Below are 57671 nucleotides of genomic sequence, written 5' to 3'. Positions count from 1 at the left end.
AGATTACTATGGAGGAATTGATTAAACTAGCAGATGATATTGCCAGACGCAAATAAATATTCTGTTACTTTAAAAATCTGTTACCTTGATACTCGCTTTTCACAAAAATAATAATAAAACCATTTTGGAAAGAGATTCAACAAAATGGTTTTTTACTCTTAAATGAGCCTTGCACTTTATAATAACTCTCTTGGAATCCGTTAATAAAACGCCGAAATACAATGTTATTATCTCACCAAAGATAGACCTTACGTTTATAAGACCGTTCCTTCTCACCATCCTTAACCATTGACGCACTACTCGTTCAGTTTCTGTTATATCAACAGTTTATGTAAAAAAGGTGAATCTCCTATTTCACAGTAAAAGATTTTTGAACTGCGCGAAGCTCTTCTTTTGTTAATCGTTGCTTTTTTTCATTAGAAAAGTAAATCTGATAATGAATGTTCTTTACATTCCATTCTATATCATGGCATTCATTCTTTTTATGATTGAATACTTGGCGAGTCTTATCAAATGCATTAATCTCTTGAAAGGACTTTTGCGGATACACTTCTTTCCCTTTTGTTATTTCAACAATTAGTTTCTGATCCTCTTTACTTGAATATACGATGGAAACATGTTCTCCATTTTCATTTGTAACCGTCATCGAATCTACCTTAAATGGTAATTTAGTAGGATATGATACTGGAAAAGGGAGTTCTTTTGGTGCAGTGGCCATGACTTCTTGCGATATTGGATACATATTCACTTCTTTTGCATAACAGCCTGTAAGCATAGTAACAAAAATCAAAATAACGAACGAAAATTTTTTCATTCCATTCCCTCCCCTTTATAACATATGTAACTTTTTTGCATACATTCTCGAATAGAACAGGATAAAAATCTGAAAAATAAAAAATGCCCAAGATAATTCCTTAAGAAATTATCATGAGCATTCTACACGCACATAGTTGGATTGAAGGTCAATTAGTTCATTTTTAAACAGATTTATGCTTTTCACTTCCTACTTTTGACCATAGTAATTTTTTTAGATTCATAGTTCCTGAGATTAACAAGCCACCTATTACTAAAATCGCACCAAATAGATGATACATTGTAATGTTTTCTTTGAGTATTAACCAAGCTAGTAAATAACCAAAAATCGGAGTTAAGAACAAATAGTTGTTCGCTTTTATAGGATCTTTCTTTAATAAATAAAACCATAGTAACATAGACACAATTGAAGTCATCACGACTTGCCAAAATAGACCCATTGCAAAATTCATATCTAAATTGATGTACGGATTTGTATCTAACAAGAAACTTAAAGGAACCGCAAATAAACTACCAAATATGATTTGCCAAGTATTAATGACAAGACGATTGATTTTCATATCATACTTTGTGAAGCACACACTCCCAATCCCCATAGATAACATACCAATCGCAAGTATAATGACACCCGAGACAGTGGCTTGTGTATCTTTTAAATAGGGATATACAACTATGAGTAATCCAAATGCCGCAATACACATTCCAGCCCATTCTTGTTTTGTTACTTTTCTACTTAAAAAAATAGATGACAATAAAGCAACAACAAATGGATTTACAGTGATAAACAAGTTAAACAAACTAGATGATACCAACTTTAGTGATAAGAAACAACAACCTACATACAAAGTAGTATTTAATATTCCTAGTACAACTAATTGTCTCCACTCTACCCCTTTAGGCCATCTGTTAGATCTAATAAAATAAGTAAAGATAAACATAATAAGACCAGCACTAATAAGCCTCGTAGTTGCAAACATTAATGGGGATGAAGATAAAAGCCCAATTTTTGTAGCAATCGCGCCTGATGCCCATAAAATACTAAATAATATACCAATTAAAATCTCCATACATACCTTACTCCTTTTCTACTAAACAAATAGTAAAACAACCGATTTTATCAAAAAATAAAATCGGTTGTTTATGTAAAGAACTATACATTACCTATTTTAAAATCAGACAGTAACTTCTTCCTTCCAATTATCCATACTGAAACGCTCACCTAAATCACGATGTTCTATAATATACGCACGTAAATGTTTTGCTTTCTGAACAATTGCCTGATCACCACTTCTTTCTGCAATCTGATCTAGCCAATCGTAACATTTCGCAACAGGTATATCTTTTTCAAAATGAATCTTAGATAGGAAGAATACAATATCTTTAAAATTGATTCTTGAAATTACTTTAGATAGTGAAGTAATTAACTCCTCTTCAAATGTCTCATCTAGTTCATCGCGTTTGACAATAAATCTTTCTAAATCAGGATTATATGTCTTTTTATCTTTAAAGATATCAGATGGATTAAAATCTCCATCAAATACATAGTCTAGACAAAGGAAAACGCGGCTATCTTTAGAAAAATTAGCAGCTGCATGTCCAATTGCTGCATCAAGGAACCAGATTTCTCCTTTTCTAATACGGAATACCGCTTCTTCATCTGAATGGAAAGCCTTTTCATTATCTTCTAAAGCTAAGAAGACACGGAAACGTTGTTTAGTACTATGAGAAAATTCAACGAAGTCTTTATGTGGAATAACCATCGCATCCACTAAATTACGTGTTCTAACCATCTTTAAATTGTCAAAAGTGAAGTATTCTTCAAGAAGTGAGTTAATGTATGGTAACTGCTTGCCGTACTCCGTTTGTTGGGCTGCATGATCAAAGTCACGATACATCGTATCGTTTTTGTCATTCGAAGCATTCCATAACGAATTATTCATCCAATAACCCGAACTAAATTCATCATACTCCTCTGGTATAACTGGGAAATTTGCGATTGTATCTAAATCTTTCTTTAATAATTCCTCGTTTAAATTAAATTTACCAATGATATAAGATGCCATATTAATTGTTCTCCCCTTTAATTATAATGTGAACATTACTAAACCGCAATATAAGTGACATAATAATCTGATTATGTATTATTTTCAGAATCGAGATTAAAAGATTATTTGCATAGATTAATAACTTATATATTATTTCGAAAAAATAACATACCTTACCTAACATTACATAATAACTTAATGTGCATTTATCAATCGCATTGTTTTTGACATATTCCTGAAATCAAAAATATACAATTCATATTGAGACATATAGTCACAATACCTACATTTTATATTTTTGTCTGTTTCACAAATATGCGGTACATTCAAGTTTTGAACCACTTCCAATACATGCTCTTTGCAAACAAACAAAAAATCACCTTATTTCTATAAAATGAAAATCAATTATTGTAGTTCTTTTTTTACTTAGAAAAAGCCCTTTAAAACAATTTCCAGTCCCGCGCGGATTTACAGAAAATTGAAATCGAAACTACAAACTTAGTATAGGAAAAAAATAACAACAAGTCTACAACTTTTTATTTAAACATTCTGAATTAATAGTCTTAAAGCGGATTTCTATCTCTATAAAACACCGTAACCAAGTCTTCGTTTAGGAATTTGCTGAAAATTTTGTAAATATTTGAGAAATATTAATTATATTTATACAACCAATTATTTGGTGTAGTACCTTACTGTTTGTGACACCACTTTATATTGATACGATATAGTTAATGCACGAACCTATTTTAACCATCCTAAACCAGAATACTTCAACTAGCTTGAGACAAAACGCTAAATGTCTAATCTGCAGCAATACAATGGATATTTCCTAGTCATACGTAATTGAAATTTAGTTACTTCCATCCTTGCCAATATTCAATATTCATGCGTCGAGAAAACATTAACACGCATGAATAATCAGCTGATATATGAATAGGTGAATGGCATTGCCACGAAGGATAAAACAAAATATTTATTGAGTATAATCTTAAATAACTATCAATAAAAATACTTTTAGAATTAGCCCTAATACAAGGAATATAGATATTTATTTTACTTTCAAAGGCTGAAACCTTGCTGAATAGCTACTGAAAATAAACATAAGAAAGACGTTCTAGTCTATATGGATTAGAACGTCTTTTCACTTTACTTCATACAAATACTGATTTTTCACTTATTTATTTTGCATTGCACTTAAAAAATCGATAAATTCATCTTCATTTACAGGTTTACTGTAGTAATATCCCTGAATTAGATAACACGCATTACGTTGTAAGACTGTTAATTGTTCTTTCGTTTCTACCCCTTCTGCTATCACTTTCATGTTTAAAGTATGAGCTAGCGAAATAATGGTTTGTATAATTTCATCTCCATCAGTAGAAGTTCCGATCCTATTAACAAATTCTCTTGGAATTTTTAAAGTATCAATTGGATAAAGAGGCAGATACGCTAGTGAAGAATAACCTGTACCAAAATCGTCAATTGATAAATGTACACCATATGATTTTAATGCTTTTAGCTTCGATAAGGTTTCTTTTTCATCTACCATTGCTATTCGCTCTGTTAATTCCAAATCAATCGAATTAGCAGGTACTCCTATCTCTTCTATAGTAGATATCATTGTTTGAACAAAATCTTTCTGTTCAAACTCTATAGCTGATAAATTTATCCCCATCTTTAGATTTGAAAAACCCGCAGAATGCCATTCTTTCAGTTGTCGACACGCTTTCTGTAACGTCCACTTCCCAATTGAAATAATCTGCGCCGTTTCTTCTGCGATAGGTATAAACTCAAAAGGAGAAATCAGCCCAAGCTCTGGATGTTGCCAACGTATTAAAGCCTCTGCACCAATAACCTTACCTGCCTTACTATCAATTTGTGGTTGATACAATAAAAACAACTCATTATTTTCAATTGCATTTGGTAAATCCTGTTCTAATCGTAATCGACGAGTTACTTTTTGAGATAATGTCTCGTCATACATACAAACAGCATTGTTACCTTTTTTCTTTGCGCTATACATAGCGATATCAGCATGTTGTAAAAGTGTAGTAGTATTTATTCCTCCAAATGGATACATTGCTATTCCTATACTAAGAGATAAGTAAAAACTATGCTGATTTACTACAAATGGTTCTTCAGTTATACGAAATAGAGTTTTACACAAATCCAATAGCTGTTGCTCTGTTTGGTTATGGACAATGATTGCAAACTCATCTCCACCTATTCTTGCTAGAGGAATAGTCGGTGACAGACATGTCCTAAAACGTTTGGCAACTTCTTTTAAAACTCTGTCACCAATCGAATGACCCAGTGTATCATTAATGGTCTTAAAGCGATTTAAATCAATATACAGGAGCCCGAAGTTATCCTTTGTTTTTTGTGCACGCTTAATGGATCTATCTAATTCTTGTTGGAAGAATATACGATTTCCAATCTTCGTCACCGTATCATGGAATGCAAGATAGTTTATCTCTTCCTGTTGTTGTTTCATCCTCGTTATGTCTTTTACCATTACATAACTCCCAAAAGTTTGGCCTTCTATCATAATAGGAACTATAGTGACATACCAAAATAGCATGTCCTTCTCATTGTTATCTTTCACACGTAACTGTAACGAAGATGAACTACATCGTCTCCCTTTCTTTATAGCCGCTTCCAATTCAGATTTATCTTCATCTAAAAAAATAGAGAAGCACTCTTTCCCTACTAATGTAGCACTGTCTTTTCCTAATAACATACTTCCAGCCTGGTTTATATTTAATACGATACCAGTTGAATCAATCGTTAAAATAGGATCCGGATGATACTCATATAATGACTTAAATCTTTCTTGATTTTTTACCAAATCATTAGATTTGTTTATTAAATCCCTTGTTCTTTGAGATACTGTTTGTTCTAATTGGTTATTAAACACTTTTAATGTTTCAGTTAAATCTTTGTTTTGCATTCGTACGATGGTATGACGAATCAGTACAAATACAAAAGCAATACAATTTCCCGTAATCAATGTAGCTGAAGAAGTTTGCTCTTTCAAAGTAAAGCCAATTAAGACTGCAACTGCAAGATAAGGGAATATGCCAAGAAGTTTCTCTCCAAATGTCGGATTAATAATAAAATAATTTCTTTTAGAAGAAGTATCCTTTGGAATTGTAGCAGCAATAGCGATAAATAATAGTAAAACTCTATACAAACACCTTAAAAATATAACTGAACGCTCTGACAAATCATCCTGTAAGTAGAAATACAAGTAGTCCGTAAAAGCCAATCCAGTTAATACTAGGATAAAAATAAACAATTTACTTTTTGCATTGAAAATAGCAGGTCGAAAGATTAGTGTAACTCCAAGTAATAAAAGTAATAAATCTATAATCGGAAAAATAAATGAGAGAAAAACATCTCCAATTGATAAGAATAAGATATTTGCAGATGGTTTATTAAATAGGTACCACTCTAATGTAAAAATAGCAGTAACAACAATGCATAAATCACAAAGTAAATACGCTTTCTCCCACTTGTTACATTCCATCATAATTTTATAAAAGAACGCAAAGAGAAAGAAGAATAAGAAAAACAACAAAAATACATCAGAGGTATTAAAATTTTGGATGGGTAATTCTACATTAAGTACTTGAAAAGCAGATATGAAATTCCCTATCAAGAAACAACCTATCGCAATAGTAATACAAACCCAGAATACTCCTAACTTAATTTTTCTGGATAATATAGAATACAGTAATGAGATAAATACAGTAGTTTCAACAACTAAAGATGATAGCCGGATATTAAAATCTGATACAAAATAAAGATTCGGAAAAACAAATAAAAATATAACGCAAAAACTTATATAAGCTATTAAAGCCAATAGCAATACATAAAATTGCACATATGCATGTTTACGCAATGGACTCACCTTCTTGAGTTTTTTCTTTACTTTTATTAAAAAGGTCTTGATAGTGGCACAACTCCTACTAATTAAAATGTGTTCACCCTATTATGTATATTATGACCTTTTTAAAAGATTTCTTTCTACATACAACAGTCTTGTTAACTTTTTGTAGATGTTTACAATTTTCAATACTGAGGATTCCAAATAGGATACGTTGAAAAATGTATTTTTTTAAGGTATTTGAGCATCGTAAATTTGGATAGTACAACTTATCCACTCTTTAAATACGAGATAGAATCTAATTCTCTATTGGATTATAGTTAACTCCTAATCGTAACCATTATAGTTACAACTTAGATTCATGTCAATTTCATATTCTCTCTTTTTTAATGGACAAAAAGCATGACATATTTATAAAATAAAACAACTGTAAAGTGATAATAAAGTTATTTAATTCTGATCTAAAAATATAAGAGCCTGGCTACAAATCATATTGTAGTAAGGCTCTTTAAAGTTAGTTGTTTAATTTCTAACCATTTAAATGTGCTTGTAGACAAAAATTAATAATAAAGTTGTTTAAATCTTATTGAACTAAAGCACCCGTTAGTTCAATAAGAAAAAATTATCTATTATTATTAAAGTGGCCCACCTTCAAAACCAATAGGCCATCCATCGTCTTTAAATTTTACTTTATACTGAAACTCAAAGTGACCATCATAAATAAAAGCTAAACTAAACCCAGAAAATATATAATCGTCAAAATTAACCATCTTTCCAAAACATATTGTGGATAGATAGTAGTTCTTCATTTCTTGATTAGGGAAGAATTTCTGTAAATATTTTAATGCACAGCTTATATATAGATGAAGTTCATCGAATGTTTTTTCTGCCATTTCGATAATCTCCACATCGGGATTTTCATTATTCCCTTGAATAATAATATCCACATCTTCCCATTCTCCAATATTAATACTATAAAACCACCGTTTTTGAATGAGATACTTCTCATTTTCGTATATAGGGGGATTAACTAGGTTTAATTTTTTCTCCTCATCTTTAGTTAACGGTTTATCAAGAATAAGCTTTTTATGCAAAATTTCTTTGATATTAGAGACAATATATTTAGATTTGTTTAATTCTAAATAGTCCATTTTCCACCTCATAAATTATAAAATAAAGTAAATTCCCCCTTAAGTATATCATCATCCTTATTCAACTATCCTGCACCGTTAGTTCAATAAGAATTAAACAACTATATTATTTTTCAATGGACTTTATTGTAAATTAAACAACTTTATTATCTCTTAACAACAACTCTATTCACATAAATTTCTTTATAAGCAAGGCTATATTCTTTGTCTGCATATACATATGATTTACAAATCTCTTACATAATGTATGTGTTCCTATTTCATCTAGTTCAAACTCTGTCGCAGTGTTACTAAGTAACTTATATGCTGTACTTCTTTCTATTCTTTCCCTACCTACTCTTAATTAGATACTCATGGTCTTCCATATCTTCAATGTACCTATTTAAATCTCTTCTTAATGCCGCAGTAATCTAGATACATTACTGCTTACCGCTCTTTATTTCAAGCATTAAGATATAACTCCCTTTCAAACCTGCAACCTTTAGTTTTAAGAGGTTACTAATACATAAACCTATATTGTATAACTATTTTACTACATTGTTTGGGACAAATTTTAATTTAAACCATATATTATCTATATTTATTAAACCTTTTCTGTTTTTGGAAAAGAGATACCAAAAACTGTTTTATTCCATGGACTACTTTCAACCCATATCCTGCCCTGGTTTTTTTCTACTAAGGATTTAGCAATAGCAAGCCCTAATCCGCTACCTCCATTAATAGAATTTCTTGATTGGTCACCACGATACATTCGTTCAAATACATGATCTAAATCATGTTCCGCGATTCCCTGTCCTTTATCCCAAACAAGCAATTGGAATTCTTGATTTGATTCCATGAGTTCTATTCCAAGTACTTTTCCTTCTTTCCCATATAAAATAGCATTTTTTATTAGGTTATCTATAATTCTTATAATACTTAGATAATCAGCCGTGATAAAACATTTTGTTTTTGGTAAACTAAGCTTTAACTCTAAATTATTCTTCTTGATTTCAGGCAAATACTCAATTAATACTTCTCTGGTAATTTCAGTTAACTCTAGAGATTCAGGATTTATTAAAACTTCATCTGCATCTAGCTTTGCCATATTAAATATTTCATTGATTAATTGCTTTAAGTTGCTGGATTTTTTTGAAATAATTTCAAGATACTCTTTTTTCTCTTCTCGAGAAACAGCTATATCATCTTTTAAAGCATCAATATATCCTATAATAGATGTAAGAGGAGTTCTGATATCATGAGAAATACTTGATAAGAGCCTTTTTCTCGCATTTTGAGCTTTGATGGATTCAATTTGAACTCTCTCTAACTGTTCAATTAATTCATTCACAGAAAATATCATTTTATTAAATACATTATCTTCATTTACAATTAACCTTGTTGTTAAATTCCCTTTAATTACACGTTGTAACTCCTCAATCATTATTTTCAAACGATTAACGAAGTGGAACCTTATAAGTAAGAGAAAAGTCGTAAAGAAAAATAGTACTATGTACAAAACAAGTTTATTTATTCCTAATAGCTGATTATTTAAATCTGCAAAAAAAAGTCCTATAATACATAATAATTGAAGAACATTAAGTAAGATAATTTTATCGCTATACATTTTGGTCACCTACAAACTTATATCCTATTCCCCAAACTGTTTGTATTAATTGAGGATTAGAGGGATCCACTTCTATTTTTTTTCTAAGTTTTCGAATATGGACCATGACAGTATTATCATCTTCTAAATAGTTGTCCCCCCAAACATTACGGAACAACTGAGATTTTGTAAACACTTGCTCCGGATTTAAAGCAAAAAACCTTAGTAGTTCCATCTCTTTTGCAGTTAAAGGAATCTCTTCCCCCTCTTTGAAAACAGTATATTTTTTCATATCAATTGAGATTTCTTTAAACTCTATACGTGTTTGCTCTCTATCCCCTGCTTCACTTCCTAAAACTAAAAATCTCCTCATAAGAGCTTTAACTCTAGCTACTACCTCATTTATACTAAAAGGTTTTGTAATATAATCATCTGCGCCCATACTTAAACCTAATATCTTATCAGTTTCATGATTTTTAGCAGTGAGCATTAGAATAGGAACATTCGTTTTTTCTCTTAATTTTCTGCAGACCTCAATCCCATCAATTTTTGGCATCATAAGATCTAATATAAACAGATCATATTTGTTTTTATTAAATAACGAAAGAGCGTGCTCGCCATCTATAGCAACATCAACCTTATATAGTTCTCGCTCCATATATTTTTTTAATAAATCTCTAATTTCTTTCTCATCATCCGCTATAAGAATTCTAATTTCTCGCAAAATAACACCTGCTTTCATAACTTCTATTATACATGTCCAAAATTATTGCGCTTATTCTCTTTAATTTACAAGTCATCAAAATAAGAAAATTGGCATTTCTTTAAAGAAATGCCAATTCTCAAAAATTAAACTGTTTCAAACGCCAATATGTCGTTTATTATATTAGCATTCTTTTTAAGAATATCTAGCTTTGAATTTGATAACATTTCCATATGGGTTCCGTACCCTTGAATTATCCTGAAATTCTTCGTAGTAGCATTCTCCCACAGTAAATTATTTTCATCTTCTTTTTCTTTTACTGATTTTATATAACTTATATTTCCATCAATACTGCCATTTGTTGTTGTACTCTGTACATACATATAAGACTTCATAATTAATTCTATCAAATAATCACTAGCTAATTTTTCTAAATCTTTATATTTTTTCAGATTGAATTTTTCATGAAGTTCTCTTTTACACTCTTCCTCTGTATAAAGATTCTGTTCTACAATCGTACGGTATTTTGAATCAATAAGAATAAGATTTTCTACTTCTAAACCTTGTCTATTCAATTCTTTTGCCACATCGAAGGCAAGAATTCCACCAGCTGAATATCCCACTAATGTGTACGGTCCTTCTGATTGAATATCTTTTATTATTTTAACATATTGTGCAATTCTATTTTCAGATTTAATAAAATTAAAACTGTAAACCGAATATGACTCAATATGCTTTGCTAGCCCCATATATGCTATTCCTATTGAAGCAGCAGGTGGGAAACAAAATAGTTTTTTATTGGTGCTTGTTGAGCTACTAAGTTGAATACAATCCTCTGTATAATCCTTTAACATTTCTTTTGCGCCTTCTAAGAACGCTGAAAAACTTCGAACTGTAGGTTTATCAAATACATCTTTAAACGGTACTCTAAAGTTTAACTCTGCAACTATCCTTGAAACAAATGTCATAACGTTTAAAGAGTTCGCTCCGATATCAAATAAATTAGTATTCATACCTATTTTTTTGATATTTAAAATTTCTTCCCATATGCTAACAATTTTTTCTTCTAAATCATTTCTTGGTGGTTCGTATTCTAATTCATATTTGACATTTCCATCTGGTGCTGGTAATGAATTTATATCTATTTTACCATTTGTTGTCAACGGTAATTCCTTAAGCTGTGTAAAAAATGCCGGTATCATATAATTTGGAAGTTCTTTTGATAAATTTCTTCGCATCTCTGTAACAGTAATTGCTTTTTCTTTATTCTCTAAAACAACATATGCACAAAGATACTGACTATTCTCACCGTCTATTCTTGCAACAACTTTTGTTTCTTTTATATTATCTAATTTTAGAATTTGATTCTCTATTTCTCCTAATTCAATTCTATAACCACGAATTTTTACTTGATGGTCAGTTCTCCCTATAAATTCGATATTTCCACTAGGCAACCATCTTGCAAGATCCCCTGTTCGATACATCTTTGCTCCAGGTACATATGGATTTGATATAAATTTTTCTGCTGTCAATTCAGGTCTATTTAAATAACCTGTAGCAACACCATCTCCACTTATATAAAGTTCTCCTTCTATTCCTACTGGTAATATCTTTTGATTATCATCCAATATATAAATTTGAACATTATCAATTGGCTTCCCAATAGGTACCGATATGTGTTTATCTTCATTAAGGCTATATTTATAAATCATACAGCCAATTGTTGTTTCTGTTGGACCATACTCATTATAGATTTCAACATTATGATTGAAACTTTTTGAAATCTCTCTTGCTAACTCAGTCTTTAAATCTTCTCCACCCACTATTAATCGTTTTATACTTGAATTGCTGTTATCAATATCTCTTATCAACCTTAAATGGGATGGTGTCAATTTTACTATACCTACTCTATTATCCTTAAAGATTTTTCTTATAATTGGTTCATCCCCATCATTATTGTAAATAACTATTTTATTTCCAGAAATTAATGGTGTGAATAATGATGTAATTGTAAGGTCAAATGAGAAAGATGAATACAAGGCAAAATCTAAGGCCTCTCCTTTGACATATTCCTTATTTGCCCATGTTATATAATTGACTAGGCCTCGTTGCTTCAGCATAGTTCCCTTTGGCATACCTGTAGAACCCGAAGTATAAATCATATAAGCTAGATTGTTAGTATTACTTGTTACTTTTATATTTTCAGTAGAATAATGATTATACTCTTCATCTAAAAATACTATTTCTTTGCTTAACCTCACTGCATCTTTACCTTTTGTAAGTATTATATTTGTTCCACTATCCTCTACTATATACTTAATTCGCTCTTCAGGATATTCAGGATCTATTGGTAAATATGCTGCTCCAGATTTTAAAATCCCCATAATTCCTATAATCATCTCTAGAGAACGTTCAAGCATGATACCTACAACTGTGTCTGGTTGAACTCCTTTATTCTGGATTATCCTAGCTATTTGGTTAGATTTTTCATTAAGTTCTTTATAAGTAAGTTGCTGCTTATCAAATACCACAGCTACCTTATTTGGAGTCCGTTCTACCTGTTCTTCAAATAAGCGATGAATTGTTTTTTCTTTTGGATACTCTGCCTTTGTTTCATTAAACTCATTCAAGAAATAATGCTTTTCTTCTTTTGAAAGGATTTCTAATTGATTCACATTTTTATGTTCATCCTGCACAACTTGGTCCGTAACATTTTTCAGATGATTTGCTATATTCTGGATGAGTTTTTCTGAATAGAGATTTCCATCATATGATATTTTGAGAACAAGCTGTTCACCTGGAACGACAACTATTGTAAATCCATAGTTGGTTTGTTCAATCCCTTTAATATCCTTAAACACGAAACTACTCTTACTTTCTTCTTCCTGAAGTAAACGTTCATCAAGTGCATAATTCTCAAAAATCATTACATGATCAATTAAATCCCTTTTTAAATCACTAAGAGACTGTATATCTGAAAGATTCATATAGTTGTATGCTTGGCTTTCTATTGCTTGTTGCTGTACCTCTTTTAAAATATTTTTAAAGCTCTTCTGTTCTTTTATATTAATTCTCGTTGGAATTGCATTAATGAATAATCCAACCATTTTTTCAATTCCAGCTACTTTGGCATCTCTACCAGAAACGACAGAACCGAATACAACATCGTCTGTATGATTATACTTGGCTAAAATAATCCCCCATAAAGTTTGTAGCACAGTGTTTAACGTAACATTATTTTGATTAGCCAATTCAGTCATTTTTTTCGTAAGTTCCCTTGAAAATTCAATGAGCGTCTCTTGTCCATGGTACTCTCTTGTACTATCAATTTTGAACGATGGAACTTTCGCAGGTTTTTGATATCCTGCTAAATATTGTTTCCAATATTGAATTCCCTCTTCTTTTTCCTGTTCTCCTAACCATCTAATATAATCACTATATGGTCTTGGCTCTTCTAAATTAGGATACTGTCCTACTTGTTTGTTTCCATAGATATGGAACAATTCTCCCAAAATAATACCTCTGCCCCATCCATCGAATAAGATGTGATGATTACTCCATATAATTGTATAAGCCTTATCATCAGTTTGAATAAGTTCCAGTCTAATTAAGACATCTTTACTAAAATCAAAACCTTTTTCTCGATCTTGTTCAATGTAGGTTGTTATACTTTCTCTTTGCTGATCTATTCCTTGCTGTCTAATATCTCGGTATCTAAAGCCAATCTTTCGACCTTTTATAATTACATTTTTTGGTTGTTCTGTAATTTCAAATTCAATTGCTGTCCGAAGGATTTCATGTCTTTTCATAATATCGTTCAAGCTTTCCTCGAATAAGTTGACATCAATAAACCCTTTGACATCAATGACAAGTTGTTCAAAGTATGCACCTGATTGTGGATCTTCTAATGCATGGAATAGCATACCCTGCTGCATATTAGCTAATGGATAAATCTTTTCTACTTCTCCCCACCTATTTTTCGCCTTGATTTCCTCTAGTTGTTCGAAGCTTAATTCTTTGTCTCCATAGTCAAATGGTGTTTTTTCAGCCTGTTCCTTAGAAATGCAATGATGGATTACATCAAGAAGAGCAGCCTTGAAAGCTTCTGTAAACTCCACTACGACATCCTCTGCATATACTTTTGTATTATAAGTCGTATCAATAGTGAGCTTTCCATCTAAGACAATAGCATTCATTTCTATAGGTGTTTCTCTTGTATGTTTACCTCCAATCGACTCTCCTGCCGATATCCAAGAAGAAGAAAAGATTGTATTATTGAGATCTGCATCCATTTGACCTAAGTAATTAAACAAAATAGGTGGCTGTTCAATATTCCATAAATCTGGATCTCCACTCAATTGTTTTAAAACCCCATAGCCTATTCCCTTATTCGGAATTCTTCTAAGAGACTCTTTCACTGTTTTAATAGTCATTGAAAGGTCCTTTTCATCTTCTAAATTGATGTATACAGGATATTTGGTTGTAAACCATCCAACTGTTCGGCTAATATCTACATTTTTTATAATCCGTTCTCTACCATGGCCCTCTAGACTAATCCTAATTTTATTTTCACCAGTTACTCTCCTTGTAGCTATTAAAAGAGCACTAATCAGTAAATCATTGATTTCAGTATGATATGCTTGATTTGTTTCTCTTAACAATCGGCTTGTTTCCTCTATTCCGAGAGCGGTACTAAAAGTATCACTATCCTCATATCGGCATAGTCCAACTTCCTCTTTTTTCTCTAAAAAGTTAACATTATCCTTTAATGTGTTCACCCAATATTGCTTTTCTCTAAAGATTTTTGCACTCTTAGCATACTCGTTGAGCTGAGTGGCATACTCTTTATAAGAAGTCGTTTTTGGATAAAACGCTATTGGTTCTCCTTTCATTAGCTGGCTGTATCCAAGTGCAAAATCTTCAAATAGGATTCTCCAAGAGATTCCATCCACCACAAGGTGATGAATAATAAGTAACAGATGGTCTCCAACATTCGTCTTAAACTGTGCTACATTTACAAGAGGTCCTTCTTGTATATCAATTTTCTTCTGTAATATTGTCGCAAGTTCTTGAATTTTCACATCTGGATTATCTTCTCTCGAAACGTCATAAACATAAAAACCAAATTGATTCTTTTCCACTTCTCGATTGAATTGAAGTACTTCATTATTCTCCTCTTTATAAATCATTCGTAAAGCGTCATGATGTACAAAAATTGCTTCCATAACTTCTTGTATCATTTCCTCACGGAATCCATCTTTCCTATACAACATAACTGCATGATTATAATGATTTACATCTTCTTTTCCATTCATAAAATACGCTTTTTGAATTGGAGTGAGCAACACATCTCCTGTTTCAATTTCATAAGAACCTTCTTGTATTGTCTCAATATTGACATAGTTGCTTAAAAACTTGATTTCCGGATAGGTAAATAGATCTTTCATCTCTAGCGTGATACCTTCTCGTGATAAACGTGAGATAATTTGTAAAGCTTTAATAGAATCTCCACCCGAAGCAAAAAAGTTATGGCTAATCCCAATTGGCTTGACTCCTAATATATCTTCCCATACCTTCACAAGTTTTTCTTCTACCTGATTTCTTGGTTTTTCATAATCTACTCCCTTACTCACATCTGGCTCTGGTAAAGCTTTTTCGTCTACTTTTCCATTTGCCGTAAGTGGAATACGCTCCATCTGAACAAAATAAGATGGAATCATGTATTCAGGGATTTCTACTTTTAAGTACGCTCTTAATTCTTCAAATGATAGGTCCCTTTGGGACGTAATATATGCACATAGATATCTTCTTCCGTCCTGACCTTCTCGGTCAATCACGAATGCTTCTTTAATTTGTTCGTGTTTAACTAAATGACGCTTAATCTCTTCTGTTTCAATTCGATAACCTCTTATTTTCACTTGACCGTCAATCCTACCTGCAAGCTCAATTCTACCATCTGATAGTCTTCGAGCAAGATCCCCTGTCCGATACATTTTTTTATTTGGTTCAAACGGATTTTGAACAAATTTTTCTTCTGTCAAATCTGCTCTGTTTAAATATCCACTTGCTACGCCATCTCCTGATAAGCATAATTCACCATAAACACCTTCTGGGACAAGTTTCATTTGTTGATCCACTACGTAAGCCTTCATATTCTGAATTGGTCTTCCAATCACAGGGCATTCTTTGAAAGCTGCCATTGTATCATATTCAATAACTTGATATACCGAACCAATTGTCGCCTCTGTAGGTCCATAGTGATTCATTACCGCATGATTTGGGTAATGTGTATAGAATGTTTCAACATCTATTGGATTGATTTTCTCTCCACCTAACACGACTAATCTCAAAGTTTTACAGCTCTGATTATTTGAGAAACTCGGATCATTCACCAAGACGTTAAAGAGAGACGGTGTTAATTTCAAATAAGAAATCCCTTGTTCTTCTATATACTGTAATGCTTTCTGAGCATTAGTATATACTTCTTTTGTAACGAGATGCAGTTCACATCCATTTAAAAGTGATGAATATAGACTTGTATAGCCCAAGTCGAATGCATAGGAAGATACTAACATTGCCTTATCTGTTTCTTTTAGATTCGCTTCCTTTGTAAACCAAGTCATGTAGTTTACAACGTTGTTGTGCTGAACACATACACCTTTAGGTGTACCAGTCGAACCTGATGTATAGATGATATATGCATTATGATTCCATTTATAATTGACTAATAAATTTGATATATCCCTCTCTTTTATAGAATCATCTTCCATGGAGATTACTTCTCCATTAAATTGGAGAGTTTCTTTCCTTTCTCCTTTTACTATCAATAGGCTAGCATTACTGTCCTTTAAAATGACATTCGTTCTTTTATCCAGTTGTTCAGGATCTATTGGTAAGTAAGTAGCTCCTGCTTTTAATACGGCCATAATTCCAATAATCATTTCAAGAGATTCTTCCACTAACATACCTACTGTTATCCCTGGCTTTGCTCCTTTTTCTTGAAGCAACCTTGCTATTTGATTCGCTCTTTCATTCAGTTCCAGATACGTAAGTTTCTGATTTTTAAATACCACGGCTACATGGTGAGGTGTTCGTTTCACCTGTTCCTCAAATAATTGTGAAATTGTTTTATCTTTCAAATAATCAGCTTTTGTATCTTTATCATCCTGCAATAGCATCTGCACTTCTTCTTCTGAAAGCAACATAATATCCTGAATGCTTTGTTCTGGCTTCTCAATAATTTCTTTAAAAACCTGGATTAAATGTTTAGCTAATCTTTCTACAGTTTCCTTCTTAAATAATTTAGTTCTGTAATTTAATACACATTTGATACTACGCTCTTCTTCAACAGCGGTAAGTGTTAAATCAAATTTAGAAACATGCGCCTTCATTTGATATGGTGAGAAAGTTAAACCTTGTATTTCAAAATCATCATAGTCAAAGTTTTGTAAGACGAGCATTGTATCAAACAAAGCACTTCTGCTCATATCTCTCTTTAAATCTAATTTTTCAACTAATTCATCAAATGGATAATCCTGATTTTCATAGGCTTTTAAAGCATTCTCTTTAACTTCTTTTAAATAATCTTGGAATGAAACGTCTCGTTTTGGATAATTTCTCATTGCAAGAGTATTAACAAAAATACCCATAATCTGTTTCAAATCATCATGAGGTCTTCCTGCGATTGGAGATCCCACTACGATTTCCTCTTGCCCCGTATATTTTGAAAGCAGTGTTGTGTATCCCGCTAACAGAAGCATATACAGCGTCACACCATGTTCCTTCGCCATCTTCTTAAGATTAACATATATGTCACTATCGATTTCAAAATGTACAAGGTCACCTTCTGTACTTTGAATTGGCGGTCTTTTATAATCTGTCGGCATATTTAGTACTGGTACTTCTTCTTTAAATACATGCATCCAATACTCTTCTTGTTTTTTCATTTCTTCTTGAGTAAACAATTCTCTTTGCCATACAGAATAATCTTTATATTGAATGCTTAATGGAGATAATTCTTTCCCGTTGTATAACTCAGCTAATTCCTGTGTAAAGATCCCCATTGATACACCATCTGATATAATATGGTGCATATCTAATACAATCACGTGCTCATCATCTGTAACATGTATGATTTCAACCCGTAAAAGAGGAGCCTTCTCCAAATCAAACGGTTTAACAAATCCATTGATCATATCATCTAGCTTATTGGTACCCATTTCTCTATACGTCACTTGGAAATCTATGTCTTTTTCAATCTTTTGAACTGGTTCACCATCTACCATTACAAAAGAAGTTCTTAAAGCTTCATGTCTTTCGATTAATTTATGGAAAGCCTTCTCAAGTTGCTGAACATCCAAATCACCTTTTATCTTCATGGCGAACGGTATATTGTAAGATACTCCGCTACCCTCTATTTTGTTTAAAATATAGAGTCTTTTTTGTGCAGATGAAAGTGGATAATAATCTTGTTCTTCTACTTTTTTGATCGATGCATATACACTTTCTTTTGTAGAGTCAATAAATTCTCCAATCCCTTTTATAGTAGGTGTTTGGAAGATTTGTCGTAAAGGTATCTCCACCATAAGTTCCTTATGGATTTTAGAAACCATCGTAGTTGCTTTAAGAGAATGACCTCCTATTTCAAAAAAGTGCTGGTTGATACCGATTTTTTCCACTCCTAAAATTTCCTGCCAAATGGATACAAGTCTTTCTTCGACTTCATTCCTTGGTGCCTCATACTCTACTCCCACAACTGCACTTTCATCAGGTTCTGGTAAGGCCTTTCGGTCCACTTTTCCATTTGCTGTAAGTGGTAGTTTATCCAACTGAACGAAAAACGCAGGAATCATATACTCTGGAAGCTCTTGCGCCAAAACCTTCCGAATTTCTTGTAATATGGATTCTTTCTTACGTGTTTCAGACGTAAAATAAGCACATAAATATGGTTGACCATTATTATCCTCTCTTGCGATGACAACGGCTTCTTTAATCTCTTTCTGTTTCAAAAGTTGATTCTCTATCTCACCTAGTTCAATCCTGAAACCTCGAATTTTCACTTGATGGTCAATTCTACCTAAAAATTCGATATTCCCATTAGGCAATAACCTTGCAAGATCTCCTGTCCGGTACATCCTTTCCCCTGGAATGAATGGATTTGGAACAAACTTCTCCGCTGTGAGCTCTGGTCTGTTTAAATAACCACGTGCCAAACCTTCCCCACTTACACAAAGTTCACCTGCAACTCCTAATGGCAATAAATTATTTTCCGTATCAAGGATATAAACCCTGTTATTACTTATTGGTTTACCAATAAGTACCTTCTGATCTTCCTGTTTTAATTCACATATTGTAGAACAAACACTATTTTCTGTTGGACCATATTCATTAAACAATTTTACGTGAGGCATTTTCTGAAAATGTTTTGTAATTAGATTTTCATTAAAACCTTCACCTGCAATTGTCACAAATCTCAAATCTACTAAAGGCTTATCAATAGTGTTTAATAGATTATTATAATAGCTTGGAACAGCTAACAAATTAGTTACTTTATTATTTTGAATAATATTTATAAATTTACTGAAATTCATTCTTATATCTTCTATTAAAATTAATTTACCTCCAGAAAGCAAAGTAGTAAAAATATCTTCAACAGAGCTGTCAAAAGAGAAAGAAGGCATCTGTAACGTAATATCACTTTCACTATATTGATATGATTCTATTCTCCAACATAACGTATTGAGAATAGATTTATGATTCACCATAACACCCTTTGGTTTTCCTGTTGAACCTGAAGTGTATATTATATAAGCCATGTCAGAGGACTTATTTAGACTAGGCAAGTTTTCTGTAAATCTATCCTTAATCTTTTGTACATTTATATCAATACAAGTTAAATCATAATCTACATGTTTATTTTCTTGTTTTAACAATATTTCTATACCACTGTCTTCTAACATATATCTTCTTCTATCCTCTGGATACTCAGGATCAATTGGAAGGTATGCTCCCCCGGCTTTTAATATCGCCATCATACCAACTATCATTTCAATCGAACGTTCAACCATAATACCAACCACAGTATTAGATTTCACACCTTTTTCTCTTAGCAGAGTAGCGACTTGATTAGATTTTTCGTTAAGTTCCCAATAAGTCAATTGTTGATTTTCAAACACAACTGCAATATTTTCAGGTGTCCTTTCTACCTGTTCTTGGAACAATTGATGTATCGTCTTCTCTTTTGGATAATCTACTTTTGTATCATTAAATTCATACAATAAAGTTGTTCTTTCTTCTTCTGAAATTATGTCTATTTCATTTATTTTCTTATTCTCATCTGCAATCACTTGTTCAGTTACTTTTTTAATGTGCATTTCGATATTATCTATTATTTTGTCATCATAAATATTGCCATCATAAGTTAAAACTAAATTTAACTTCTCACCTGGAGTTGCAGCAATACTAAAACTATAATTGCTCTGCTCTTCTGCATGTATATCTTCTACCTCAAAACCTATATCCATTTTTTCATTTCCGGCAATACGTTTATCAACAGCATAGTTCTCAAACACAATTATATGATCAATAAGATCATTCTTTAATTTACTCATTGCTTGAACTTCAGCTAAATTCATATAGTTATAATTATTGCTAGCTATAGCTTCACTCTGTACAACCGTTAAAACCTCTTTAAACTTCTGATTCTTTCCAAGGTTTATTCTAGTTGGAATGGCATTAATAAATAAACCAATCATCTTTTCAATTCCGTCTACTGGTGCTTCCCTTCCCGATACAATAGTTCCAAATACTACTTCGTCTGTATTATTATACTTCGCCAAAATAATACCCCAAATACTCTGGAATACTGTATTAAAGGTTACGCTATTCCTATTAGCAAGCTGTGTAATCTTATTTGTTAATTCGTTGGAAAATTCAATTACTTTTTCTCTTCTTAAATACTCACTATTATTCTTAGTAATCTGTAATTTTGGTATTTGCGCTTTCTCTTCATAACCATCTAAATATTGCTCCCAATAACTTTTACCTTCTTCTTTATCTTGCTCTTCCAGCCATTTTATATAATCGCTATAAGGTTTAGTTTCTTCTAACTCATATTCTTCACCATTTATTAATTTTCCATATACAGTGAATAACTCACCTAATACGATTCCAAGACACCAACCGTCCAATAAAATATGGTGATGACTCCATACCAATTTATATAAGTTTTCATCTGTTCTAATCAAACATACTCTCATTAAAGTATCTTTACTTAAGTTAAATCCCTTTTCTGTATCTTCTTCTCTATAATTTTTTATGAATAACTCTTTTTCTATAGTTCCTCTTTCACTTATATCGCAATATTGAAAACCTATTTCTCTATCCGCTATTATTATTTGTCTAGGCTCCTCAACTATTTCATATTCAAATGATGCTCTTAGTATTTCGTATCTTTGCATGATTTTATTAAAACTTGTTTTTAATATCTCTACATCAACGTATCCTGTTATATCCATGACAGTTTGTTCAAAATATGCTTTTGAATTTTTGTTTTCCAAAGCATGGAACAGCATTCCTTTTTGCATATTTGCTAACGGGTAAATCTTTTCAATTTCGAAATCTTTATACTTTTCTTTAATATCCTTAAGTTCACTTAGAGTTAATTTAGTATCCCCATAGTCATAAGGCGTTTTTTCCACCTCTATTTGACTAACACAATGATCAATTATAGTTTCAAGACTTTCTTTAAACTTATCATTTAATTTCCTGATTGTTAGTTCATCAAACTCTAGCTCATTAAAGGTAGTATTTATAACCAATTCATTATTAATAATTATCGAATTGATTTCTATCGAATTATTTCTTGAAATCTTTCCTCCAATTGTTTCCCCATAAGAAAATTTTGATTCAGAAAATTCATTTCTGTTAACATCATTATCCATTTCACCTAAATAGTTAAATGAAATTGGTGCTTTTTGTTCATTTAATAGATACTTCTCTTTTGATAAATATTTTAGTATACCAAATCCGATTCCCTTGTTAGGAATTTTCCTTAAAGTTTCTTTTACCATTTTTATATTAGTAGCAAGATCGGTCTCATTGCCTAAATCTATAAGTACTGGATACATAGTTGTAAACCAACCTACAGTCCTACTAATATCTACATTTTCTAAGATATCTTCTCTTCCATGTCCCTCCATATTTATTTTTATACAATTTTCACTTGTTATCTCTCTAGCACCTAATAATAAGGAAGTTAACAATATATCATTTATTTCTGTATTGTATGCTCTATTGGATTTTCTTAATAAACTTATAGTCTTTTCCTTATTTAAAGAAATACTAACTGTTTTACTATTTTCGAATGTGTCACTTTTGAGCTCTTTTTTTCTAGGTATAAATGCAACCTCAGTATTTGCTATCTCTTGCCAATACTCTTTTTCCTTTAATAATTTATTGCTACTAGCATACTCCCTCAGCTTAGAGGAAAATTCTTTAAAGGATTCAGTCTTGAATCCAACGTCTAACTTCTCACCTCTTAAATCCTGAGAATATAGAGTTTCAAAATCTTCTAATATTATTCTCCATGATACTCCATCTACTACAAGATGATGAATGGTAATAAGCAGATGATCACCTTGATTCGTTTTAAATAAACAAAGATTAACGAGTTTACCATTTTTGATGGAAGATTTCTTTTGGATATTTGTCGCTAATTCATATATTTTCTCTTCCTTATTCTCTACTCCCTCAACATCATGAACGTATAAATCAAAGAGGTTATCCTTATAGCCTCTATTATACTGAATGATCTCTCCATCATTTTCTCTATAAATCATTCTAAGGGCATCATGCTGCTCTAATATCTTATTAAAGACTCTCTCTATTCTCTTTTGATCAAATCCATCTTCCCTAAACAGCATAAATGATTGATTAAAATGATCTAGTTCTTCTTTATTTTTCTCAAAATACCATTTTTGAATTGGAGATAATATTACTTCTCCTGTAACTATTTCATAAGGTTTTAACCGTTTGTTTTGCTTTTTTACATACTTACTAAGATCTTTAATTTTAGGGTTTGCAAATAGTTCTTTCACTTCTAACTTAAGATTTATTCTAGACAACCTGGACACAATTTGCAGAGCCTTAATAGAATCTCCACCTGATACAAAGAAATGATGATTTATCCCTATATCCTCTATGCCTAGGATATCCCTCCAAATCTCAACAAGATGTGTTTCAACTTCATTTCTTGGTGCCTCATATTCTACCCCTGATTGACTACTTCTATCTGGCTCTGGAAGTGCTTTTCGATCCACTTTATCGTTTGATGTAAGTGGTAACTGGTCAAGTTGAACAAAATAAGAGGGAATCATGTAATCAGGAAGTTCCTTTTCTAAAAATTCTCTTATCTTGGCTGAAGATATTGCTTTTTCAGACACAATATAAGCACTTATATACGTATGATTTTTCTTATCCTCTTTTGCTATTACTACGACCTCTTTTATATCTTGATGTTTTAACAACTGGCTCTCTATTTCACCAAGTTCTATTCTATACCCACGTATTTTTACTTGATGGTCAATTCTTCCTATGAATTCAACATTTCCATCAGGCATCCATCTTACAAGATCACCTGTACGATACATTTTTTCTCCACTGACGAAAGGATTTCCCACAAATTTCTCGGCAGTTAAGGCTGGATTATTTAAATAACCTCTTGCCAATCCAACTCCAGATATACATAACTCTCCTGTTACTCCAATTGGACAAAGCTGATTATACTTATTTACTATATAAACTTTAGTATTATACACCGGTTTTCCAATTGGAATATTATCATCATTTTTATTCATTAAGAAACTTGTAGTTACTACTGTATTTTCGGTTGGACCGTAGGCATTTACAAGTTGATAGCGAGTATTCTTATTTAAAATTAACTTTTCGCCACCGGATACTAACATTCTTAAAGAATGATTATCTTGTAATATAAATTGTTCACTTACCTTAGATGGGAATGTTGCAACTGTTATGTCTTTACTATTCATATATTCATTTAATTTATCTAGATCAAGCCTCATATCTTTGCCTAAAACGTGCAAAGTAGCTCCGGTGATTAAACAAGGGAAAATTTCTCCAATAGATGCATCAAATGAGACTTTCAAATAGTTTGTAATTCGATCTCTTTCTGTTATTTTATGAAAATCTACATACCAATTACATAAATTGACTAAGGAATGATGTTCCACTAACACCCCTTTTGGTAAACCCGTGGAACCAGACGTATAAATGACATAGGCTAAATCATTTCTATTATTACGCCTTTCCATATTAATTTGCTCTTGATTTTTTATTGTTTCATCATTAATTGAGATTTTAGTTATACATTCATTATTGATAAAATGAAGTTTATCGTATAAATGAGTCTGCGTTAATACGAATTTTGCGTTACTATCTTCTACCATATATTTAATTCGCTCTTCAGGATATTCAGGGTCTATTGGTAAATACGCTGCCCCTGATTTTAATATACCCATGATACCGACAATCATATCTAAAGAACGTTCCACCATAATTCCTACAATCATTTCTGGATGAACACCCTTATCATAAAGTACTCTAGCTACTTGATTGGATTTTTCATTGAGCTCCTTATAAGTAACTTGTTGCCCCTCAAATTCTACGGCAACCTTGTTTGGAGTTCTCTCTACCTGCTCCTCAAATAATTGATAAATGGTTTTATTCTTTGGATAATCCATATAAGTTTCATTAAATTCATTCAAAAGAATGTGCTTTTCTTCTCCCGAAAGCATATCTATTTGACCTAAACAAACTTCCTGATTATTAGTAATTTCTCTTAAAATACTAACAAAGTGCTCTGATATTTTAGCTATTGTCTCTTTCTTAAACAATTTTGTACAATATTCTAAATCAAATTTTATGATGTTATTAGTTTCTACTGCTGATAATGTTAAATCAAAATTTGCTATATTAAGTTCACTATCATATGTTTCAAAACTTAACCCTTTAATCTCTTCATTAGAGGTATCTAAGTTTTGTAGCACAAACATCGTATCAAATAATGCACTTCTACTCATATCTCTTTGTAAGTCCAGCTTTTCAACCAGTTCATCCAAAGGATAATCTTGATTTTCATAAGCCTTTAATGCATTTTCTTTTACTTCTCTTAAATAATTACGAAATGTTTTATCTTCATTTGGATAATTTCTCATCGCAAGGGTATTCACAAACATTCCGACAATATTTTCAAAATCATGATGGCTTCTTCCTGCAATTGGAGATCCTACCACAATATCATCTTGACCCGTATATCTTGAAAGTAAAGTTGTATATCCAGCTAACAGAAGCATATACATGGTAACCCCATTTTCTTTTGCAATTCTATTAAGGTTCTTTGTCAACTCACTATCTATTTCAAAACTTCTTCGAGCCCCTTCAACACTTTGTGTCGGCGGCCTTTTATAATCTGTTGGCATATTTAAAATAGGTACTTCTTCTTTAAAAACATTTATCCAATATTCTTCTTGCTTCTTCATTTCCTCTTGAGTAAACAAGTCTTTTTGCCATACTGCATAATCTTTATACTGTAGGTCCAATGGGGATAACTCTTTCCCTTCATACAGTTTACAGAGCTCTCTATTTAAAATGTTCATTGAAACTCCATCTGAAATGATATGGTGCATATCTAGGACCATCACGTGCTCATTATCTGTGGCATGTATAATTTCAACCCGTAAAAGAGGACCTTTCTCCAAATCAAACGGTTTAACAAATCCATTAATCATATCATCTAGCTTATTAGTACCCATTTCTCTATACGTCACTTGGAAATCTATCTCTTTTTCAATCTTTTGAACTGGTTCACCATCTACCATTACAAAAGAAGTTCTTAAAGCTTCATGTCTTTCGATTAGTTTATAGAATGCATTCTCAAGCTGATGAACATCCAAATCACCTTTTATTTTCATAGCGAAAGGCATATTATAAGATACTCCGCTACCCTCTATTTTGTTTAAAATGTAGAGTCTTCTTTGGGCAGATGAGAGCGGATAATAATCCTGTTCTTCTACTTTCTTAATCGATGCATATACACTTTCTTTCGTAGAGTCAATATATTCTCCAATTCCTTTTATAGTAGGTGTTTGGAAGATTTGTCGTAAAGGTAGCTCCACCATAAGTTCCTTATGGATTCTAGAAACCATCGTAGTCGCTTTCAGTGAATGGCCTCCAATTTCAAAAAAGTTGTGTTGAATTCCTATGTTTTCTATATCTAAAATATCTTGCCAAATGGATACAAGCTTTTCTTCGACTGTATTCCTTGGTGCCTCATACTCTACTACTCCCGCAACCGAACTTTCATCAGGACTTGGTAAAGCCTTTCGATCCACTTTCCCATTTGTAGTAAGTGGTAGCTTGTCTAGCTGAACAAAAAAAGCAGGAATCATATACTCTGGTAACTCTTTTGCCAAAAACTTTCGAATTTCTTGAATCCTAATCTCATCCTTCGATGTTTCGGAAGTAAAGTATGCACATAAATATTGATGATTATTACTATCTTCTCTTGCGATAACAACAGCTTCTTTTACTTCCTTATGTTTTAGAAGTTGACTCTCTATCTCACCCAGTTCAATCCTGAAACCACGAATTTTCACTTGATGGTCAATTCTTCCTAAAAACTCAATATTTCCATCAGGTAACATTCTCACAAGGTCTCCTGTTCGATACATTCTCTCTCCTAGAATGAACGGATTTGGAACGAATTTCTGAACTGTTAATCTCTCGTTATTTAAATACCCTTTACTTAATCCGTCTCCAGAAATACATAGTTCTCCAGGCACACCAAGTGGAAGCAGGTTAGAATTTTTATCTACTACAAAAACCGAAGTATTTGCTAACGGTTTTCCTATTGGGATAACCTCAGTTACTTCATTAACAAAATAATAAGTAGCATATACCGTGCTTTCAGTTGGACCATAAACATGAATAATTTTATCTTTGCCCAATTTCTCAAGGGCTTTGTTCACATGTGAAACTGAAACTCTTTCACCACCGAATAATATTTTTCTTATTTTATCTAAACAATCTATTTCTAAATCTACAAGCGCATTAAACAAAGCTGTGGTAATAAACATAATACTTATCTGTTCTTCCTTTATTAACTCAGCTAGTTTAACAAGACTTAATACAGTGTCCTTCTCAACCATTATTAACTTTGCACCATTTAGAAGCGCACCATAAATATCAAATATAGACCCATCAAAAGCATAATTCGAAAGTTGTAGTATCGTATCATTCTCATTAATTTCAATATAATTTGTATTCTTAACTACTCTAATTGCACTATAATGCGGAATAACTACTCCTTTTGGTGTTCCTGTTGATCCTGAAGTATAAATGATATAAGCTGTATCACTTGAATGATTTATCAAATTCAAATTATCTGTACTTAGCCTTAAAAAATTCTCTTGATCTAAATTAATTAACTCCACATTCAAATTAAATTGACTTATACATCTATCTTGAGTCAATAAAACTTTTACATTACTATCTTGTAACATGTAGTCAATTCTCTCTTTAGGGGTCTCAGGATCAATTGGTAAATAAGCCGCTCCGGATTTTAAAATCCCCATAATTCCTATAATCATTTCTAAAGAACGGTCGACCATGATTCCTACAATTGTGTTTGATTGAACACCTTTTTCTCGCAGTAGTCTAGCTATTTGATTTGATTTTTCATTTAATTCCCTATAAGTTAGGTTATTACTTTTAAAGCTAACTGCCACACGGTCAGGTGTCTTCTCAACCTGTTCCTCAAACAATTGATGTATCAACCTATCTTTAGGATATTCAACGGTTGTTTCATTAAATTTATAAAGAAGGATGTTTCTTTCCTCTTCTGAAATTAAATCTATATCGATCAATTTCTTGGCATCATTTTCGATAACTTGCTTCGTTACATTTTGAATATGACACTCTAGATTATTGATTAGTCTTTCTTCATATACATTTTCATCATATACAATTGTTAGTTTCAATTTCTCTCCTATTCCTACAGTAAGGCTTAGGCTATAATTACTTCTCTCTTCGTCGGTTACAGATACAACTTCGAACCCTAATCCACTTTCCTTTTCTTCCAATCCTTTTTCATCAATAGCATAATTTTCAAATACTAATATATGATCAATAAGATTACTTTTTAAGTTGCTAAGAGCTTGAACTTCGGCTAAATTAATATAATTATAATCATTACCCTCTATTGCATCATGTTGAGTTGCTTTTAAAACTTCTTTAAATGATTTTTCACTTTGCAGCTTTATTCTAGTTGGTATTGTATTTATAAATAAACCTAACATATTCTCTATACCTTCTACAGCTGCATCTCTGCCTGAGACAACTGTTCCAAAAACAACATCCTCACTATTGTTATACTTCGCTAGAATAAGCCCCCAAATACTCTGCATCACTGTATTTAAGGTGACGTTATTTTTATTTGCCAGTTGTGTAATCTTATCAGTTAACTCTTTTGAAAACTCTATCACTTTTTCTCTTCTCTGATACTTTCCAGCACTAGAGTTATTAAATTTAGGAAGGGTAGCATTTAACTCATACCCCTCCAGATACTTACTCCAATACTTCAATCCTTCTTCATTATCCTGATTATTTAGCCAATTTATATAATCACTATAGGGTCTAGGATCTTCTAATTGATGCTCTTCACCTTTCATTTTATGTGAATAGATAGTAAATAACTCATCTAATATAATCCCAATACACCAACCATCAAGTAATATATGATGAAAGCTCCAAATTACTTTATATGAGTTATCATTTGTTTTGATCAAACAAATTCTCATAAGGGTTTCTTTTGTTAGGTCAAAGCCCTTCACCTTATCATCTACTATATATTTTTCCACATATAAATCTTTAGTGTTTAAATCTAAATCACTTACATCATTATAGCTAAACTTAATTTTTCTATCCCTTAATATTACATGTAATGGCTCGTCCAATTTATAATTAAATGATGCTCTTAACACTTCGTGCCGTTTCATAATCTCGTTGAAACTTTCCTCAAAAATAGTTTCATCTACATAACCTTTTATATCTAATATAATTTGTTCAAAATATGCATCTGAATTTTTATCTTCAATAGCATGAAACAGTATCCCCTTTTGCATATTTGACAATGGATAGATTTTCTCAACTTTATTAACTTTCATAAATTTATCCCCCTAAATAGTTTCCGTCGGAAAAGGCACAAAAATTATAAATATGATTTGTACAATTAAGTAGTCGCTATGATTGTGTTTTGCCTGCAGGCTTTAATTATCGATGAATTCATATTCACCTAGTAACTCATCAAGCTCTTCTAGTGACATTTTATTGTAACCATAATCGGAAGCTGTTTTTTCGGATTCCGTTTGATTAATACAATGATCGATTATCATTTCAAGGTTCTCTTTATACTTTTGGTTAAAATCAGCAACTAAAAATTCAGAATATTCCCCTTCGTTGAAGGTAGTGTTTATTATTAATGTATCCTCTACAATTATTGAATTAATTTCTATAGAAGCATCTCTTGCATTTTCGCCACCTATACTTTCGCCAGGTGATAGCCATGATGCAGAAATTTCTTCATTGGTCGCTTTTTTACTCATTTCTCCCAAATAATTAAATAATATAGGTGCCGTTTCATCATTTAACAAATCTTGATCCTTTTTTAGGTATTTTAAAACCCCATATCCTATTCCGTTATTAGGAATTTTTCTTAAAGTCTCTTTTACCAATTTTATACTCATAGAAATTTCTTTTTCTTTACCTAAATCAAAATATACAGGGTATATTGTAGTAAACCACCCAATAGTTCTACTAACATCTATATTTTCAATGACTTCTTCTCTTCCATGACCTTCCATGAGAATTTTCAGCCTGTTTTCTCCTGTTAAATCTCTTACTGTTACTAACAAAGCCGCTAAAAGGATATCATTTATTTGAGTATTATATGTTTTGTTTGTTTCTCCCAATAACTTTTGAGTGTTCTCCTTATTTAGTGAAATGGTTAAGGTCTTGCTATTTTTATAATCGGTCACATCTATTTCTTCATTTTTCGCTAAAAAATCTACTTTCATTTTAGATATGTCTGCCCAATATTTTTTTTCTTTTAGAAGTTTATTACCTACCGCATAATCCATTAACTTTTCTGAAAACTCCTTAAATGAATCCGTTTTAAAACCTATATCAAGTTTTTCATTGAGATATGCTTGTTTGTATAACATTTCGAAATCTTCGAATAATATTCGCCATGATACTCCATCTATTACAAGATGATGGATAGTAATAAGCAAATGATCACCCTCATTTGTTCTAAAAATGCCAAGTTTTAATATTTTACCGTCAGTAATCGAAATTTCTTTTTGTATATTTGTTGCTAGTTGACCCACTATCTCCTGTTGATTATCTTGATTCTTAATATCATGGACATATAAATCAAAGAAATCCCCATTCAAATCACGATTATATTGAATAATTTCACCATTTTCCTCTTTATAAATCATTCGTAAAGCATCGTGTTTTTCACAAATTTTACGAAAAACCTTTTCTACAATCTGTTCTTCAAATCCATTTTTTCTATACAGCATAAATGATTGATTATAGTGATTTAGCTCTTTATTATTTAATGCTTCGTTTAATACAAAATGTCTTTTCTGTATTGGCATTAAAGGAACATTTCCCTGAATTATTTCATAGTTTTTCTTTACTCTCGATTCATTTTTTACATACTTACTAAGATTTTTAATTTTCGGGTTTTCAAATAAATCTTTAATTTTGAGTTTAAGATTCACTTTCGATAGTTTAGAAACTATTTGTAACGCTTTTATAGAATCTCCACCAACCTCAAAAAAACTATCGTTAATTCCAATTTTTTTAATACCCAAGACATCCTGCCAAGCTGATACAAGATGTTCTTCCACTTCATTTCGAGGCGCTTCATAATCTGTTCCCTTAGAAAGGTCCCCCTCTTGTACAAGAGGCAATGCTTTTCTATCTATTTTTCCATTCGGTGTAAGAGGCATTTTATCTAATTGAATGAAAAATGAAGGAATCATATAATCTGGTAAATAATTTGACAAGTAGTCTCTTAATTCACTTTTAGTTAGCTCCTCTTTAGCTATTATGTATGCACATAAATAGGTAAAACCAGCATTATCTTTCCGATCAATTACTACCGCCTGATTTATATTTTGATTACCTAATAGTTTAGCTTCAATTTCTCCTATTTCTACCCTAAACCCTCGAACCTTTACTTGATTGTCTATTCTTCCTAAAAACTCAATATTTCCATCTGAAAGCCATCTTGCCAAATCTCCTGTTTTATACATTTTTTCACCAGGTATAAAGCCATTTGAAACAAACCTTTCATGAGTAAGATCTGGCTTGTTTAAGTATCCTTTTGCAAGACCTTTTCCACCAATGTACAATTCACCATACACCCCTATAGGTTGTGGTTCTAATAAAGAGTTTAAAACATAATATTTTGTGTTATTTAATGGCTTTCCTATAGGAGTATTTACCATTTGTGGTATATAATCGTACTCTTCTTCATAATAGCTAGAATCAATAGTTGCTTCTGTAACTCCATAGCTATTAATTACTCTCATATTCTCCCCATATCTTTTAACCAAATTTTTGTACTCATGTATAGGACAGCTATCAGAACCTAATATTAATAATCGTAATGTCGTGAGATCAAAATTATTTTCATATACATAATTCATAAAAGGTATAATAAGACTTGGAGTGGATTCAAAAATATTAATCTTATACTTCTTAATTGTCTTATATAATAAATCCAGTTCTAGCTTGATATGACTCGGTACTATATACATTGTCCCACCATTTAATAAACTTCTACATAAGTCCCCTGCAAATACATCAAACGACATACTAGCCATTTGTAATAAATTCACTTCATACTTTGACAATTCATAGTGATCTCTCCAAGTGTAATGGGCATTAACCAAATTTTTATGCTCTACTAACACACCTTTAGGGTTTCCAGTTGTTCCTGATGTATATATGATATACACTAAATCATCTGGTGAATTAATATGATTCAAATTATCTTCATCGATATCATATATATCTATATGATTTATATTTACTACTTCACCGTAGGAACCATTTTTATCCGTTAGATGTTCTTGGGTAATAATAATGTCCACATTACTATCCTCAAGCATAAATTCTATTCTCTCTGTAGGGTATTCTGGATCTATCGGCAGATATGCTCCTCCAGCTTTTAGAACCCCCAATATTCCTACAAGCATTTCTACTGATCTATCCACCATTATTGCAACTATACTATTTTGTACAACACCTTTTTCTCTCAAAGTTCTAGCTAGTTTATTTGCTTTTTTATTCAATTCTTCATAGGTCAACTGCTTTTCTTCGAACACTACAGCTATATGATTTGGTATTTTTTTAACCTGCTCTTCAAAAAGTTCGTGTATAGTACCTATTGGATATTCAACAGCAGTATCATTAAACTTGTTTAATATTATTTCTCTTTCTTCTTGTGAAAGCAAATTTATTTCACTTAATTTTTGTTCAGGATTATTAACAATTTCTTTTAAGATATTAACTACATGATTTCCAATTCTTTGTATTGTTTCTTTTTTAAATAATTTTGTGCAATACTCTAAAATAAATTCTATATGATTTGTATTTTCAATTGCCGATAAACTTAAATCAAACTTTGCCGCTTTAAAATCAATGTCATACGGTTCGATTTTTAAGCCTTTTATATTCAACTCTAGATTATCTAAATTTTGAATAGAAAACATCGTATCAAACAATGCGTTTCTACTAATATCCCTTTTTAAGGCTAGCTTTTCAACTAACTCATCAAATTGATAATCTTGATTTTCATAAGCATTTAAGGTATTTTCTTTTACTTTCTTCAAATAATCAATGAATCTGCTGTCTGCTTTAGGACGATTTCTCATCACAAGAGTATTAACAAACATACCAATAGTATTTTTTAAATCATCATGTTGTCTTCCTGCAGTTGGTGAGCCAACTATAATGTCTTCTTGTCCCGTATATTTCGAAAGTAGCGTTGTATATGCTGCTAAAAGTAGCATATACATAGTAACTCCATTTTCCCTTGCAAACATTTTAAGCTTGTTTGTTAGTTCAGAATCTATTTCAAAACTTAATCTATCTCCCTCGCTACTTTGTATTTGTGGTCTTGGAAAGTCAGTTGGCATATTCAGAACTGGTATCTCATCCTCAAATACTTTAAGCCAATATTCCTCCTGTTTCTTTATATTATCACCGTTACAAAACTTTTCTTTCCATTCCGAATAGTCTTTATATTGAATTTCTAATGGTGCTAATTTTTTTTCTCCAAATATATCTGTTAACTCTTTCATTAAAATGCTCATTGATACTCCGTCTGAAATAATATGATGCATATCAAGCATCATGATATGCACATCCTGACTAACTTGTACGATTTCTACCCTTAAAAGAGGAGCTACCTCTAGATTAAAGGGTCTTATGAATCGCGCCACTCGTTCTGATACGTTCTCTTTCCCTAATTCACTATATTCAATTTTAAAATCTATTTCTTTTTCTATCTTTTGAACTGGTTCTCCATCAATCATTACAAAAGAAGTTCTTAATGCTTCATGTCTATCAATTAATGCTTTAAAGGCTTTTTCAAAAGTGTCCAATTGAAAGCGCCCCTTCATTTGTATAACAACTGGTAGATTGTAAGTAATTCCACTATCCTCTATTTGATTTAAAATATATAGCCTTTTTTGAGCCGATGAAAGATTATAAAATTGCTTTTCCTCAGCTTTCTTTATTTTTGAGTAAGTACTCGTTTCTTTCCCTTTTATATATTCGCCAATGCCTTTGATAGTAGGAAAATTAAATATTTGTTTTAATGGTATTTCAACATCTAATTCTTTGTGTATCTTTGATACCAATGAAAAAGCTTTTAGTGAATGTCCTCCAGCTTCAAAGAAGTTATGATTTATTCCAATTTTCTCTATACCCAAAACGTCCTTCCACACTAAAGCCAACTTCTCTTCTACTAGATTTCGAGGTGCTTCATAATGATCTTCTATAAATTTATTGAAATCTGGTTCCGGTAATGCTTTCACATCCACTTTTCCATTAAGTGTAATCGGCAATTTTTCCACCTCTATGAAATGCAAAGGAATCATGTAACCAGGAAGCTCTTTGGCAAGCAACTCTCTCACTTTATCTATGTTCAGTTCTTCATTCAAATCATTAACTGTAATAAATGCGCAAAGATATCTGTTTCCATCTATCCCCTCTTTATCAATTACTTTAGCTTCTTTTATGTTCGATTGTCTTAATAAGTGATATTCAATTTCTTCCAGTTCAATTCTAAAACCGTGAATTTTTACCTGATTATCTATTCTACCTAAAAATTCAATATTTCCATCAGGTAGCCATCTTACTAAATCTCCAGTCCGATACACCCGTTCTCCTAAACTAAAAGCATTAGACTTGAATTTTTCTTCAGTTAATTCTTTTTTATTTTTGTATCCTCGCGCTACACCTTCTCCACCTATATATAATTCACCAGGTATTCCTATCGGCAGTAATTGAGCGTTATTATCCAAAACATATAATTTATAATTGCTTAGTGGTTTACCTATAGGTACACTCATTCCCATACAATCATTGAAACTGACCTTATAATATGTTGCGCAAACAGTTGTTTCTGTAGGACCATATGAATTATAAACATCGGCAATCTCAATAATATTTTTTATATATTCATACTTTAAAACATCTCCACCACTAATAAATTTCATATTTTTATTAAGTATTAAATGCTTATTTTTATCAATTTCATTGAGTAACAGTGGTGAACAGCTTACTAAAGTCACATTATATTTTTCAATATTTTTAACTAGCTCATCTATGTTCAGATCACCAATTTTTTTACCAATGATTAATTTCCCTGAATTAGCCAAAATAGGAAATATTTCTTCCGTAAAAGCATCAAATGAAAATGAAACTACTTGTAATATAGAATCTTCTTCATTTAAAGGAATTTGTTTTGAAAATGCATAAATATAGTTAATAACGTTACGATGTGTAGTCATAACCCCTTTAGGCTTTCCACTAGAACCTGACGTATATATTAAATAAGCTAAATCAGATGAATGATTTAAATTTTCTAGGTTGTCCTTATTTAAAGAACTAATTTCTTCATCATTAAATAAAATACTTGGAACTGTTCTTACTTTGAATTGTAAGTGCTCCTGATTAACAACTAATTTTGCTTCACTATCTTTTAGCATATATTCAATTCTTTCTTCAGGATACTCAGGGTCAATTGGTAAATATGCTGCTCCAGCTTTTAAAATCGCCAATATACCTATTATCATTTCTGGGGATTTATCCGCCATAATTCCTATTACAGTATCCGGCTTTGCACCATTTTTTCTAAGCAACCTTGCCAGTCGATTTGCTTTTTCATTTAGTTGTGTATACGTTAATTGTTCCTCTTCAAATATAACTGCAATATGATTTGGTGTTTTTAGAACCTGCTCTTCAAATACATGGTTTAAGGTCTTATTTTTAGGAAATTCAGCCATAGTATCATTAAATTTGTGTAATATGATTTCCGTTTCTTCTTCTGAAAGTAAATTTATTTCTCCTAATTTAAGCCCCGGATTATTGGTAATTTCCTTTATTACATTTACTAAATGACCTGCAAGTCTTTTGATTGTTTCTTTTTTAAATAATTTTGTGCAATATTGCAAATCAAATTTCAAATGATCTGTATATTCTATCGCCGTAAGACTTAAATCAAATTTCGCCACATTAAAATCAATATCGCAAACCTCAGTGGTTACTCCATTTATATTAAACTCAAAATTATTTTGAGTTTGTATATCAAACATCGTATCAAATAATGCGCTTCTACTTGTTTCTTTTCTTAAATTTAGTTTCTCTACTAATGTATCAAATTGATATTCTTGATTCTCATAAGCATTTAATGTGTTTTCTTTTACTTGTTTTAAATAATCAATGAATTTAGTATCTGCTTTTGGATAACTTCTCATTGCAAGGGTATTGACAAACATGCCAATTGTATTTTTTAAATCATCATGTGTTCTTCCCGCAATTGGTGAACCAACTATTATGTCCTCTTGCCTTGTATATTTAGAAAGAAGCGTTTTATATACTGCTAAAAGAAGCATATACATAGTAACTCCATTTTCCCTTGCAAGAAATTTAAGTTTATTTGTTAGTTCAGAATCTATTTCAAAACCAAGCCTATCTCCCTCACTACTTTGTATTTGTGGTCTTGGAAAATCAGTTGGCATATTCAGAACTGGAATGTCACCCTCAAATACCTTGAGCCAATATTCCTCCTGCTGCTTTATGTTATCTCCTTTATAGTATTCTTTTTGCCATTCCGAATAGTCTTTATACTGAACTTTTAATGGCGCTAATTCTTTTTCTCTAACTAAATCAGCTAACTCCTTCATTAAAATGCCCATTGATACTCCATCTGAAATAATATGATGCATATCAAGCATCATGATATGCTCATTCTGATTAACACGTAAAATCTCTACCCTTAGAAGCGGTGCTATCTCTAAATCAAAAGGTCTTATAAATCGTGCCACTCGTTCTGATACGCTATCTTCTCCTAATTCACTATATTCAATTTTAAAATCTATTTCTTTTTCTATCTTTTGAACTGCTTCTCCATCAATCATTACAAAGGATGTTCTTAATGCTTCATGTCTATCAATTAGTGCCTTAAAAGCATTCTCAAAAACTTGCATTTGAAAATCGCCCACGATTTTGATAACTAAAGGAATATTATATGTCGTACCTTTAGATTCCAAATTATTTAAAATAAGCATCCTTTTTTGTGCCATTGATAAGGTATAACAATTATTTTCTGATTGTTTCGCTTTTGGAATTTCATTCTTTTTTTCTATATCTTCATTTTTTAAAGCTATAATAATTTTTTCTTTATATAACTTTATTTTTCCCTTTAATTCAGCTGTTATTAGTTCACGAGGTCCAATAATTTTTATCTTCCCTTGATTCTGATATAAGAAAATGTTTGATTTTTTCAAATCATTTATAAACCCTTTAATATCCATAACTAGAATCATTCCCTTCGCGGTGCCCATTCAATTTCTCACACTATTAGTAAATAACTAAAACAACTATCAAATTTCATATACATCTTTGAAATTCAAACCATTGGGCCTAGTTTAACTGCACAATCTATTCCTTTTTCTCTGCTGAGAAGAAGTATAGATTGTACAGTTTTCCTAGGATAAATCCCCTTTTCTTATAATTAAATCTTAAATCTCAAAACAATCAACATTATAGAAAATCTGCCTTTTTACACCTATTACTAATATCTTTTACCTCCAAAAGAAATGAATTTCATTTTAAACCGTTATACCTCTTCCTCAACATAATCATAAGAACTATTTTGACGATCATGTTCAGTTGATAGGATATAATTTGCTAAACCCATTACACTTGGATTCTCAAAGAAATTGTGAATGCTTATATCTGTATTTAAAACTTTATTAATAGCAGCAACAGCACTCATTAACTTCAGTGAATTTCCTCCTATTTCAAAGAAGTTATGAGAAATTCCAATAGATTTGATGCCTAGGATTTCTTCCCAAATTGAAATAATAGTCTCTTCTACAAAATTACTTGGTGCTACGTACTCTGCCTCAGTTGTTACATTCCCATCAGGCTTTGGTAATGACTTTCGGTCTACTTTCCCATTTGTAGTTAGCGGTAGCTTATCAAGTTGAACAAAAAATGCAGGAATCATATACTCTGGAAGCTTTTTAGTTAGATACTTTCTAATTTCTTGAATTATTAATTCATCTTTCCATGTTTCAGAAGTAAAGTAAGCGCATATATATTTTTCACCATGAATATCATCTCTTACGATAACAATAGCTTCCTTTACTTTTTTATATTTAAGTAGCTGACTCTCTATCTCACCAAGTTCAATCCTGAAACCACGAACTTTCACTTGATGATCTATTCTACCTAAGAACTCAATATTTCCATCAGACAACATCCTAACGAGATCCCCTGTTCGATACATTTTTTCTTCTGGTATAAATGGATTTGAGACAAACTTTTCTGCTGTCAAATCTGGTCGGTTTAAATATCCATGAGCCAATCCTGCTCCACTCAAACAAAGTTCTCCAGCTACGCCGATTGGAAGTAGTCTCTGATTTCCATCTACTATAAATGCTGAAGTATTTGCTAATGGCTTCCCAATTGGTATTGTGTCGAATTCTTCATTGATTTCATTTATACAATAATACGTAGCAAAAACAGTACTTTCTGTCGGACCGTATACATGAATCAGCTGATCTTTCCCTAAATACTCCAATGCTCGTTTTGTATGTGATACTGAAATTCTTTCACCACCAAAAAGGATTTTTCTTATATTAGATAGACACTCTATTTCTAAATCAACCAACGTATTAAATAAGGCTGTAGTTATAAACATAACACTAATTTTTTCTTCTTTTATTAATTTTGTTAGCTTATTTAAATTCAATACTGTATCTATTGATACCATCACTAATTTTGCACCATTTAACAATGCACCGTAGATGTCAAATACGGATCCATCAAAAGAATAATTTGAAAGCTGTAAAATAATATCATCTGCATCAATCTTAATATAGTTTGTGTCACGAACAACCCTTACTGCATTAGAATGTGATGTAACCACACCTTTTGGTACTCCAGTAGAGCCCGATGTATATATGATATAAGCTATGTTCCCAGAATCATTGATAGGAGCTAAATTCTCTTTACTCAATTGAAAATTCTCACTCTTATCTAAACTAACCATCTCTACATCCAATGAGGAATCATTAATGAACTTCTCCTGCGTTAATAGAATTTGAATATCACTATCTTGTATCATAAATTTGATTCTATCCTGAGGAGATTTAGGATCTATCGGCAAATAAGCTGAACCTGATTTTAAGATACCCATTATTCCAATTATCATCTCAGGGGATCTCTCAACCATAATTCCCACAATTGTATTTGCAGTAATCCCTTTATCTCGTAACCATCTAGCAACTTGATTAGACCTTTCATTTAATTCTTGATACGTCATTTTAGTGCCTTCAAATTCAACGGCAATATGATTAGGCGTTTTCTCTACCTGTTCCTCAAACAGCTGATGTATAGTCTTATCCTTCGGATAATTCGTCTTTGTATCATTAAATTTATACAATAATACATCTCGCTCTTTCTCTGGGATTATGTCTATCTCATTTAATTTCTTATCCTCATTTATAACAACTTGTTCCGTTACTTTTTTAAGATGCATTTCTATATTGTCTATTATTTCCTGTGGATAAATCTTTTCGTTATAAGTTAATTTTAATACTAACTGTTCTCCAGGAATTGCTACAATGTTGAATCCATAATTGGTTTGCTCTTCTCCCCTTATATTTTGACACATAAAACCTGTATTACTTTCTGCATGATTAAAACTACTATCATCCAGTGAATAATTTTGAAATACCATTACATGATCAATTAAATTTCTTTTTAGATCATGTAAAGATTGAATTTCAGCTAAATTTATATAGTTATATTTATTATTTTCTATTGATTCATCCTGGACATTTCTTAAAACCTCTTTAAAACTACTATCTTTTTCCAGTTTAACTCGAGTCGGAATTGTATTAATGAATAATCCTACCATCGCTTCAATTCCTTCTACTTTTGCCTCTCTTCCTGATACGACTGTTCCAAATACAACATCTTCTATATTATTGTACCTCGCTAAAAGAATGCCCCAAATTGCCTGCAGTACGGTATTAAAAGTAACTTGATTTCTATTTGCGAGTTGAATAATATTACGAGTCATTTCTTTTGAAAATTCTATCATTTTTTCTTTTCTTTTATATTCATTAACTTTATTCAAGATTTTAGGAACCTGTGCTTGTTCTTCATATCCATCCAAATAGCTCTTCCAATGTGCTAATCCTTCTTCTTTATCCTGTTCTTCCAGCCATCTTATATAATCACTATATGGTGTTGGCTCCGCTAAATGGCTATCTTCACCTTTCATCTTTCTTCCATAAACATCAAATAACTCACCTAATATAATCCCAAGACACCATCCATCTAACAATATGTGATGATGACTCCATACCAATTTATATGAATCCTGATTCATTTGAATTAAGCTAATTCTCATTAATGTGTCTTCACTTAAATTAAAGCCTTTTTGTTTATCATTTTGTAAATAATTCTCTATAAACTTTGTTTTCTGCTCAATGCTTTCGTCTTGAATATCATAATATTTGAAACCTACTTTTCTATCTTGAAGTATGACGTGTCTTGGTTCCTCCACTAATTCATACTCAAATGCTGCTCTTAATATTTCGTGTCTCCTCATTATTGTATTAAATGATTTTTCTAAAATATCTACATCTACAGTCCCTTTTATATCCATTACAATTTGTTCAAAATACATACTAGAATTTTTATCTTCTAATGCGTGGAATAACATCCCTTTTTGCATGTTTGCTAACGGATATATTTTCTCAATAATAAAACCATTGTATTTTTCTTTTATTTCTTCAAGTTCTTCTAATGTAATATTTATATCTCCATAATCAAAAGGTGTTTGGTCTGGTTCTACTTTATTCGCACAGTGATTAATTATCATTTCAAGACTTTCTTTATATTTCTGATTTAAGTCCTTTATCATTTTTTCACTGTATTCTAATTTATTAAATGTTGTATGAATAACCAATTCACCATTTAAAACCATTGAATTCATTTCTATAGATGTATTCCTATTAATTTTCTTACCCACTGTTTCACCTATAGACCATTTCGATGCAGAGAATTCTCTCCTGTTAATATCTTGATCCAATTCACCTAAATAGTTAAATGAAATTGGTGCCTTTTCTTCATTCATAAATCCCTTATCTTTTGCTAAATGTTTTAATACCCCATAACCTATTCCTTTATTTGGTATTTTTCTCAAAGTTTCTTTAACTGTCTTTATGTTGGTCGAAAGTTCATTTTCATTCCCTATATCTAAAAGCACTGGATACATCGTCGTGAACCAGCCAACAGTCCTATTGATTTCGAAATTCTCTATTACGTCCTCTCTTCCATGCCCTTCCATATTTACTTTTAGCTTGTATTTCCCCGTCAATTCTCTGGTTCCAACTGCTAAAGCTGTTAATAAAATATCATTTATTTCTGTGTTATATGCCCTATTTGTATTTCTAAGTAAAGATGTAGTGAGTTCTTTATCTAATGTAATACTTACTGTACTACTATTTTCAAAGTTGTTTTTTGTGATTTCTTTCTTTTTAGGGATAAACTGTACATTCTCTTTTGATATACTTGTCCAATATTCCCTTTCTTTCATTAATTCCCTACTCACGCTATAAGCTTTTAACTTTGATGCAAATTCTTTATAGGAATCTGTTTTGAATCCTATTTCTAGCTTTTCACCCTTTTCTAGTTGTGAATATAAAGTCTCCAAATCTTCGAGTAGGATTCTCCATGATACTCCATCCACTACAAGGTGATGAATCGCAATCAGAAGATGATCTCCTTCATCAGATTTAAATATACAAAGCTTTACAAGTTTACCTTCTTTAATATCCATCTCTTTTTGAATATTTGTAGCAATTTCATATACCTTCTCTTCCTTATTCTCAACACCCTTAACATCATGAATATATAAATCAAATAGGTTCTTGTCATAACCTCTATTATATTGAATTATTTCTCCCTCTTTTTCTTTATATATCATGCGTAAAGCATCATGATGTTCCATAATTTTATTAAATACTTCTTCTATCTGTTTTTCATCAAATCCATTTTCTCTAAATAGCATGAACGATTGATTAAAATGATGTATCTCTTCTTGGTTTTTCTCAAAATACCAACTTTGTATCGGCGTTAATTCTACTTCCCCATTTACTATTTCATGAACCTTTTGTTCTTTCTTTTCTCGTTTTATATATTTTCCAAGATTTTTAATTTTTGGATTTGCAAATAAATCTTTCATTTCTAGTTTAAGACCAATTCTAGATAATCTAGATATAATTTGGATTGCCTTAATGGAATCTCCTCCAGATACAAAGAAATTATGATTAATCCCTATATCCTCTATCCCAATAATACTTCTCCAAATTTCAACGAGCTTTTCTTCCACTTCATTTCTCGGTTCCTCATACTCTACCCCAGTATTAATACTTCCATCTGGTTCAGGAAGTGCTTTTCTGTCTACTTTCCCGTTCGTTGTCAACGGAAGTTTATCTAATTTCACAAAATATCCAGGAATCATATAATCCGGAAGTTTCTGTTCTAAATATTCTCGAATTTCCCTTGCATGTAATTCTTTTTGTGAAACGATATACGCACATAAATATTGATTACTTTCCTTATCTTCTCTAGCTATAACAATCGTTTCTTCGATATCTTGATGAGTTGACAGTTGACTTTCTATTTCTCCAAGTTCAATTCGATAACCACGTATTTTCACCTGATGATCTATCCGTCCTAAAAATTCTATATTCCCATCAGGTAACCACCTTGCAAGATCTCCAGTTCGATACATAGATTTACCGTTATTAAATGGATTTTCAATAAACCTTTCAGCTGTTAATTCTAGATTATTCAAATATCCTCTTGCTATCCCCTCACCTGATACACACAGTTCCCCAGCTACTCCAATTGGCTGAAGATTATTTCCCTTGTCTAATATATATATATTAGTGTTTAAAATTGGTTTTCCAATCGGAATTACCTTATCACCGCTTATTTGATCAAACTCAATTCTATAACTTGTGGAATCTACACAACACTCTGTAGGCCCATAAACATTTGTGATATTAGGTTTAAAATCAGCAAACTTTCCAAATAAACCTTTTATTAAATAAGGCGTTAATGCCTCTCCTCCTACAATAAATTCTTTAATTTCTAATTCTTGTTCTATTTTATTTACATAGCTAAGCATTGTTAAATGTGCCGGAGTAGCATCGGATACATGTATTTTATTTGTTGCATAATACTCAATTAAACTCATTGCATTCCAACTTACTTCCTTTGGCACAACAAATAAGGTATGTCCTAAAAGTAATGTGGCAAATATTTGTTTCACCGATGCATCAAATATAAATGGTGCTAGCAACGCGACATTAACATTAGTATTGAACCTTTTATAAATTACATCATTTAACCCATTGACTAAGTTATTTACACTATTTTGTTCTATCATTACCCCTTTAGGATTCCCTGTAGAACCTGATGTATATATTACATAAGCTAAATTTCGAGGACTATTTATTTTACTGATATTCGTTCTATTTTCTTTATATTTTAATTTATCTAATTGTATAATTTGTCCATGAAAAGATATATCGCTATGAACCTCATTCGTTACGCATAGTATCTCTATATGGCTATTACGTAACATATATTCTTTTCTTGTCCTAGGATAAGTTGGATCAATCGGTAAATAAGCTCCTCCAGCTTTTAAAATCCCCATTATACCTACTATCATTTCAATAGAGCGTTCCACCATTATTCCCGTTACTACGTCAGGACCAACTCCTTTTTCGCGAAGTATATGCGCAAGGCTATTTGCCCTTTCGTTTAGCTCTTTATATGTTATACTTTGATTTTCAAAAACAAGTGCCACATTATTAGGTGTCTTCTCTACCTGTTCTTCAAAAAGCTCTGGAAGTGTTTTTTCTTTAGCATATTTTCCTTTTGTATTATTAAATTCGTTTAATAACTTACTTTTTTCTTTCTCTGTTAATATATCTATTTCACTTAATTTCTGTTCTGGATTTTCTACTACTTCTCTTAAGACGTTTATAAAATGCTCTAAAAACCTCTCTATTGTTTCCTTTTTATAGAGAGCCGTACAGTATTCAATTTCTAATCCTAATCCATCCTCTAACTCACTTACATGTATAGTAATATCAAACTTAACTATTTTCCTCTGATCTTCTAACATGCTAACCTTTAGTCCATCCAAATTTAATAGCATATTATCAGTGTGTTGAAATACCAGCATCGTATCAAATAGTGGATTTCTTGAAATGTCTCTTCTCACATTTACCTTTTCTACCAATTCTTCAAATTGATAATCCTGATTTTCATATGCTTTCAATGTATTTTCTTTTACTTCTTTTAAGTACTCTCTAAAAGATCTATTGCCCTTTGGATAATTTCTCATCGCAAGGGTATTCACAAACATTCCCATTACATTATTTAAATCTACATGTTTTCTTCCTGCAATTGGTGATCCGACTACTATATCCTCTTGCCCTGAATATTTAGAAAGCAAAGTCGTGTATCCTGCTAACATCAGCATATACATAGTAACTTCATTTTCTGTAGCCAACTTGTTTAACTGATTATAAGTTTCACTATTGATTTTTAAATTGATTCTATCTCCAGCAAAACTTCTTCTTTTTGGCCTTTTATAGTCCGTTGGCATATTTAGTACTGGTACTTCTTCATTGAACACATTCATCCAATACTTTTCTTGCTTTGTGATTTCTTCTTGAGTAAACAAGCCTCTTTGCCACGCAGAATAATCTTTATATTGAATGCTTAATGGAGATAATTTTTGACCATTATATAATTCAGCTAATTCCTGCATGAAAATCCCCATTGATACACCATCTGAAATGATATGATGCATATCTAATACCATCACGTGCTCATCATCTGTAACATGTATGATTTCAACCCGTAAAAGAGGAGCCTTCTCCAAATCAAACGGTTTAACAAATCCATTGATTATATCATCTAGCTTATTGGTACCCATTTCTCTATACGTCACTTGGAAATTTATGTCTTTTTTGATCTTTTGAACTGGTTCACCATCTACCATTACAAAAGAAGTTCTTAAAGCTTCATGTCTTTCGATTAATTTATGGAAAGCCTGTTCAAGCTGATGAACATCCAAATCACCTTTTATTTTCATAGCGAAAGGCATATTATAAGATACTCCGCTACCCTCTATTTTGTTTAAAATGTAGAGTCTTCTTTGGGCAGATGAAAGCGGATAATAATCTTGTTCTTCTACTTTTTTGATGGATGCATATACACTTTCTTTTGTAGAGTTAATAAATTCTCCAATCCCTTTTATAGTAGGTGCTTGGAATATTTGTCCTAAAGGTATCTCCACCATAAGTTCCTTATGGATTCTAGAAACCATCGTAGTCGCTTTCAGTGAATGGCCTCCAATTTCAAAAAAGTTGTGTTGAATTCCTATGTTTTCTATATCTAAAATATCTTGCCAAATGGATACAAGCTTTTCTTCGACTGTATTCCTTGGTGCCTCATACTCTACTACTCCCGCAACCGAACTTTCATCAGGACTTGGTAAAGCCTTTCGATCCACTTTCCCATTTGTAGTAAGTGGTAGCTTGTCTAGCTGAACAAAAAAAGCAGGAATCATATACTCTGGTAACTCTTTTGCCAAAAACTTTCGAATTTCTTGAACCCTAATCTCATCCTTCGATGTTTCGGAAGTAAAGTATGCACATAAATATTGATGATTATTACTATCTTCTCTTGCGATAACAACAGCTTCTTTTACTTCCTTATGTTTTAGAAGTTGACTCTCTATCTCACCCAGTTCAATCCTGAAACCACGAATTTTCACTTGATGGTCAATTCTTCCTAAAAACTCAATATTTCCATCAGGTAACATTCTCACAAGGTCTCCTGTTCGATACATCCTTTCCCCTGGAATGAATGGATTTGGAACAAACTTCTCCGCTGTGAGCTCTGGTCTATTTAAATAACCACGGGCCAAACCTTCTCCGCTGATACAAAGCTCGCCTGGCACTCCCAATGGACAAAGCCCATTAGATTCGTTTAAAATAAAAACTTTTGTATTACATATTGGTTTTCCTATCGGTATATTGTCATAAGAATTTTCTATAATAAAGCTTGTTGTTACTACTGAATTCTCTGTAGGACCATAGTTATTAACAATCTGGTAACTTTTATTTTCAAAATAATTTAGTTTATCTCCACCTGTTAATAATCTTCTTAAAGATGTATTTTCAAGCATTAAAAATTGTTCACATACTTGTGTAGGTAAAAAGCTTATTGAAATCTCTTTTTCAATAAAATATTTGTTTAATTTCGTAATATCTAATTTTAAATTATCATTTATAATATGAATCTCTGAACCCGCTATGATATAAGGAAATACTTCCCAAGCAAATGCATCAAAACTTATACTTGCATAACTAGCATTTTTATCAGTTTCACTTATTTCATTGAAGGAATTATGCCAATTACATAAGTTCACCAATGAATGATGCTCCACCATAACTCCTTTTGGCTTTCCAGTAGAACCAGATGTATAAATGACATAGACTAAATCTTTACTGCTGCTATCAATACGTAAGTTCTCGGTTCCGTATTTAAACAAATGCTCATTATGAATATTAATAATGCTAATATCATCAACTTCTGTACAATCAACTAAATTAATTAATTTATCCTGGGTCAATAATATTTCAGTTTGACTATCTTGAAGCATATATTTAATTCTATCTATAGGATATGTAGGATCAATTGGTAAATACGCACCACCAGCTTTTAAAATCCCCATAATTCCCACAATCACATCAACCGAACGTTCTAATAATATTCCTACTATTTTATCAGAACCAACACCATTTTCTCTTAACGCTCTTGCCAATTGATTAGATTTTTCATTTAACTCCCTATATGTCAATTGCTTATCTTCAAAAACAACTGCAATGCTATCTGGCGTTCGTTCTACTTGTTCTTCAAATAACTTGTGTATTAACTGGTTTTTAGAGAAATCTACATTTGTATCGTTATGTTCATACAATAAAAAGCGCTTTTCTTCTTGTGGGATCATATCTATTTTATTTACACTTATCGAAAGATTTCCTGATATTTCCCTCAGAATATTAATATAATTTTCTGTCATTCTTAATATTGTGTCTCTTTCGAATAATCCAGTACTATATTCGACATTTAACACGATCTCATCGTCATAATCTAAGATATTAAAAGTGATATCGAATTTTGCATTATCTAATTCAAATATAATTGGACTAAGATTTAAAGCACCTTGCTTCTTAGTAAATAATTTAGCGTCTTCCAATACAAACATGGTATCAAATAAAGGGTTTCTATTAGAGTCTCTTTCATAGTCTATACTGCGAATTAGTTCGTCAAACTGATACTCTGAGTTTTCAAATGCTGTAATTGTATTTTCTTTTACCTGTTCCAAAATTTCTTTAAAACTTTTTGTAGCATCTATATTGTTTCTTAAAGCAATAGTGTTAACGAACACACCAAAAATATTTTGTAAATCTTGATGTAACCTACCTGATGCAGCTGTTCCGACAACAATATCAGTTTTTCCAGTATATTTGTGAAGTAATATATGATAAGCGCTAAGCATAAGCATATATAAAGTTGACCCTGTATCCTTAGCTACCCTTCTTATCTGTTCAGATAACTCTTTTTCTATATGAAAGTACGCATTTTCTCCTGCAAAGGTATCAATATTTTCTTTTCTATAATCATAAGGTAATTCTAATTTAGGTGGCAGATGACTGTATAAATTCAGCCAATATTGCTCTTGTTTTTTTATAGCATTAGATTGATTATACGTATTATTCCATTCTACATAATCCTTGTATTGTATATTTATCTTAGGTAGATCAAGATTGTTATATAAATTGAGTATTTCATTCATAAATATTCCTTGTGATACCCCATCTGCTATTATGTGATGGAAGTTAACAACCAATATATGCTTCTCTACTCCGATTTTAATTAGTTTAGCTCTCATTAATGATGGTTTACTTAAATCAAAAGGCTTTGTTGATTCCTTACACATTTTACTAGTTAAATCTCTTACATCTTCATCATCTGTTACGACTATATCTAAACATTGGTATTCCAAATCAAAATCAACTTTATCATAAACCCTTTGAACTAATTCATTATCTAATACTTCAAATCCTGTTCTCAGGATTTCATGTCTATCTATAAATTTTCTAAATGCATTTTCAAGTCTATTACATTCGATTTCACCTTCGACAAGTAACGCCATAGGAATATGATATGCTCCTCTATTATTTTCCATCATAGAAAGCATGTACATTCGTTTTTGAGAAGGCGATGTAGCATAATAATCCTTTTTTGATACCCTTTCAATCATATTTCCCTTATGATTGTCTTGGCTATTTTTCAAATATTGATCTAATACTTTTATAGTGTCATTTTTAAATATTTCTCCTATAGGCACCTCTATATTCATTCTCTTTTTAATTTCAGTAACAATCGATATCGCTTTTAATGAATCTCCGCCTATTTCATAGTAATTAGTATCTATTCCTATGTTTTCTATTCCAAATACATCTTTCCATATATCTAATATTTGGGCTTGAATTTCATTTTCTGCTTCTTCACATTTAGTTGCTGCAACTTCATCTAGTTCATGATCTTTTATTAATTCCCCCAAAATACTCTTATTTACTTTCCCATTTACAGTCAATGGTATTTCATCTATTTTGAAAAATCTTGATGGAATCATATAATTTGGGAGCTGATTTTGCAAATATTGTTTTAGTTCATTTGGGTTTATGTCTTCATCTGAAACTACAAAAGCATACAGGCTTTTCATTTTATTATCGTTTGTATAGTCAATTACTACTGTTTTATTTACACCTTCATATTTGATTATACAATTTTCAATTTCCCCTAATTCTACCCTATAGCCCCTTATCTTAACTTGACTGTCTTTTCTTCCTAAAAATTCGACATATCCGTCCTCTTTTAACACACCATAATCACCAGTTTTGTAAATATACCCTAATTCTTCGTGCGAAATAAATGACATCTTAGTTTTTTCAATATCATTTATATACCCACTTGCTACTCCCACTCCACCAATGTACAATTCTCCCTCTACATCTACGGGACACAATTGCTTATTTTGATTTAATACATAAATTTTCTGGTTAGCCAACGGCATTCCATAAGGTATACTTTTCCAATCACCCTTAATTTCCTTAATAGGGTAATATATGGACCATATTGACCCCTCAGTTGCTCCACCTAAGCTAATAACTTCCGCATTTTTGAAAGTTTTCTTTATCTTCTGAGGAAGTTCCAGCGGTATCCAGTCCCCACTAAGCAATACAAGCCTTAGACTATCATCCTGCTCACTATCATTATATAAGTCCACTGTCAGTTCCATAATTGCTGGAACTGAGTTCCAAATTGTGATTCCTTCTTTCTTTACAACTTTTTTTAGGTTATATACATCCCTTTGATCATCTATAATTACAAGGGCCGCTCCACAGCTCAATGCACCAAAAACATCATAAACTGACAAATCAAAGCACAGTGAAGAAATCCCCATAATTTTATCATTTTCTGTCACACAGAATTTTTCGTTAATATCTATAATTGTATTTGTTGCTGCACCATGAGTTATTTGAACTCCTTTAGGTTTTCCTGTACTACCAGAAGTAAAAATAACATATGCCATATCTGTTTCATCTACTTTTATATTGACTTCATCACCAGAATATTCCCTAATATTTTCATCTTTATAGGTAGAAGGTGTTATAAAGAACTTACAATTACTTTTCTTTTTTATATATTCTTTTCTTTCTTCAGGATAATCAGGATCAAGCGGTATATATGCTGCTCCAGCCTTTAAAACAGCAAACAAATTTATAATGGTATCTATACATCGCTTACCTATCACACCAATGTAATCACCTTTTCTAACTCCCTTATCCATTAAGTATCTTGCAATTTGATTCGATTTTTCATTTAGTTCTTTATAAGTTATCGAATCATCATGATGAATTACAGCTACCTTATCTGGTACTAGTTTTGCTCGATTCACAAACATTTCATGTAAAGTACACTTATCAAACTTTTTGTTTGTATCATTATAGGTTTCAATAACTTTTATGCTATTCTCACTAAGGTTAATACCTGACACTTGATCATTAAATATAACCTGATTTAATACATTTATATATTGTTCAAACATTGATTTAATAACATTGATCTCAAATAATTGTTCAACGTAATCCCATGTAATATATAAACCTCCATTTAATTCATAAACTTGGTTATCTATATAAACTTGGGATGTTCTTGTACTAAAAAATTTAATCTTTTCAAAATCTATCAAATGATCAAATGAATCATCTGAGTCCTCACTTAATACACTTGTAAATACAATAGGCATTATAGCTTGATTAACCATTCTATGTTTTTTCCCAATAGCTCTTATAAAATCCACACCATCATAATGTCTATGTTCAAGGGCTTCTAACAATGTATCCTGTACCTTCGCAGCAAATTCCCAAAATGACTCAATACTATCTTTCGCATTAATATCTAATAACATTAGAGTTGTGAAATCCCCAATGATTTTTTTTACGTCTTGATGAAACGGTATCCGATTAAAAACAGTTAAATTTACTGCAAATTGACTCTGATTACTCCAATATGCTAAGACATAAGCATATGCAGCACATAAAACCGATGTAGGGGTAAGATTTTTTTCTCTTGCTTTTTGTTTTAATTTATTCCATGTTTCACGTTCTAAAAATTCCGAACATTTATTGAATGTAGGTTTCTCAATTTCTAATGGGTTGCATTTTAAAGGCAATGCTGGTGCACTTGGGAAATTATCCAATTTATTTAACCAGTACTTCTCATCTTTTTTATATCGATTAGATTGCCTAAATTCATTGGTTGCTAAAACATAGTCTCTAAAATTATACTCCAGCTCAGGCAGCTGCAGACTTGGCTGATTGTAAAACATTTTAAATTCCTTGATTAATATTTTCATACTACTGTCATCACAAATTAGCGGATCTATATTTAAACAAAAATATTTTTGATTATTGGGTAATATAAATGCTTTTATCTCAAATAATGGCCAAGTACTTGGATCTATGATTTTAGCTATCATTTTTTGTCTTTGTTCCAATATACGTATCATTATATCTTCTTGATTTAAATTCCTTACATCTACTGTGTCTACAGAATAAAGAAGTTCTCCTTCTAAGATTCTTTGTGTTCCATTTTCAAAAACTATTGTTCTTAGTATTGGATGTCTATTAATTAATTTTTGTAATGCACTATTAAACCTATCTATATTAATATCTATTTCAAATTCAACCGTTAAATTTGTAGCTGCTCCACCAATTTCAAAAGCCGGATCTCTACCTATTAAATAGGCTAATTGTATACCTGTAAGTGGGAAAGGTTCATGTAAATTCTTTAAATCTGTAGTTTTTGTAAATTGTCGGTTCTCTATAATTTCTCCCTTGTTTGTTTCGATGTAAGCACTTATTTTCTTTATTGTAGATAATCTAAACAGTTCCTTTAATGGTAAATCAACACTTAACCTGTCATTCATTTTAGATAAAAGCTCCATTGCGTTTATCGAATGCCCACCAAGAACTGCAAAACTGTCATTAATACCAACTTTATTTATATTCAAAGTTTCCTGCCACATTAAAACGAGCTGTTTTTCAATCTCATTTCTTGGTTCCTCATATTCAACCTCGGTATTAAAACTTTGATCTGGTTCAGGTAAAGACTTTTTATCTATTTTTCCATTTGCTGTTAACGGCATTTTATCTAACTTAAGAAAATAAGTAGGAATCATATAATCAGGTAACTTTTCACCTAAAAATTTTCTTAATTCTTCAACAGTAACTTCTCCTACTAATGTTAGATATGCACAAATATAATTGCTCTTGTCCTTTTCTTCTCTTGCTACAACTACAGTTTCTTTTACATTTGGATGCTTTAATAACTGACTCTCTATCTCTCCAAGTTCAATCCTAAATCCCCGAACCTTTACTTGATGGTCAATTCTTCCTATAAATTCAATATTCCCATCAGGTAACCACCTAGCCAAATCTCCTGTGTGGTATAAACGCTCTCCTTCTGCAAATGGGTTTTTAACGAATTTCTCTAATGTTAGCTGCTCATTATTTAAGTACCCTTTAGTTAATCCATCACCAGAAATACAAAGTTCTCCAGGTTCACCAATAGGAAGTAAATTTTTCTTTTCATCTACTATGTAAACTGAAGTATTTGCTAACGGTTTACCTATAGGTAGAGTGTCAACATCCTCATCTATTTCATTTATAAAGTAATATGTGGCAAAAACAGTACTTTCCGTTGGTCCGTATACATGAATGAGTTTATCTTTCCCCAGAAATTCTAATGCTTTTCTTGCATGGGAGACTGAAATTCTTTCTCCACCAAATAATATTTTTCTCATATTGATTAAACAATCTATTTTCATATCTACAAGCGCATTAAATAAAGCAGTTGTAATAAACATCACGTTTATGTTTTCTTGCTTAATTATATTTCCAAGCTTATTTATATCCGTGACTGTATCTTTTTCTATCACTACTAATTTCGCCCCATTTAACAGAGCACCATATATATCAAAAACTGATCCATCAAAAGAATAATTCGAAAGCTGCAGAATGGTATCATTATTTTTTATTTCTATGTAATTTGTATTTCGAACGACTCTGATAGCACTATAATGCGAAATGATAACTCCCTTTGGTATTCCAGTAGAACCCGATGTATAAATAATATAAGCTGTATCATCAGGACGATTTACATGTTTCAGATTATCTGTACTTAAGTCACTTGAATCTAGCTCGTCCAAATTGATTATTTCTAAATCATATTCGATTTTCTTAACGAATTTCTCTTGAGTCAATAAAATCATGGTATGACTATCCCGTAACATATAGTCAATTCTTGCTTTTGGAGTATCAGGATCAATTGGGAGGTAAGCTGCTCCAGATTTTAAAATACCCATTATTCCAATTATCATTTCAAGTGATCTATCAATCATTAATCCTATAATAGCATCTGTATTAACACCCTTATTCCTTAACATCCTTGCTAATTGATTGGATTTCTCGTTAAGTTCCCTGTATGTGAGTTGTTTATCTTTAAACACAACTGCAATATTTTCAGGTGTTCTCTCCACTTGTTCTTCAAGTAGCTGGTTTATGGTCTTATTTCTTGGATATTCGGTTTTTGTAGAATTGAATTTATTTAATATCATATCTTGCTCTGCTACTGTAATCTCATCGTAAGTTCTTATACCACCCTTGTTTATTTCACCAGAATTCTTAATAGACATGTTGGATTTCCCCTTTTTTAGTAATTATCCATTACCAAAATTATTTATTATTTTATTACTGTTAAAAATATAGAGAATGAATTAAATAAAAAATTCATCGTTCATAACAAGGTATACAATCCCCCTCTATTTAGAAGTTACTAAAAGGAATTCTATAAAAAAATTTAACTTACTACGAGAAAAATTTCCTTATTTTCATGCAAAAAACATATGATAAAAATTTATCTAAAAAATTAAAATAATCAGAAATTTATACAGTAATTTAATTAAAGACAAATATTAAACCTCATATCACAAGTTACAGATAACGCTACTACAGCAAATAATTAAGAAAATGAATAAGTAAAGATAACTATTGGTACATATCTGAGGAATCTAATTTAACGTATTCCCCGAAAGAATTCTCCTTCCTCAAGCGTGTGAAGGGCGTAACCCAACGATAGGTGGGAGATGAATTTCGGTTTGGCATAGCCAAAAACCTTTAATAAACTAGCTATATGAAGTTCTTTGATAACTTGATATAGAAGGTTGCAGGAAGAAAATAGAGTGCGAAAACCAAGCCATTCGGTTCCTGCGTAAAATATCAACCGTACCAAAAGAGCATCCATGCGTTGAACATCTAGGGGTGGAACACCCCAAAGTAACGCTCAGGGAGACGAAAAGTTACTTTCGTCGTGGAACTGAGAAGCTCCCACTTCAAGCTTTACTAAGTGGCGAGTAGTTCACAACCTCAGTTAACGTATCATTTATTATTGTTGTAATTTTTTTCACATTGTTATTTATAAAGAAATGATTTCCTTCCAAATTATAAATCTTAAAATTTCCACAAGTATGCTTTTTCCAACCAATTATGCCTTTTAGACTAATTAAATCTTCTGTTCCGTTTAATACAGTAATATCGCATGTGATTTTGTCCGTTTTTTCTTTATATTCATATGTTTCAACTATTTTAAAATCATGTTTTAGTAAAGGAATGAAAAATTCGAACAATTCTTCGTTACGAATTAATTCTTCTGGTGTTCCCCCTAATTCTATAACTCTATTTTTAAACTCGTTATTTGGTAAATTATAAGTTATCTCCTTCTTTTCCCTTTCACTCGGTGCCTTGTATCCAGAAAAAAAAATATGCTTGGGTTTCTTGAATCCCATTCCTATTATTTTATAGTATAATTCATACGCTAATAGGCTCCCCATACTATGTCCATAAATTGCATAATCTTCCTCACATATTTTATCCCGAATATTATCAAAGATGTCATCTACCGCTTCTTCTAAGCTATTATAAAATGGTTCATTGAATCTTTTCCCTCTTCCTTTTAACAGTACTGGACATAGATTTATAGATGGGGTTAGATAATCACCCCACTTATAATATAACGCTTCGGATCCTCCTGCATAAGGCAAACAAAATAACATCATTAAAATGCACCTCTATCTGATAAAAGTTTGTAAAAATCATTAATAATAATATCTTGGTTAATCACTGTTATATTACTAGAAATTTCTTCATTTAATGAACATACAGCCATTTTGTATTCTAACTCTATATCAAAAATCGCCATTGAATAAGAATTACTCTTTTCTCTATTATCGAAAAGTATATGAACAGCTTTGTGACTATCTATATTAATAGAAAATGATTTTAGTGACATTGATAATCCGCTTCCATAGCATTTAATATAACTCTCTTTCAATGTCCATACCTCATAAAACTTCCTCAATTGATGATTAACATCACCTTTTTGTATATAAGCATATTCACTATCACAGAAAAAACTTTTTGCTATTTCTTCATATTCAATATGTTTTATTTGTTCAATATCAATTCCAATAGGGTTATTACTAATTGCACATACTACAAATTCTCCCGAATGTGAAATGTTAAAGTAATAATTCGGATACCCCTTTAAATAAGGTTTTCCATAATTATTTTTCCCCCATACTATTCTTTCATTACCGATTTTAAGTTTTTTATTTGTTAGAGTCCTTACTAGTAATTCACCAATCAAGGTTCTAATTTTATCTTTTTTATTAATAAATTTTTTTATTCTATATCTTTTCTCTTCATCTATCCACGAACAAATTTTTTCTAATTTTCGATCATTCATATCTTTAATTTTAGTAACAAAAATTTCCATAAAACCCCTCACAAATCCTAGTTAAATTAATTGATCAACTACAATTATTCGAGCGTTATGCTAGCTGATTTTTCTACTTTCATTAATCGTGGAATGCTAATCATGTAAAAAACTCCTACAAATATTAAACATCCGCCAACTATCCAAAAAAGAGTTTCAACTGCAAGAATACCTGGATAAAATCCAGCAATAAAAAGTAAGGTTAGTGACTGTGAGAGCATCATTAAAGGATTAATACACCCGTGTACTCTTCCCATCATTTTTGGATTTACTATTTTCGGAATCCAACCTCCAATAGCTACATTAATCATCGGAAGTGCTAGGGCAACTATGCCCGTACAAATAACATACAGCCAAACTGTATTGACTAATGAGCTCAAAATAGTCGCTCCTCCTCCAATAAACAAAGCTAAAATTAGTAAATGATAAAGCTTTATTTTTTGAGAAAGTATAGATGCTATAACACTACCAAGTAAAATCCCGATACCAAAGACTATACTTAATATAATTGAAACTTCTTCATAGTTTCTTGGGGCTAGTTTGTATTTTAAAATAAATACCTGCATCACTGAGAGCCCTCCATTTAAAATTCCGAAAACTATAAATCCGGAGATAAGTGTAAGTAACAAGTTGTGGTTCAAAATATAACGTATTCCCTTCACAAAATCCTTCATTACAATTGAAATGTTCAAATCCTTGATATTATGTTTTCCGTTTGGCATACGAATTTCTTCTGACATTCTACAAGATTTTATAAGAAGAGCACTAATAAAAAAACTAATTGCATCAATTAAGATTGCACCATAAATACCGATTACCCAATAACAATAAATCCCGATACCACTACCAAAAAGCATAAACAAACTTGTAACCATCTGATTCAAACCAACTGCAGTAGCATAATCATCTCTTGTTAAAACACCCTGTACAAGGGATGATTGCGCGGGTGTAAAAAAGCTCTTTACCATACTTCTTAAAAATAACAGCGCAAATGCTACTGGCATCCAGTTTAGAAAAAGAGACCACAATAATAAAAGCGATAATATAGAACAGATCCAATCACAATTTTGAGCTATTTTTTGTCGATCAATCCTATCAGTAACTACACCAACAAGAAAAAATACTACTAATGTGGGCAAAGACAACATCAACTCCGTAATAGTAGCATATGCAGGTTGGTGCGAAAAACGATTTAAAAAATAAAACATAAGTGCAGTTAAACCAATTGTACTACCCATTTGTGAAGTAAAAGATGCAAAAAATAGCCTCGAGTAATTCCCATTTTGAAATATAACTAAAATTTTCTTCATAAGGACTCCCCATTTAATTTGACTTAATTCTAATTATTCAGAATTTAACACCTTTGCTATGTTTGAAACGTAGAATATCTAAATCCCTAACGTTCATCGCAGTTCCTTTGGTTAGAGCCTAACACACTGCTTTAAGATATAATTTTCCATTAGGATTTCTATCGCGGATTACACGTCCAAATGTACACTATCACTCATTAAATTGTATAGTTTTTCATTCTGATATTCATAATCCAAACATAACTATCCAAAAGCATCCTCCTTTTGATATGCAGTTTATTTTCTCTAACTTTCCACGCTACATTCTAATACTACCTTATATTGTAATCAAAATAATAAACGAATTATTTTCTCAAGTTGTCAAAATCACTAATAAATCATATTTATTAGTGATTTTGACAACTTGATTTCTCCTCTAAAAAACGTAATATTACTGTAAATTGTTTTCCAAAAAATATTTATGTATATCCACAATTATTACAAAAAGGAATGAACACCAATGTTATCCTATCCCTTATAACTGTTTTAACTTAAGTATGAAATTCATTTTTGAAGCGAAAATGATATGGGGTATGTCTATGAGGTTTAGTCTTCCAAAAAAAATTGTAATGAGTAAATTCTTACCAAGAAAACGTTATTCGTATTTATGATACATATATAAACCATATTTTTAATCAGTCATTCTAGGACAATTGAAGTGGCAAGTTTAAGCC

Annotated in this window: 14 protein-coding genes and 1 pseudogene (1 of these 15 running past the window's edge); 1 reads left to right on the top strand and 14 read right to left on the bottom strand. The window is 31.5% G+C overall.

The window, feature by feature from the left end:
* Nucleotides 1-56: the 3' end of an antitoxin VbhA family protein gene (locus ACTFR3_RS20680; protein ID WP_163051259.1), read on the top strand. 121 nt of this gene lie to the left of the window's left edge; the window shows 56 of its 177 coding nt (coding positions 122-177); its start codon lies off the left edge, out of view; it ends in the stop codon at nucleotides 54-56.
* A 293-nt stretch (nucleotides 57-349) separates the two neighbouring features.
* Here the strand turns inward: ACTFR3_RS20680 and ACTFR3_RS20675 are convergent, their stop codons facing one another.
* The 14 genes and pseudogenes from ACTFR3_RS20675 to ACTFR3_RS20610 form a co-directional block, all read right to left on the bottom strand.
* On the bottom strand, nucleotides 350-814 hold the full coding sequence (locus ACTFR3_RS20675; RefSeq protein ID WP_440044784.1) for a hypothetical protein: 465 nt from the start codon (nucleotides 812-814) through the stop codon (nucleotides 350-352).
* A 163-nt stretch (nucleotides 815-977) separates the two neighbouring features.
* On the bottom strand, nucleotides 978-1880 hold the full coding sequence (locus tag ACTFR3_RS20670) for a DMT family transporter (protein ID WP_440044783.1): 903 nt from the start codon (nucleotides 1878-1880) through the stop codon (nucleotides 978-980).
* Nucleotides 1881-1985: 105 nt separating this feature from the next.
* Nucleotides 1986-2876 (bottom strand): aspartyl/asparaginyl beta-hydroxylase domain-containing protein, encoded by an 891-nt coding sequence (locus tag ACTFR3_RS20665; RefSeq protein ID WP_440044781.1) that lies wholly within the window; start codon nucleotides 2874-2876, stop codon nucleotides 1986-1988.
* 1156 nt (nucleotides 2877-4032) lie between these two features.
* Nucleotides 4033-6762 carry an EAL domain-containing protein gene (locus tag ACTFR3_RS20660; RefSeq protein WP_440044780.1) on the bottom strand — a complete coding sequence of 910 codons (2730 nt, stop codon included), beginning with the start codon at nucleotides 6760-6762 and terminating at the stop codon, nucleotides 4033-4035.
* A gap of 620 nt (nucleotides 6763-7382) precedes the next feature.
* Nucleotides 7383-7898, bottom strand: a complete 516-nt coding sequence (locus ACTFR3_RS20655) for a hypothetical protein (protein ID WP_440044779.1) — start codon at nucleotides 7896-7898, stop codon at nucleotides 7383-7385.
* A gap of 175 nt (nucleotides 7899-8073) precedes the next feature.
* A pseudogene (locus ACTFR3_RS20650) lies at nucleotides 8074-8416 on the bottom strand (tyrosine-type recombinase/integrase); the annotation flags it as partial.
* A gap of 65 nt (nucleotides 8417-8481) precedes the next feature.
* Nucleotides 8482-9504, bottom strand: coding sequence for a sensor histidine kinase (locus ACTFR3_RS20645; RefSeq protein WP_440044777.1), 1023 nt, complete (start codon nucleotides 9502-9504; stop codon nucleotides 8482-8484).
* Complete coding sequence (locus ACTFR3_RS20640) at nucleotides 9497-10207, bottom strand: response regulator transcription factor (RefSeq protein ID WP_048536048.1); 711 nt, start codon at nucleotides 10205-10207, stop codon at nucleotides 9497-9499. Before ACTFR3_RS20640 ends, ACTFR3_RS20645 begins: the two co-directional genes overlap by 8 nt.
* 125 nt (nucleotides 10208-10332) lie before the next feature.
* Nucleotides 10333-29427: a non-ribosomal peptide synthase/polyketide synthase gene (locus ACTFR3_RS20635; RefSeq protein WP_440044776.1), complete on the bottom strand. Its 19095-nt coding sequence runs from the start codon at nucleotides 29425-29427 to the stop codon at nucleotides 10333-10335.
* Nucleotides 29428-29529: 102 nt separating this feature from the next.
* Nucleotides 29530-37383, bottom strand: coding sequence for an amino acid adenylation domain-containing protein (locus ACTFR3_RS20630; RefSeq protein WP_440044775.1), 7854 nt, complete (start codon nucleotides 37381-37383; stop codon nucleotides 29530-29532).
* A gap of 305 nt (nucleotides 37384-37688) precedes the next feature.
* On the bottom strand, nucleotides 37689-53510 hold the full coding sequence (locus ACTFR3_RS20625) for an amino acid adenylation domain-containing protein (RefSeq protein WP_440044774.1): 15822 nt from the start codon (nucleotides 53508-53510) through the stop codon (nucleotides 37689-37691).
* 696 nt (nucleotides 53511-54206) lie between these two features.
* On the bottom strand, nucleotides 54207-54929 hold the full coding sequence (locus ACTFR3_RS20620) for a thioesterase II family protein (RefSeq protein ID WP_440044773.1): 723 nt from the start codon (nucleotides 54927-54929) through the stop codon (nucleotides 54207-54209).
* Nucleotides 54929-55648 (bottom strand): 4'-phosphopantetheinyl transferase family protein, encoded by a 720-nt coding sequence (locus tag ACTFR3_RS20615; protein WP_000402330.1) that lies wholly within the window; start codon nucleotides 55646-55648, stop codon nucleotides 54929-54931. The genes ACTFR3_RS20620 and ACTFR3_RS20615 overlap by 1 nt, the downstream gene beginning before the upstream one ends.
* A 44-nt stretch (nucleotides 55649-55692) precedes the next feature.
* Entirely contained in the window at nucleotides 55693-56958 is a 1266-nt protein-coding gene (locus ACTFR3_RS20610) for an MFS transporter (protein WP_000722986.1), read from the bottom strand.
* Nucleotides 56959-57671: the final 713 nt, after the last annotated feature.

Source organism: Bacillus cereus group sp. MYBK14-1 (assembly GCF_051916885.1).
GTDB lineage: Bacteria > Bacillota > Bacilli > Bacillales > Bacillaceae_G > Bacillus_A > Bacillus_A cereus.
Note: the sequence above shows the minus strand (reverse complement) of the source record. Positions and strands in the feature narration are given on the sequence as shown.

What these genes read in the sequence shown, in the direction of transcription:
- ACTFR3_RS20675 (WP_440044784.1), bottom strand. Translation starts at nt 814, where the DNA reads ATGAAAAAATTTTCGTTCGTTATTTTGATTTTTGTTACTATGCTTACA.
- ACTFR3_RS20670 (WP_440044783.1), bottom strand. Translation starts at nt 1,880, where the DNA reads ATGGAGATTTTAATTGGTATATTATTTAGTATTTTATGGGCATCAGGC.
- ACTFR3_RS20665 (WP_440044781.1), bottom strand. Translation starts at nt 2,876, where the DNA reads ATGGCATCTTATATCATTGGTAAATTTAATTTAAACGAGGAATTATTA.
- ACTFR3_RS20655 (WP_440044779.1), bottom strand. Translation starts at nt 7,898, where the DNA reads ATGGACTATTTAGAATTAAACAAATCTAAATATATTGTCTCTAATATC.
- ACTFR3_RS20645 (WP_440044777.1), bottom strand. Translation starts at nt 9,504, where the DNA reads ATGTATAGCGATAAAATTATCTTACTTAATGTTCTTCAATTATTATGT.
- ACTFR3_RS20635 (WP_440044776.1), bottom strand. Translation starts at nt 29,427, where the DNA reads ATGAAAGTTAATAAAGTTGAGAAAATCTATCCATTGTCAAATATGCAA.
- ACTFR3_RS20630 (WP_440044775.1), bottom strand. Translation starts at nt 37,383, where the DNA reads ATGGATATTAAAGGGTTTATAAATGATTTGAAAAAATCAAACATTTTC.
- ACTFR3_RS20625 (WP_440044774.1), bottom strand. Translation starts at nt 53,510, where the DNA reads ATGTCTATTAAGAATTCTGGTGAAATAAACAAGGGTGGTATAAGAACT.
- ACTFR3_RS20620 (WP_440044773.1), bottom strand. Translation starts at nt 54,929, where the DNA reads ATGATGTTATTTTGTTTGCCTTATGCAGGAGGATCCGAAGCGTTATAT.
- ACTFR3_RS20615 (WP_000402330.1), bottom strand. Translation starts at nt 55,648, where the DNA reads ATGGAAATTTTTGTTACTAAAATTAAAGATATGAATGATCGAAAATTA.
- ACTFR3_RS20610 (WP_000722986.1), bottom strand. Translation starts at nt 56,958, where the DNA reads ATGAAGAAAATTTTAGTTATATTTCAAAATGGGAATTACTCGAGGCTA.